Raw genomic sequence first — 57,335 nt, 5'->3', positions numbered from 1 at the left:
CCCCCTTGTTCGGTGCGGTCGACGGTACGCAGCAGTACGAAGTAATTGTTCTTAAGATAGGCCCGCTGCATTTGCGCTTTCCGCGCGAGACCTTGCTTTACCCCCTGGGTAATTTGCTGACCCGCCTGTAGTCCGGCTGATGCCAGAACGGCACTCGGCGACGAATTGACATAAAGCCCACCCCCCAGGCCACCTCCACCACCACTTTGCGCAACCTGCGCGGCCGTCTGTTTGGCCAGATCCAGATTCGTCATGTTTGGCACGTAAAGGCCAGCCATGCCATCCATATCGTACACCTGGATATTGGTTGGAAATAAACGATTCTGATACTGAATGGATCGAATCAATAAATTGATGCGTTGACCAGCGAACTGTCCCATACCATATAAAAGGGTATTGGCGGGTATAACGATACCCCGAATATAAAGCGGTTCGAGCAGACGGATTTTGATGCGCGAGCCCATACTACTGATTTCCTGATCGCCATAAACCATCGCCCGAATGGTGCCTACTTCAGCGTCCAACAACCGCTGCTGGGCTTTACGGGCATCTTCCGTGTACAAACCAAAAAAAGAATTGCGCCCGGTATAATCACGGCCAGTTAACGAAGTGATCGGAACAGCCATACGCCCCTCCTCGTCGGTAACGACTTTAAGTGCTTTAGTTTTGTCCTGTTCCCGGGCTTCGCGCGTCGCCTTATCCTGTTTATATTCGGTTAACAGCCGTTCCAGCTTCGCCTGCTTGTCGAGTGCCATCTGCAACTTCGCTTTTTTATCGGCTTGTTCTTTAGCCTGCTGGGGCGAGGTGATGGGAGCATCGTCATCGTCGAGACGGCTATCGGATTCCGTTAGCGGAAGTGAAGAGGAGCCGCGGCTACCTGATGACCGGTGATTGACAACCTCGGGAAATGCGCCCGCGCTGGACTGACTTCGCCGGGAAGGTCGATTGGTTTCGTAGACAGTTGAATCTAAGTGACTCATTGACCGGCTCGATGGGGTTTTGTAACGGCTTCCGTATACGTATTCTTGTGCGTCCGGAATTCCCTGCATGTTCGATGCCTGTGGATTTTCACCCACGGCAGCTTCCGTCTGCAAATCCAGCTTGTTGGCTTTGCTTAAGGACGTATCGGTTTTGGCCGAGGGGACCCGGGTGTTGATTACCGAAGGTGTCTGCTGGGGCGCTTCTTTCTCGGGAGAAGAGGAAACAACCCACAGAAAAGCCCCAACCAGGACTAAAAACACTGGGATACTCCACAGGAATCGTTTGTCCCCGAATAAATCTTTTAGTGATCGTTTTTGCGTTTCCATTGTTGGTTAGAAATAAAGACTAGTTCTTATTCTGTTGAGGGAGCTGGTCCGGACTACGGCGGGTCACGCCTGACCGGGCTTTCAAGTAGTCGGCTTTGTGAGTCGAATCACTGGACAATTCCCGTCGGGTAGTAGATTGACTTACATTGGCTTCCTTGGCCAATTGGCCAAGGGCTGGTACCAAAGCGGAGAGCGGGGGCAGTTGATAAAACAGGTAGAGCAACCGAATGAGCCAGAAAAGTCCAATCAGGCCAAAGAATAGCAGCACTTGCCGGCGACGCTGGCTAACTGACGTTTGGCCTTCCCAGCTTCGGATTCGAAGCGTGATCCACCTGGTTACCCAACTGGTCGCCAGGTGGTAGGAGTTGTTTAGTTTTCCAACCCATGGACTTGACAGCCACCGGGGCTGAGGGGCTAGAGCGGTACCGGGTTCTAACGGATGCCCGTTACGGCGACGTATCGGCTGTCTCATTGGTTACGGGTGATGGTCTGGATATCGGAATTATCCAGCGGGTGAAACCGCTCAATCATAAAGCCATGCGGATTGCGATCGGTCCGCTGAACGTCGATTAGAAACCCTTCTACATCCAGATTACGGTAGGTGACGGTCGATTCCCGAACGAGTAGTTGTTTGCCTTTCGCTCGGAAATAATAGGGGCTTTGCGTCATATTAACCTGAATTGATTCCGGGTCAATCTCAATCTTTTGGTGGACGTTGCCCTGTACCAAGTCTGAATAGTAGCCTTTTTCGGTAAAATCCTTGTGAAGCCTGACGACAGATTCATCGCCCAGGTAGGAAGCTTCTTCAATGGTCTTACGGATCTGCTGATTGTCGGGCTCCAGGTCAAAAAATAACCGTAAGAAAGTACGGACGTGGTCTTTGGCCTCTGCACTCCGGTTTACATTGTGATCCTGAGCCAGCGCCAGCATGATGCTTTTGCCGTTTTCCATAACGTACACCCGGGAACGCGACTTCTCGGTGATATCGAACGCCCACCAGGCAATGCCGCTGGCCAGCAGGAGCGTACCCAAAATGACCGCAAACATGACGGTGCGGATCATCTTGAACGAGGTTTCAATGTTGTGTAATGATCTGAAATGAGGAGCTTCCATAAACTTTTAGTAAGGAATAAGTGAATATTTAAATCTTATTGAGCGTAGGCAGTTTGCTGTTCCATTCGCGGATTCGCTCGAACCCACCCGAAACACTGCGACCTGCACTTCGGGCAACGCCACCGCCAACGCCACCGACGCCACCCAGTACGCCCCCGCCCGCCTTGGCCCCGCCCAGCGTCTTGCTGATGGCTTGGTCGGCTCCGCTGGATTCAACGACCCAACTGGCGGCCATCGGCACTGTCAGGTACGCCACGGTGCCAATGAGGTAAAAGATAACCATGGTAAAATCATCGAGGGTAAAGGTGCTGTCGGTAGAAGCCGCTAATTGTTGCAGATCTTTACGCAGCATCATCACGTGAATGCTTTCCAGCATACCCGATAAAATATTGGTAATAGGAATCCACATCAGCATGTTGATTACCCGGGTACACCAGGCCGCCAGACCGGAATAAAACCATTCGAACGTGGCCAGCCCAAACGTAATGGGACCGGTGATGAGCAAAACCACGATGAAGAAGCTGACTAAAAATTTAAGGCATAAAAAGGCAAATAGGTAGAGTACTTCTCCAAGTGTCGTCATGAGCTGATCGACAACATTCTGGACCGAGTAACTCATCATATCGGCTCCAAATTGGGTGGCGCTATCCGCATCGAACATTGCCTTTAATATCTCCATCCAGCTTTCTTCCCCGTCATGATCTGTATCGATCAGGCCAAGCGTTTTTTGTCGTTTGGCCGCTACGGCTGTCTTTTTCTGCTTGGTTAGATTATCGACCAGCGTTTTTTGGCTGTCGATAAAGGGTTGGGTCATTTCATTAAGCGCTCCGCTTAAGGAGGTAACGCCGTTCACAATACCACCATAACTCATCAAACAGATAGCCAGCGCTACCGGGCGAAACAGCGGCACAATGTCGATTTCTTCATTGCGGGCTAAATGACCCCATACCCGCGTGAACACGTAACAAAGCGCGCCTAAACCGCCAATGGCTTGGGCCAGACCAATAAACCAGCTGTATTGCGTAAGCAATTGGCTAACTAAAGTGTCGAGTTGTTGAACAACTGAATCTTGCATGGGAATTGAAAAAAAGGTGATCAGTTGGGCTTATGGCCCGCTTGGGGTACTTATTTTTTGGGTAGTGGCATGTAGGTATCCTTACCGCCCAATGCATCCGTCAATTGCTTACGCTGATCTTTTCGCATACTGCCTTGTATGTGTTGATTGACTTTTTTGTTGATGCCCTGTAGGTTACGCACCCGTTCTCGCATACGGTCGAGTATCGCCCGCTTCATCACCATCCGGTCATAGTGAGAATAAGCCACCATTTCCTTTTCTTCCATGGCATCATTGTCATATTCCTTGTTAGAAATGGCCATAAGTAGTTCCTTATATTTTTTTGCATCATCCATCACGATGGCATCGGAGACAAACGCGTGCCAACCATGCTCTACCTTATTTCCCGGCGCGTTTGGATCGATTTCCGGATAAAGCCACTTCAGTTTACTGTGGGTATCATCATCTTTGAATCCATCCATGACCACCACGTGTTCGCCCCATAGTTTATCGTGTTCACTTTCCGACAAGTGATCGGCCACCGAATTTTTGAGTTCAGGTAAGCTTTTCCATTTAGCGTTCATCCGGGCGTAATTGACCTTAAAATCCTGATACTTGGTTTTCAATTGCTTATTGAGGGAATTCCTCGACAGGACCTTCACCCGATCGATTGCTTTCGCCAGATTTTCGTCCTTTTTCTTTTGATACGCAGAGATGATCTTCTCTGCCATGGAGCCAATGGGCATCATATCGGCAAACATCTTGACGAGTTCGTCCTTGAGCTTATCAATTAAAATATCGGTCAGCTCAACCTGGTAATCCTGTAAGCCACTCATGATCTCACCGCCTCGTACGCGCAGGATGTTATCGACCTTCGTTTGGACGTCGAGTGAGGAGCCCCAGTCTGTATGAACGTACATCGGATCGGGCAGATCGTTGATCGTGTAGCCCGTCCCCGGCGTTGGATTACTAGGATCATACACCTGAGCGTGAACCGGGGATACCCATAAGGTTAGGAGAAAGAAGCCAAGCCAGAAGTAACCCCGTCTGCTGTTTGGGCCGGAAACGTGTAGTTTTGGAATACGCATGATCGTAGAGAGTTAGCGATGAGGACTGATTTATTTAATTCGACGCACCCGCGGACTACCATCGTTACCACCCGTGTCTGCGGTGCCAATCAGATCATCCAGCGTCGTATCCCGCTGAGCATCTTTCATTCGATAGACGAAGACTGCCTTGACTTTGGCCTTCACCGATTGAGCCCGTTTTTCGCGGTCGAGAATACGCTTATACGCTTCATCCAACGTCCGGATTCGGTCTGCTTCGGCCATGTAAGCCGTGGAGGACGAGTGATTCGTGGCAAACTTGACTTCATTGACGATATCACTCATATCCGATAGTCCACCGATGAGGGCTTGTAACTGGGATTGCTCTCCGGCCGTAAACACCTTATTGCTGGCCATGGAATTGATCTGTTTGATCGTATACTCAACCGCCTGCGCGTGTTCTTTTAAATGCAGCGTTTTATAGTAATCGCCGAAGCCGGCACTTAGCTCGGTATTACCCTTCTGCTCGGCGAAATCGACTTTCAACTGTTGGTAGTCTATCTTCTGTTGTTTTGTGTAAGCATCTTTCATTAACTTTTTGAGGGCCTCGACGCTTCGGATCGGGGAGGCTCCGAGCAAACTCTGCAGTTGGCTCATCAGCCAGCCTTCCAGCGCATCGGTTAATCCCTGAAGAATCTGGTCTTCGTACTCACCAATCAAATTTTCGACCTCCGATTTTACCTTATCGGCATACGTGGTGACCTTTTGACCAACGAACGAACCAAAGCTGCTTGAGCCACTTGTACCATCATCGCCAAGATGCTCGCCGATGGGATCAACACTGGGAACATTTCCCGGGGCCATACTTAGCGAACCTGGTTTGCTTGGGTCATAGGAGGGGGGCCAGGTTGAGGGATCATTGGGGTTGAACAATGGGTCGGTCGAAGGATTCCATGATCCTGTTGTTGAAACGGGGTCCGTCGTTTGGCCAAACGCAGGCCCGTAACCCGAAACCGGGCCCATCAAGACTAGCAGGAGCCCCAGAAGCCCGTGCATGAGTAAGTGTTTCATAGACGATTGGATGTTGTAAACTGATTGGACATAATCGATGCAGTCGGCCAGCTTACCCATGCTGTTCCCGATAGGAGCGGATACCTAAATCGTAATTGCCCCCGTTCTCCGCTACCAGCTTTTTGACGGCCTCTTTTTCACTCTGTTCGGTGGTGAACGCCAGGTATTCTTCGACGGACACTTCCAGTCCATAAACCAGGCTGATTTGACCCGCGAAGCTCACAAAGAACTCTTTGTATTTCCGGGTTGCATTCAGATCGCGATTAACCGAGAGGGCCAGGTTCTTTTCCTGATCGGTCAGTGCCAGGAACTTCTTTACTTCCTCAAACCGGTTTTTGTACTTCTTCTGATCCATCAAAATACGGGTGTCCGCATTGTTGATAATCGAGTCCTTAACGATCTTATTCCCCAGGATATCGTCGATGTCCTGGGTCACAATCCAGGCCTCACCAAAATGCTTACGAACCGTCTTGTACAAGTACTTGATGTATTCAGCCATCTTCTCTTTCATAATGGCTTTCCAGGCTTCCTCAATAAGAATAATTTTACGAATGCCTTTGAGCGTGCGCATTTTCGTAATAAATGTATCCATGATGATGATGGTGACCACCGGAAACAGAATGGCGTTATCTTTGATATTATCGAGCTCAAAGACAATAAAGCGTTCATTGGTCAGGTCAAGATTATCCGCTGAGTTCAGCAGGTAATCATATTCCCCACCCCGGTAGAAGGGTTCCATAACGACAATGAAGGCGTCATAATCAAACATTTTAGCGGTAATCCCCCGGCTATCAAGCGCCTTTTTAAAGTCATCTTTAAGGAACTCAAAGAAGGAGTTGAACGAGGGGAAAATCTCCGGGTTGAGTTCCAGATGGGAAAAGTATCCATTGACGGCTAGTGACAGGGCGGTCTCCTCCAGCCGGCTCAGGTTTTCTTCCTCTTTTTTCCACAGTGAAAGCAGCAATGCCTTGATCGACTCCAATTTTTCAATGTCCGGTCTGGCACGCCCTTCTATGAAAAAGGGATTGAATGTAATGGGCGCTTCCGGTTTATACGTTAGATACTTTCCGCCTAACATCGAGCATAGTCCTTCGTAGGAGTCGCCAACGTCGACAATCACCATATGGGCTCCCTGAATGAAATAAGACCGCAGGAAGTGGTTGGTCAAAAAGCTTTTGCCCGATCCGGAAGGACCCAGAATAAATTTATTCCGGTTAGTGATCCAGCCTCGCTTCATGGGTGCGTCCGAAAAATCAACATACAGCGGTTTGCCTGATAGCCGATCGGTTACCCGGATGCCCATGCTTGAATACGAGTTTGGCGAGACGGACTCTTCGTTTAACAAGCACAGTGCCTGGGGGGTAAATGTCCAGAACTTATCTTCGTCAGGTAAGTCGGCCGCATTGCCTGGAATCCCGGCCCAGAACATGGATAAGCTGTCAGTAGTCGAATTTTCCCGGGGCCGAACCCCCATCTTGGCGATTGCCGCGTTGGTTTTGTTGCGCAGTTGTGGCAGATCCGCTTTATCATTTGTCCACACCAGCAGGTTGTAGTGTGCCCTAACGGGCGGGTAACCGGTGTCGGCCGCGTAATGCAGGTAATCGTTTATTTTGGCCGCATTACTGGCATTGGCTTTTGTGAAGGACGCCAGGGCGGTCATTTGGGTAGCCCGCGCTTCCAGTTGCGGAAAGATTTCGTTACGATCTTCTTTAAAAATATATTGGTTATACACGTGGTTGACCCCCAGCATTAAACTGACGGGAGCAGCAAAGCCCACCGATACCGTTGAATTCTCCGTGGACAGCGCACTCACCGCGTTGTGGGTATACACGGTATCCGGTAAGTCTTCAATATCTGAAAGGGAGAAATATTTAACAATCTTATCGCCGATCATCAGATCCTCTCCGCGACGTATATCACACAGCGGTACCACATCCGCTTCAGCCTCCAGACTCATGTAGCGTTCGAGAATACCCGGCTTATCACCTTTCTGATAGATTTCTTCACCCGCCAGCCGGCGCATGCTCACGTTGCGCGTTGAATTGATGATCGAGACGAACTGTTCGATGGCTGAATAGAACTCTGACAGCTTGATGGGGTCTGAAATCTCCTTAGACAGAAACCGACCGGACACCAGGCTGGTCTGCATGGTGGACACGGCCCGCTTGGATGTTTTCGTTAGGTATAAATAGCAGCGGTGGTTGAGGTAGGGTCTCTCGTGAAAATGCCGGGACGATGCTTTATCCAGAAATGTATTCCGAAACCCTCCTTCCTCTACCCGCGTCGGGTCATAGGTGTCAACCGTGAAAAAGTCCTGTTTATGAAAAATAGAGTGTTCTGGCAAAACCGAGAGCGCCTTACCCCACATTTCATTTAATTCCCGGAAGTCACCCGTTTCAACCCGGAATTCACCTTCCGTGACGTGCGCGGAAAGCGTGTAGATCTCCGGTAAGGTCATTTCATAACAGACGGTAATATCGCCCATCTTAGAAATGATGCAGTCATTCTCAATTGACCGCAGAGGCCAATACTTCATTAAGTCTTCTGTGCGTTGGGCCATGATTTAGTTGCGTTTTAGTTTAAATCGATCCCAGGTTGACGTTTTCACCTCTCGCTTGATAAGCATATCCCGGTAAGGCCGGGTGCTGCGCACCTGAATGACGGTTGGATACCGATTCCGCGCATTGAATTTGGATAGTCCCCGTTCACCATGCTTTTTACTGTAGGAGGCCAGCGTATTGTAGCCTAAAAAAACCATGACGAACATGACGCCATAGGCATACACGGCGGGTACGCCGATGAGCATAGCGATGGTGGCCACCACCATGCCGCCAACCGTGCCACCCGCCAGGTAGATCAAATAATTCATGCCCCTGATTCCGAGTACCTCGGGCGGGCGATCGACACCTTTATTGATTTGATACATAGTGCGTCTTAGCGGAAAAGCAGATCAAAGAAGTAAGGGAAGTACAGGCAGAACAGACAGGCAAATATCCAGGCGAATATGGATCGGTACATGTCCGGATCAGCCATCTGAAATTTGTTATAAACCTTTACCGAGCCGATCATCGCGCAGATCATAGCCACTGTTCTGCCTAGAATCTTCATGGCCTTATAAGCACTTGATATCTGATACGTAGCTTTGGCTACGGCTGTGGGAGGCGCGCCACCCGCCCAGACATCCGAACAAGTCAGTAAGAGCAGGGACAAAAGAACCAGCGGTAAAATCCAAGGCCTAGTCAACATGAGGATACCATTAAGAAGTGAAAGGATGCTTGTTGGAGTCAGCTTTAAACGCCGAACCCCACCGTCAGGCAGGGTTCGGCGATTGTGACCTAGGTAATCGGTGAGCCATATCAACCTGGAGTAAAAACCGCACCCAGTATAACGACGACCAGTCCGGCAAAAATCAAGGCACCGAACCAGGAAGCAGCGGCTTTTCGGGTATCAGGATCACCATTGGACCATTTTCCGTATACCGACGCAGCACCGACCAGACCGATGATCGCCATGACGGTGAACATTAACTTTTGTACCGTTGGCCACATGGCCCGAATGCCCGTATTGGCTTGTTCCAAACCAGCTGCAGCCGTCGCTGTTCCACCCGCCATGGCATACACGCCAATGCTCAGGAGCGCGCAGGTGATTACCAGAGTTCGGGTATTCCACCCTCTTACAAGAAGTTTTTTCATAAGACTATGAAAGGTTTGATTCAATGGAGATAGACCCCCGTCTATCTTGATTCAAAAGTATTGATTCGAAAGTACCCTAAAACAAAAGCCTTTAATTATTTTTTTTTCGGTCACACTTTTAGAAAAAAAATTGTGTGTACTCTTAATCAGCTTCTACTGAAGCCGGTTCACTAGCGGGTTCAATTAGTCCAAACTTTCGCCCGATAGCAGCAACATCATCATCATATTCTCCTAAGTGTTCAGGCAAGTGCCGGAATACAGCCGTCAACCGTAGAGCAGCATTTGCATCGCTATTTAGATTGAAGTGGTCAATGGCTCGTATGACCTGACGAACGCGATGCCTGACCTCACGTGTGGGAGCTTTGCGTTTGATCGCTTCCACCACTTCATAACCTAATTCCCCGGTTTTATTTAAGTTAGCGAAATAAGGCAGCGCTTCATGCCGTATCTCAGGTGCTGGTTCCAAGACATCCGATGCATCGAACGTTTGGATTGTTCCAGCCGGTACCAGAATGGATAATTCGTCCATCGTCATAATAAACTCAGTGGCCGGAGCACTTTGTGATTCCTCATCTGGAGTACTCGTTGTCAGCTGCGTATTTAATCCGCCCCCAAATGAGTGCTCATTGTCATTATCGTCATCATCCGCGCCAAAATCATAGTCACCAGCATCATTAGCTGTTTGGTCTTCTAGAGTGGACTGAGCCAAGTTGGAAGGTGTGTCTTGATTGGCTTGCATGGAGCGATGAACCTCATACAGGGCGATCATTTGCTGCTCTATACGCCGGGTGCTTTCTTTTAACACAGCAAACATCGCTTCTATCTGCTCCGAACTTTGAGGCTTGTCAAAGCTATCTGAGGGAAGTTGTGAGGCAATGCTGCCGAAACCAGATAAAGTCAGCTGACCCATTGGCGGCGTGAGCTGGCCACCGGCAACCTCTTGCAAAAGCGATTCGTTAGTATGTTCCTCAAATGATTCGTCCTCAAATGCTTTATGCAGGTATGCATCCGGGTCTGTTCCATTTGACTCGGTAGGATGCGACCTAGGAGTAGCATTGATTGGATTTGTGGATGCTGAAGAATCAGCAGTTGACGTAGCTGATGAGGGTATCTTACTACCTATGCTGACAACCTCACCCAATATGGAATTTGGTTCTGTTTGGGGGATGCCCGGATGGGTTTTTTTCGAATCAGCTAAGTTCGTGGGCATCTCGGATGAAGAGGTAGCTCTACGACCAACGGATAGATTAATATCGATCCGTTCTTTTCCTTTAAAAATTATTTGTAGTAGCCAGATCAGGCCGGTAACGGAAATGATGATAGCTAAAAACCCTAGTAAATTCATTAGCAAAAAGTTTAAAATGTCGATACCGTTTAACCGATCAGCGGTTAATCATCACTTGACTATAAATAGTGGTTTGACAAAACTCACATCGCACTAAATTTAATTAGTAAGGGAGCATACATTATTTTCAGGTCAAGTTGTTTTCAGTCTGTTTAATCAAAGTCAAATTTTTCTGATGTTGAATACGTTGTCGTTCTTGTTGTTCTATGCTGAGTTGCTCAATGTCGGATGCGTACTTTATGAAAAACTCTTTTAAGAGATAGTTTACTAAATTATCCGCAAAATATTTGGGCTGCTCAATCCTTCCGTTAGAGTCAACAATAATTTGAATTAAATCAGCCATTTCTGCTGTAAGACGCACTTTCGATTCTCCTTTTGTAAAGTAGCCCGCTGCAAACCTATTGGGCAACGAATTTATGAGTTTGACAATGGGCAGGGGAGTACTTGAAACCACATCAGTCCTAATGCGGGAACGTTTAGGCGTCATCTGGCGCTGCTCAACAGCTTCATTATCGACAGACATCGGAGATGCCGTATCCTTTTTGCCAGCATTGTTAACTCGCTTAGGCTCACTAGGGGAATTGTCCAAAATTTTGGACAATTCCTCATTACGTCTGTCTGCCGAATTATTAACGGCAATCGGACCGAAGCTTTGACCTTGGAGTTCAACAGGCGTTGTCGAGCCAGCTTTATCGGGAGAATTTATAGGGGAGTCAAGCAGTTCGGTGAACGATTGATCTTCTACCATGGAAGTCGCTTCACCTCCATGATCGTTTGAAGATGATGCATCATAAGTGCGTTTCTGACGCACTTGTGATAAATAGGTGGCAATACTACCCTTGGGTTCTACTCCAGGCAGAGGCGGTAATGTTACTTTTCCCATACTAACTAATTCATTAAAGCAGTTTTACCTTCTATGCTTAAGAGCATTGTACCAGCTTCATCTACAAATTCACTTATAGATTCAGGCTGCGGAGTTATGGTATTAAGCAGCTGGCTTACTCTAACCGTTTCCAGTAGCATGTACTTAAAAATATAAGGGTTAAACTTGGATTTAAAGTAGTCTTCATAAGCTTGGCGTTCTGCAACTTTATGGTTCCTTTTAATTTTAGTCCATACTACGCTGATGCTCACTTTGGGATTTAGGGATCGAATCATAGACATGGTTTCCATAGCCGCCGTAATAGATTTATACTCAAGTTCAACTGGAACTATTATTAGATCTAATGAATCGATCAAATAATCAATGCCTTCAACATTAAACGTACCTGGAATATCAATTAAAATAAAGTCAAGTTGTTGACTAGTTTTCATGCTTTTCAAGGCTACTGTTGCTTCTTTGACAGTTGCATCAACGACAGGGTAAGGTTTTATCTGGGAATCAACCAGCGTTAAGTTTTCACCTTGTTTTTTGCCCTGTTTTTCTTTTAAGTCTAAGATGTCTTTTGTTCGTGTTCTTGTAAAAGAGTGTTGAGGAAAGTCTGCATCAATTACGGCAACTCCAGCGCCAATAGAATGCAAAAAGGTAGCTGTCAAAATAGATAAGGTGGTTTTACCTGTACCCCCTTTCTGGGACATAAAACTGATTACTTTAGTCATGACTTATTGTATTTATTGATTAAATTAATTTTAAAAACATTTGACTAGAAATTAAGTCTTTAGATGCTACTTATACCGTTAACTATGAATTATTAATTCCAGCAGAAAACATACAAGTTCACGTCCTAGCTACCCTAGCCTCCTAACGCCCTAGCCTCCTAGCTATCCTAGCCTCCTAGCTATCCTAGCTCCCTAGCTATCCTAGCCTACTAGCCCCCTAACCTCCTAACCTCCTAGCTCCCTAGCCCCCTAACCTCCTTGCTATCCTAGCTCCCTAGCTCCCTAGCTCCCTAACCCCCTAACCTCCTAGCTATTCTAGCTCCCTAGCTATCCTGGCCTCCTAGCCTCCTAGCTATCCTACCAGAATGCTGGAATAGACGATTATTGCCTGTTTTAGTCAAAAGTAAACCTAGTCATACCACTCTTATACAAAGCTGTAAAATTATTTTTTTTTCGGTCACTACTTTTTAAGCGGATATATTTTAAGATAAATGAAGACACATTACCTTTGAGATGCGGATCGACTGGTAGCATTTTGTGGTTCAGTCATACGCAATTTTTATAAAAAAAGGGTTTGTTGGCTTTTTCGCCCATCGGGGGCTTTTCTCGCCGGAAAACCCGTTCGCCACGGCGAAAGCAAGATGTGTTTTTCGCGGCAAAAAACTCTTCCTACGGGCGTTTTTACCGCTTCAAACGAATCTTGCTCTGCGAGGCTAAAAAAAGCGGTTTAATAGGGCTTCGTTAACACATTCAGCCCTGACCGCTCACCAAAACCGCCCCGTAATCGAGAATCGATTTTGTCTTAGCAACCAATTCAGTCCTATGAAGTCAGCCAACAAAGGGTCAATCGTAACCGAGAATCCCGGTCGGAAAAAGAGTAATAAAGGCGGGAGACCAACCAAAGAAGTAGCTCTTAAAAAGACGAATCGAATTTACCTCCATCTGACTGACGGGGAAGCCCGGTCATTTCACGAGGCCTGGCAACATCAGCGATTGACTAAGAAAATATCCCGAAATGAGTTTGCCAAACATAGACTTTTTGCCTGGACTATTAATGAGGAATCCTCACGAAAGCTTAGCGTAGAAGAAGAGCCAAAAGCTATAATTGAGCGGCTGGATCAATGTATCAAATTGCTAAACCAATTTGTCATTCAATTACGGGCCATTGGGTTAAATTATAATCAATCCGTCAAACGCCTGAATAATATCTATCTATCCAACGAGGTGCGAGGCGAAATAACACAGCAGCGTGAGCTGTTAATTGACATAACAAAGCTGATTCACTGGAGCGATCAACAGTATAGACAGGCGGATTTATTCAGCGAAAAATTAAACCCCTAACTCATGGTGGCCCGAATAAACACAGGAGCCAATCCGGCTGGTGCCGTGTTGTACAATGAGTATAAAGTAGCTCACGGAGAAGCCCGTTTTTTAGGAGGTTTTAATGCGGTTGCCTATGATCAAGCTAAACTACCGGTCAAGCAAAAAATTAACGAGCTGGAACGTTATGCGCGGGGCAATGAAAACATAAGCAAACCCACATTTCACGTATCATTAGCGTTTCATCCTTCGGAGAAATTTAGTGATCATCAATTAAGTGAAATCGGACAAAATTACATGGACCGATTGGGCTATGGCGAACAGCCCTACTTGATCTATCGACACGAGGATACTCATCATCCCCACATTCACATTGTTTCTGTATCGGTCGATTTCCAAGGAAAAAAAATTTCTGATTCCCATCAACAGCGACGTAGCAATGCCGTCCGTCAGGCTCTGGAAAAAGAATATGGCTTAGTTGAAGCCGAGAAGCAAGGAAAAGAGCTACTGATGAATGGGTTGTTACCCGAACAAATCCTTGGCTATAAAGAACCCGAAGCTAAAAAAGCGATCGGTAACGTGGTGCGTACGGCCCTGACAGATTATAATTTTTCCAATGTGCTGACCTTTTCTGAGTTTCTCCACCAGCACCGGGTACAAATGAATCAGTTAAGTGGCGTGGCAGCTGACGGAAAGCCCTATAAGGGCATTACGTTTCAATTATACAATGGGCCGAACGATCAACGGGGGGAAGCGATTGGCCCGGCCATTAAAGCCAGTCGTTTTGCGTTTGCACCGACTTACGAGCGGCTGGAGCGCAAATTCAAACAGAATGCTACCCGCATCCGTAGTGGCAAAGAAGCTACGCGCCAACGGATTCACAGCAGTCTGGGATCGTACAGCCAACTGAGTGAAGCGGATTTTAGAACTCAGTTACGAAGCGCCGGCATTCAGGTGATCGATACGGGACAGCAGTACATGTACGTCGATCATAAAAGTCGCAATGTATACGGTGAAAATGAACTTGGACCAGCCTATACCCGCTTGGTTCAACGAGCCGCATTTACTGACCGGAGTGTTCGGCTTGACACGCTTCAAAACCGAGTTCGGGCATCCTCCCCAAGCACCACCGATCAACCACCACGAACTAAGCGCTCAGCTGGATCCGGCGAGCCGATAAAAGGGCAAAGCCAAAAGACGGAGCCAACTTCCCAGGAACTCGCCCTGCGTCGACGTGTTAGTCACTTTTATCAGCAGGTACGGCAGCAAGGTGTTGATGGTAAAAAGCCTTACTTTTTTGAGAGCCAACTCATCCGCCAGTTTCCCCATGAGCTACTGACCGACTTGTTAATAGAGGAGGGGGTTAATCCCCAATCCGCCCGGCAGGCAGTCACTCAATTTGAAGCCTATAAACAAAGTCAATTACCCGAGATCCGGTCAAAAGAAGAGGCCTATTTTAGCCAGACCGCCAATCAATTCGTTTCGCTGGCCAGCGAGCTTCCACTATCGGCTGCCAGTAAACGGGCGTTTCTGTCGGCCGCTGATTTCGTACTTACGGTTGATCAGGGAACACTGACGCACCGGGAAGACGCACAGCTATGTTATGTTATACCCTTGTCTGTTCAAAAACAGCTACAACAGGATCAGGGGCCCTCACTCGCGTTCCGAAGTCGTCTAACTAAACCGGAACGATTGCTGTATGGGGCGTTGGCCAGTGGACAAATGCCCCCCGACCCGATCAGCTTTTACCAGGTATCGGCTGCTCACCTCAAAGCGGCCATCGGCCCGCGATTTGACCATGTCTCAATAGGGCTAAATAAATCTTATGCCAATCAGGTAAGTACTCACCTGAACGACCAAAAACCCCTACTTCCTCAACTTCAGGCCAGAGGTTTTGTCATCGACGCGTTAGCCAGTGGTGCCTATCGAATGGGACACTATTTAACCCGCTCAGACGGATTTACTCCCGTGCCAGATGCATTGGCTCGTCGATTACAGAAAGAGTCCATACCCACACTAGCGGATCAAACCCAAACGTTAAAATCGTCGGCGGGGCGCAGTCTGGTTTCCATGAGCCAGGCAATAGACCTCAACAATACGGCACTGATGCAGGGAGAGCTTGGCCGGTGGCATCGTCAGGCCAATTATTCACCGGGTTCGGGTTCGGTGATGGAGCAAGCCATGAGGGTACAAATTCAGCTACAGGCTCAACTGGAATCAACTGCAGGAAATAATGCAACGCCGGAAGCAAACAAAGCGATCAGCTTACCAACCAAACCAGTAATCCCTCAACCAGTATCCACCGTAAGCCAGGACCTGGTAAGACTTTTACAACAAGCGGATTTAACTGCTCAGCAACGCTACCAGATTACCACGCAACTAGGCTTGATCTGGCAACGAACTGAATCCGGGCAAGTGCGGCTAAAAGAAGGTGAACACTCAACCCATCCCGGCCGGTTCTATACTCTAACCCCTTCCGAACAAACTAACTTTAGCCGTCCCGTTTCTAATGAACTTATAAGCCCCCGTCTCAACGCGGCCGATCAAGCCCTACTACGGGCCATCAGTCAGGGCAACGATTTCTCCCGTCTAACTCGTCAGCAGGTGGCCAGTCTAACGCTGCCAGCCGTAGAAATTATTCTGCCCAAGCCGATGCTGCCAACCTTTCAACGATGGTACAATGAACAACGGGGGAGCCAAGTTTTAAGCGACACCACTCAACAATTCGGCGAACCCGGTACAACTCGGCCTGGTGACGCCCGACGGCATCTATCAGCCTTGTATCAACGGGGATTCTTAATCAAACAGGAAGTTGATTCTACGAACAGACCGGTATTCCGAATGGGGCACTATAAAACGGACCCCGCCAGCTACGTAGCGGTGCCGCCCGAAATTGCTCAGACCTTTAGCCGCCAATTCCCTTCTCAACCGGGAAAGAATGTCTATGTACTCGAAGGGGCCTGGCCAGCGCCCGATTCAGTTGCCGCCCAACGGATGCGGTCATTAGCCAGGGCCGTTGATAGCGACGTTGAACCCGGTAGGCTCAATAAATTGATTGAACGAGTCCATGACCGGTTTCCTCATCTATCCCAAATTCGAGAGCCCCAACTTTTATTGGATCAACTAGTGAGTCAACCACGAGCCAATCGTCAGCCGACCAAGGGCCAAACGTCAGGCTCGCAACCAGCACTCGACAGCTCAAAGCCTTACGCGCTGTCTACTAGTTCATCTTCGCTGAAGCAATCTTCATCCAGTGACAGTTTACAATCTCTGCTGGACCGATTTGAAAACCAGGCTCCCCAGAAAGGACTCTTGGATATACTGGGTGAGTCGGCTAGTGCCATTCGGCCCAAGAAAAAACGAGTTGGCGAGGCTACGCCCGTGAGACGTCGAGGCCGTAGTCATTAACTTTATTTATGATGATTGTGACCGAAAAAAAAATAATTTAATACCCTCTAGAGATATGTGATTGACAAGAGTCAATTTTGAGAAAGCCAGTAACCAAGGTGTAGGATGCTCTGCGTTATAGCGTATTTCAAACAGGTACTTTATGTCAAGATTTCATCCGTATGGCCGCAAGGATCGAGAAGAGCTTCTGTCGAATCGGTGTATAGCTTACCTGGTTACAGGCCTGCCCATTTACGGGAGCGTCCATGAATTACGTAATCAAGCGGGCTATTCACGGACGGATGTACCGACTTTCTTCAACTAAATCTTCATACCAGTTCACCAATGTATTTGGTGCTGAGCCGTGATAAATCACTTTATCTTCTCCAGTTTAAATCCAATGTATCATGATGAATTCAGCAACACAAGCCGACGAGCTGATTGATTCTTTCAACCAGGAAACCCGCCGAATTGCCAATGCGTGTTCGGTTAATATTCCGACCCATTGGCGCTATAAGAATCAGGTCAGAAAAGGGTGGATTAACCTGACACATCTGTTTCGGGGTACAATGATTTTAGGAGCACCCGGAACAGGTAAAACCGAAACCTTTGTCCAAAATTTTGTACATCAGCTTTTGGAGAAAGAATTCACGATGGCCATTTACGATTATAAATCGCCTGAGCTAAGCAGGCTGGCTTATACGCATTACATTGACAATCTGAAAAAAACGACGAACCAATCGGGAGTAAGCCCTTCGTTTCATGCCATCAATTTTACTGATCCCCGTTATTCGTCGCGTTGTAATCCATTTTTGGCCGAGCGGTTCACCAATAGCTTCGAAGCCTTAGAAGCCGCGAAAAACCTACTGTACAATGTAAATAGATCTTGGAGTCTGAAGGGGGAGGGAGATTTTTTCGTTGAGGTGGCGATCAATTATTTAACTGCCTGTATCTGGTACATGAAGCGCTACAACGATCGGCAGGAAGCGAATTATGAAGATAGGTTGCCGACTGAAGAACGAGCTGCGGCCACTAAATCAAATCGCTTTAACTACTGCACCCTACCCCACATCATTGAATTTGCAACAAGGCCTACCGAAGAGATCATTCCGTTACTCAAGGCCGAGCCCGAGCTGGCCCATTTGATGGAAGCCATAACCAACATTGATGCAAATGATACGCGTGAACACATGGAGGGGCTGTTGAAGGTGATGCAACTAAGCCTGTCCACCTTAAAAAATCCGGTGCTCTACTGGATTATGACAGGGAGTGAAGCATTGGTAGATATCAATAATCCGAGTAATCCTAAAATACTGTGTCTGGGAAACGATCCAGCCTCGGGCCACTTGTTTTCTGTCCCATTAGCGTTGATTTCACACTTGCTGGCCAAACAGGTCAATCATCCCCATCAACGACCCAGTGCGTTAATCTTCGACGAATTTCCTACCCTTTATTTAAGCGAATTTGACAGTCTGTTAGCCACGGCCCGGTTCAATAAAATTGCCCTCTGCTTATCGGTTCAGGATCTTACTCAACTTGAAAACAAATATGGCAAAGTTAAAGCTCAGGCTCTCTTTACCATGAGTGGAACGATACTGGCCGGACAAGTGCGGGGCACCTCAGCGCAACAAATCGCTGATCGGTTGACAAAGCGACTGGAAACAGTAAAACCATCCAAAAGCTGGTCCTTTTTCGTTAAACCGAACGCAACGCAAGCACCCCGTATATCATCCGCCACTTTAAACGCTTTACCCTATGGCTGCTTTGCCGGGGAAGTAGCTACGCAGGTTGATGCTCCTCCCACGCACCCCGTTTTTTTCGCTCAGGTGACTGCCAGAAAAGCAAAGCTTGCGGAGAATCTCGCTGAACTACCTATAAATCCTGAACTGGCTATGCTGACAGATCAGCAGCTTGGCCAGCGATTGAATGACCATATGGCGGCAATTCAACAGGAAGTCACGGTTTTACTTCAGCAGGAACGGCAGCGCCACAAGCTGCGCTAACCCTTGCGCAAAGCCATCGGGCTAGTCAGCAGCGGGATTATTCTTAATTGTAAATCAAAACAAGTCTTATCGTCATGGCTAATTCACAAGAACAGGACAAAGAGTACAGAGGTATCCTGAACACCATCATGTTTATGGGGTATGCAGTCCTCTTATTTCATTTTTATGTTTTCTGTAACAACGTTTTTCAGCAGTTAGGGATACCCCTGGGCTTACTGGATCGGTTCATTCGCTCCTTGAACAGTTCGACGCACATATTTGAGCAAGTGTGGTATTCCAAGCTGGCAGCGCTGTTTTTATTACTTGTCTATGTACTGGGGAATAAGTCCAAAAAGAATATTACGGCAACCTGGAACGATGCCTTTCTGTACGGACTGATTGGTATTCTCCTCTACTTTGGGAGCGCACTGCTGTTGACTCTTCGGACTCTAAGCTACAATACAATTAACCTGTTATACGTCCTATCAACCGTGTCGGGTTATTTAACCCTGATCAAGGCGGCGGGCATTGCCGACAGTATCATCAATTTAAAAATGGGCGATGACCCGTTCAATGAAGAGAACGAGAGCTTCATGCAAGAAACAGAGTTGGTCGACAATGAATATTCCGTAAACATCCCCACCCTGTTCACCTACAAAAAAAAGCTTTACAAGGGGTGGATTAATGTTGTCAACGTATTTCGGGCGGCGATGGTCCTGGGAACGCCTGGTTCCGGGAAATCCTTTGCCGTAGTCAATAATTACATTCGCCAGCAGATACAAAAAGGATTTACGATGTTTATCTACGACTTCAAATTTCCCGACTTATCGCGCATCGCTTATTTCTACTTACTCAAACATCAGGATGTATATAAGAAGATGTACGGCAAAGTACCCCGGTTTTACACGATCAATTTTGACGACCCCCGTCGCTCTCATCGGTGTAATCCACTCTTACCCCGTCTTATGACTGACATCATTGATGCCCAGGAGGCTAGTGCTACTATCCTGCTGAATCTGAATAAAAGCTGGTTACAAAAGCAGGGCGACTTCTTTGTCGAGTCACCGATAACATTTCTGATGTCCTGCATCTGGTACATGAAACGGTTCAATGACCGTCAGGTTGAGGTTTTTTTAGACACACTTCCTGAATCGGAGCGGGGAAAGCTAGGGGTTGCGGATCATATCAATTACTGTACGTTTCCGCACATTATTGAATTCGCCAATCACGATTATGAAGAGATATTTCCCTTAATGGCGGCTGAGACTGAACTTGAGAATTTAATTCAGCCGTTCTTCAGCGCCTTAAAAAACGGGGCAAAAGAGCAGTTAGAAGGTCAAATTGCATCGGCGCGAATTCCCTTATCGCGCATGGCGTCTCCCAGCCTCTACTGGGTGATGACCGGCAATGATTTCTCCCTGGACATTAATAATCCCGATGCTCCCAAAATTCTTTGTGTTGGTAATAATCCTGACCGCCAGTCGGTCTACGGAGCAGCCCTGGGGCTCTACAATGCCCGCCTTATCAAGCTTGTAAACCGCAAAGGCCGACTGAAAAGCTCCATCATCGTTGATGAGCTACCCACTATTTATATGCGAGGGTTGGATAACCTGATTGCCACGGCTCGTTCTAATAAAGTGTCTACCTTATTAGGGTTACAGGATTTGACTCAGCTTATACGGGATTACGGAGATAAAGAAGCAAAAGCAATTTTTAACACGATTGGCAACATATTCAGTGGACAGGTTGTCGGAGAAACGGCCAAAAATCTATCGAGTCGTTTCGGTAAAAACGTACAGCAGCGTCAAAGCTTTAACGTGACCGAGAAAGAAACAACAACTAATTTTTCGACGGCCATGGATTCGGTCATTCCCGAAAGTAAAATCAGCAACCTGTCCCAGGGGTGGTTTGTCGGATCGATAGCGGACAACTTTGACGCAACCATCAAGCAAAAAATATTTCATGCGCAGATCGTCGTCGATAAAGAAATGATCGAAGAGCTAAGTAAGCTCCCCGAGATACCGGCCCTTAAAGCCTACGAAAACCTGAGTGACAAACAGGTGCAGGACATGATGAACGAGCAGTTTAAACAAGTGAAGACCGAGGTAACGAATCTGATCAAAACAGAATTAGACGCTATTCGTCAGGGACCGAACAGTCATTTGCTACGGGATCTGCGCACTGCTGATCCCAACTATTTAACGGGAGAAGCTGCCAATGAAGAAGCCACCTATGAGGATACAGAGGAGTATGACGCAGTAAACGATGAATACGCCGTGGATAATTAACCCCTAAGCTAAACCTGTTCAGAGAGGCACTTGACTAGTCAAGTGCCTTTTTTATTCAGCATTCGGAACGGGGTAGCCCGAAAGGTACTTGTCGCCACTTTAACATACCGACGGCTTAATTTATCCGGTAGGAATGCCTTTTCGGTCTGTCGAAAAAGAGCCTTTATACTACTTTCTCCGTTGATAAACGGATGACCGGCCGGAACGGGAAACGCTGGATTTAGATTCGTCTAACGCATTGAGTAACAAAAAACAGTATGAAGCCGGATTAACAGGTTGGGTACCCGCTAAAACGGTGTAATGAAGGTGTGGCCCCGTGGCTAAGCCTGTCGATCCAACCCGGCCAATTACTTGTCCCCGGCGAACAACCTCTCCCACGAGTACCGAATGGTCTTCGAGGTGACCGTAGCCGGTTTGATACCCGGAGGGGTGAACAATATAAACAGCCAGCCCCATCCCGGCTGGTTGCCAGACAACCCGGTCAACAACGCCATCGGCCGTCGCATACACCGCCGTAAAGCGAGGTTGAGGTAAATCAATACCGGCATGATTCTGTAAGCGACCACTGATGGGATGAACGCGTAGTCCGTACGCAGATGAAATCCGGAAGTCTTCATAAGAGCGAAGTCGAACGGGTAATATGGATGGAATGGACCGGTATAAATCAAAGGCTGATTGAGCCGACGCTTTATCTGTCTGACCAAGAGGTATCAGTTGTTGACGGATACGCCGTAAGGAATCCTCCAAAATCGCAACCATAATCGAATCCTGATCGACAAACCGTCGAGGGGCCAGTGTCCGATTGTCCAAGCGATACCGTTTACTTGAATCGGCAGCAGTATACTCAATAGGCGCTAATCGATACCGACTTTGAGAACTGGTATCGCTTTTCAGGGGGCTACCCATGTAGGTTACCAAAAATGATTGTTTGGGGTTAACCGGACGATTTAAGGGAGGGGATAATCGCTTCCCGTATCCACTAAGACTATCCCGCTTTGGGGAGTTAACCATGGCGTTTTGCTCAGGTATTGGATTGGCCGATGAGTCCACCTCATCCACCATAGGGAGCGCAAATTCGAGGGCTTCTTGAGGCTGAGGCATCAGGGGCTGATGGCGCTTAATGGGTGAATCCACTTTAAAAATGACCTGAGCCTGAGCCGGGCCCAATACCCCTCCGCAACTGATACAAAAGCAAAAAATGAAAGTTCTGAGCGAGTAAGTCATAAGCGGCGAAACGTGACCGAAAAAAAAATGATTTTCATTCCCAAAGTTATCCAACTTTCTGTATTGTATTATTACATCTTGATTAGATACTGACCATTTTTTTGCATAAATCACTTAACGTACTGATCCAAGATGCAACCTCAACCCGTTACAGAACCTGCCCTTGACCTGACGGTTGCTGAGCTGTCGGCTTTTGCCCAGCGGGGCCAATTGCCCCAGCCGATTTTAACCTATCGGCAAGAAAATGACAATCGACTACCGGCCAATCTCTACGTTCCCTTGGCTACGATCATCAACAATGATATGGCCGCCCAGGAACGCGCCGCCGCCGTGGGAAAGCCCCTGGATGCCCGGCCGTCCGATGATCTACGAACCGTGCTTTACACCCAGGACCCGATCATGCAGGAATTGCTGGAGCCATTTCGCCAGCAACGCATTCAGCAGCAGCAAAATCCCTTATCTGATGCTGAACAGCAGGGCCTTCAACGGGGTCAGATTCCGGCCTCAATAACTGGCTACCTAAACGATTACGCAGGGGAAATACCAGCCCATGCGCTAAAGCCGGTTAGTGAGGCAGTCGTTGATACGACTGTAGCCCGTAAGGGGGAGATGTATCCCCAGTTCGAACTCCTGTACACCCGGAGTATTGAATTACCGGGTTTAGTGGACGAGCCGATTCGTCAGGGGCTGAAGGATCAAGGACTACTGCCAATGGATGCACAAAGCTGGCGCGTTGACATGGCCAGTGAACGGAGCCGGTCCGATGCCACGCAGTTAGGGATCGCAGAGGGTATTCAAACAACAGAAATGAGTTTGGCATTGCCGGCCCACGCTCGTCAATTACGACAGTACCTAGAAGGCGATAACTATTTAAGCAATGAGGAAATATCCCGAGCGATTTTCAACGAAAATACGACTCGGCAGCAAATGCATCAATTGGTCGAAAAGTTAGATACGACCAGACAGCCTGAGGTGCAGCAGCGGGTTACGGATTACTTGATGGAGTTGAAAGAAACAACGCAACAGTTTCCAGCCGTAGTACACCACGGACCTAGTACGCCGATTGACATGGTTAGTTTGATGAATGTGGTTCGAAATCATCAATCGGGCGAAACGCCGCTAACCTTACCACCACCGGGTGAAGCGGTAAAGAACATTGATTTGTTAGAGCGCCTTAAAAAAGCGTTCGACTCAACGGAACCTGTTCAGGATCAAAAACGGTCGATAAATACTCCAACGGATCAGGATGCTAAGGAAACAACCGTAAAGCCCGCTAATGTTGCTTTTGATTCGGTAAAATCGCCCGCCCTACCTGGTCGTTCAGTAGCGGAAGGGGATGCATCATTGCCTATGCCCGGCGAAAAAGGGCCCAATCCGGCACCGGCCAAACGGGTAGCTGACGAAGGAGAATCATCAGGGGGTTTATTAACGAAAATCCTTCAATTGAAATTAACTGAAGGGGGTATGGTGTCCAATTTTCTGAATAATTACAAAATTGTTCAGGACCTGATGGACAAACTGTTTAAGGGAGAGAACTTTGGTTTCAAGCGGAAGCCAACCGACGAGCCAACTACGCCGGATGGTTCATCGAAAGCCAATCAGCTGTCACTGGAGGAATTAATTCGGGAACTCGAACGGCGAACGCGTCCCGCGGGAATCAACCAGGCCGACGTTCAGAAAGTGACGGCCAATCAACCGATTGACCCAAAACCAACGGCAAGCCCCAATTCCCGGTCTCAACAAGTCGATTCAGAGCGGCCTGGACCGCCAGTAAGCGTGGATACTACTACCCGTCAGTACGGCCAGACCACAGCACCAGAAGCTGGGCCAAAATCGATGGTGTCCCGGATAATGGATCATTTTTTGGACAAGCTGGCTATAAAACTGCTCGACCGGTTGGAGTCGCGTCAGCAAACCAGACCTTCAGAAACTAGTACTACAACTGCTGTTACCAATTCGCCGGCACGGGTATTAGCTACGGATGGACTCAAGTCGACGGCAGCTCATCAGCCAACCGTATCCGCGGCAACGGCTCATAGCCAGGCCTCAGATAAACAAGCCACGACCCAACCCATTGTACCTGAAACATTTCGGCAGCAGGCCGCCTACGTGAACCAGGAAAAGCGCTACAGCTGGGAACAGATCAAGCCCCAGATGGATAAACTGGGCATTTCAGAAAAATCAATTGATCCGTTGAACAAAGCATTATTACTGGATGGCTATGCTACGCACCCGAACGTATCCTTCACCATAAAGGACAGAAACGGTATAGTAGCCCCAGCCCAGGGAAAACTGCTGCTCATTGAGATTCCAGGTAAAGGGCCCCAGGTTCACATTGAGCCACCCCAACTCAAAACCTCATTGTCTGTCCCGAAGGGGCTTAACTTATATACAGAGGACATTATGCGGTTGCAAAGGACAGGCATGGCTAACCGACCCGTTGAGTACACGGATGCTCAAACCGCTACCAAACGGGAAGTTCTGGTCGGCTATGATCCGGTAGCTAAACTACTGCGGACCATTGATAAAGAATCCATAAAAGTGCCCGCTGAGGTTAAGGGTCAGCCATTGACCACCCAGCAACAGGAGCTGCTGCGCGACGGTAAACAAATCAAGTTAACGGGGCTGCTAGATGAGAATAAAAAGCCCTATGCGGCAACGCTACAATTCTCGGCGGTGGAGGGGCAGTTTCGACTGGATCGTATCGGCAAAAAGCAGCGGGAAACGATCCCGCAGAACATCAAACAAGGCCCTTTGCAACCTCAGCCGGCAAGTGGGGATAAGCCGAATCAGGGTTTTGTGATTTATCTCAAATCGCTGACGCCAGAGAACAATCAAAAGTGGCTCAATACAACCCTCGACGTAAAAACGGGGGATGGACTTGAACAGCGTAAAAAAGTTAAAGAACTGACTTACTCGGATTCCATTGCGGTCAAAAAGGATGGGGTTTCAAAGGCATACTTGCCCCTTACGATGAAACCGCAAGACAACACCTTGTTATCACCGTCGGAACAGGCCCGATTACTGACGAAACTGGAAAGAAATCCGCCTATCGGTGGCATTCGCCTACAGGAAGCCAAGCCTCATGAATTGGAGAAAGCCAAAGCCCGCTTCCAGCCCCAGACCCAAACGGATACCAGCGTTGTTTCAAAAAATGGAGCGACCCGAATAACGCAAAACCAGACGGGTAATCTTGAGCAAAAACCGGCTGGTAACGCGCGGCAGAATTCGGACTCGACCAACGAGAAAAAAGGGCCAACCAACGCCGTTAAATCAGCCGCACCGGCGGACCGGCCTAAACAACCCACGGTTCGCCGTCACTCTTAAGATTTCAATCAATACCGACACTATGGCTTCTACAGATTATAACAGCTTAAACAGGGTCGAAAAGCCCGTTAATCCGCGTCCGCTGGAAACCGGCAACCGCTTCACCTGGGAGCAACTGGAAATGCAGCTTAAACCGCTGGGTATTCAAAAGGAAAGCTTATCGCCCGAGGATATGCGCGAGCTATTAAATGCCCGTCGTACGTCCAGCCTAACCCTGAATCAAACGGATAGCAACGGAACCACTACCCCGGTTCAGGGCCGTTTATTTGTCTATGACGATCCGGGGAAAGGTCCCCGCGTTGAACTGATTCCCCGGCAACTGGAACGAACGCCGGCCCCCCGCTTTTTGGGCTACCAGCTCACGCACGAAGATCACATCCGGCTGCAACGAACTGGTGAATTAGGCCGTCCCGTCCCGTTGACGGATAAAGAGACCAATCAACAGTTTATGGGATTGGTGGGCTATGATCCCCAGACAAATCGGCTGACCGTCTTTCGGCAAGAACGATTCGTACCACCAACCGTTCTACGCAACGTGCCCATTACGGACAAACAGCAGCAGACGCTGAAAAACCACGGAGTCATCCGGGTAAAAAACATGACGGGTCTGGATGGCAAGCCCTTTACCGCCGACGTGCAGGTAGCCGCCCATAAACGAGGGTTGAAATTTACGCCTGTCAACCAGGCGGCTCTCAACGCCCTCCAGGTAAAACGAGATACGCAACGAAATGCGCCACAACCCGCTGAGTTGACGCCTAAACAGGTTGCTCGTCAGGCGGCCGACGAACAATGGAAGAAAACGGTCGTATCGGCCAAGGATGAAAAAGGCCAAATCGTTCGCAAACCTGCGGGCGCATTAACCTATCAGGATATGATTCGGGTCAATAAGGTAAGTGACTCACCGGTTGAATGGAGGCCCTTAAACCGTATCCCCCATGGCCAGGAATTGAAAAGTCCAAGGGCGCAGGCTAAAATGGAAATTCTGGATTATCGAAAGGAACAGAGTGGGGTCGTATTGCCACCCAAAAAAAACGCGACAGCGGAGGAAATTAAGCGAGCTGATCAAAAATTTTCATCGTTGTCGGAGGGAAGAACGCCCGCGCGTACGGTTACCCCACCAAGCCCCGCACGCCAAAATGAGCCCGTAGCAAAGACGGATAAAAATACGAAACAGACTGAGCCCATTGCCTCGGCTAAAGCGGGATACGGTAAGAAACGGGTATAAAACGCTATTATAAACGAGTGAGCTTGTAATTTCACGTTATATACAAAATATTAAATGAATGGATAGCACCGTCGAGAACACTCCTCCAATTGATGTATCTACGTTGATAGGTAAACGCTATACGATAGAACAGATGCGTCCAGTTCTAGCCGCTCACCTGGACTTATCGTCTAATTTAGTTTCCGCACCGGTCGGCCTTGAGATAAAGAAATTACTGGACGGTAAACAAACCAACATCATTCCATTGAAGGATGGCGATGCCGCCAAGCTCAGCGTCATTAATCATCCAACGCGGGGTTTATCGATCAACGTAATGCATGTGCAGGCGCGGCTGCAGCTGAGAGATAATTACCTGGGCCACCAATTTAGTCCCACTGATAAGGAAAATCTCCAGCGGTACGGCGATATGGGGCGCGCCGTTCAACTCATCGACCCATCGTCTGGTACACCCTATAGAGGCATCATTGGCATTAATCCGGAAACGCAAAAAATGACGGTGATTAACACCGATAAATTTCCGATACCGGACAAGTTGTTGGGCGTACCCATTGATCCGTCCGCCAAAGAGCGGTTACGGGAAGGATACTCGATCCGCATCAATAACATGAAAAAAGATGACCAGACGTTTTCGGCCTTTGTCCGTCTGGCAGCCTCTAGGAGCGGGTTTAAGTTTGAACGCATCAAGCCGCCCAAACTGGAACAAACCCCGAAAACTAGCCAGTTGGTTACCTCACAAGCTGCTGAACGATCTACTTCGGCTACGCCACTACTGGATAGTTTAAGTTACGCCGGAAAGGGAATAAGGCAAACAACGCAAGCTTACCCGAATGGGGTTGAAGTGTTGGTCATCCCGCAGGCCGAAAAAGCCAAATACGTATTATCGATAAAACTTCCCCAGCTTGCCCAGGCTCCCGAAACCGGCAAGTTGTTTGCCCTGCCAATCATGGCCACAAAAACGGAGGCTGAAGCGTTACTTCAGCTCAGTCAGCAACTGGATAAAGCGATTGGAAAAAATCAACCGCTCCTTCCTGTCCTTCAGCAAACACCCGAATCCGTTCAACGTCTACTGCACCTTGATTTAATGAAGACGCTGAACAAAAAAAATGACCTACCCCCCAGCGGCACTGATCTCCAGACAGCTGCCCGCCCCATCCCACACTCAGCCCAGCAGCAACTGAAGACGGCATCGGTGACTAAACAAGGGGAGCAAACGACCAAACCGGCCCAGGTGAAGCCCGATGTAGAGGCGAAAACAGCCAAGGCTAAAGTTAGTAAACCCAAAACAGACGTGAAGCCTCCCAAAGGACCTCGTCCGTAAGGCCTTTGCCCCGTCCTTTTTCCCCTGTTATAAATTGAATAGCTATGTCAACTCAACCGCAGGAAGCCCAACGTACCAACCGCCAAGATGCTTACGATCGTCGGGTTGCCGAGGAGCGTTCACTCACCGATCGGTATAAATCGGATATCAATTTAGTGACTTATCTCATTGATCAGGGCTGGCAGCCGATTAAGGGGAAACACGGTAAAAACTGGGCGGCTCTGGAAGAGGAATCCACCGGGCGAAAGATCACCGTGCACCGGGTACAGGAGACCGGACATTATGCCTATAAATCGTTTCAGGATAACCGCGACCGGGGAACGATCATTAACATGGTATCCAATAAATTAAACCTGGATCTGGGCAGTCGGGATGGTTGGAAACAGTTACATGCTCACCTTAGCCCCATGGTAGGTAATGTTTACACCTCCCATGAGTCGATCCGGCCCATTGGCTTGAAAGACATTCGTCAGCTGGATGAAACCACAACGGCCCGACTGCTTAACATCGAGCCCTTGCAACAACGCAATTGGCTATATAGTCGTCATATTGAGGACAAGACCATCGATGCGCCAGAATTCAAAGGCCAGATTGTGCAACGCCCGTTTGAGACGAAAAACGGCTATACCGGCACCAACACGGCCTTCCCGATGCGTAATATGGAACACATCGTGACTCTCAACACGCGCAATGCCAGTCATAATATGCTCGTCTCTCCCAAACACGATAGTGTTTGGTTATCCAACGTTATTCCAGGCGTAAAACCCCGGGAAATTGTCATTACCGAAAACCCCATCGACGCCCTCTCTCACTACCAGCTACACCCGCCCCGTCAAGCTGGCGACCGGCTTTATGTATCGACAGGGGGGCAGCCCGGTGGTCTGCAACTGCCCACGTTACAAAAAATCATTGATACCATAAAACCCGAACGGTTCATCTTAGCCAACGATAATGACTTCTCGGGGATACGCTTTAATATTCAATACATGGGTAGCTTGAAACTACCTGGTCAACCGGACCAGGCCTGGCAGGCGTATATGACGGAGGGCAATCAAAAGACAGGCAATCCAAATCAGTTACGGTTAACCTTACCTAAGGGCGTGGAATCCCCGCCGGGTAAATCGCCCGAGGAGCTTGCCCAGCGAATTGGTTCGGTTATGAATCAGGGCCATTTAGTTGACGAGACGAAAGCTAAAGTAAAAGTGGGGAAAACGTATTTGGGCGATACGGAAATTACTGTTGATATTCCCAATAACAGACCTATGTTGATCCGGGCGGAAAACCTAACCAAAGAAATCCGGCTAACGGACAATCACTTTTACGTGAACCGCTCGGTGGAGAAAGATTTTAATGATGACTTAAAAGTAAAAGCCGATAAGATTCAGCAGGAAATTGATAAAATAAGGGCTAACCGACCTGAGAACCGGCAACATGACCCCATCACGCTTCAACCCGAGTGGCTAGTAAAATTGCAGTCTCAATTCAAAAACGACCCGGCTGCCCTCGCCAATCAAAAATCAACGGTGAAGGTTGGACCAACAGGATTACCGCTGCATCAATATGAGAAGGGAGCGGTCAATAATGAATTACCAAAAGATGGCGCCAAGCGATTTCGGAAAGAAACACCAGCGACGGTGCCGCCAAATTCACAAACCGCCCCTCCTCCGGGTAAGCCCGTCGACCCTAAAGAACATGTGAAGCCAGCGGTGCATACCGATAAGCCGGTATCAACAAATCGAATACGACGCTCGTAATCGGTGTACCGATACAATTACGAAACCTAGTTACATTTTCGACTGCGCGTTAAGTTCGTTTAGGGCCTTTATTCACCAGGTAATTGCCGCTCATCGTTACTTTTATACCCGTCAAGTAACCTGTAAAACGTCCGCGACTATGCAGCCTTTATTTTCCGCCTGGCTAATCGATCCTTACCTTGAGTCGGTATATCCAATCGAGCTAACCGATTCCCTGTCGGATATTAGCCGTTGGATCGGTACCGTAGAGATTGGTTTTTTTCTTCATCATCCGTGCGGTGATCGGGCGATCATGAATGGGGATGTCCTGACTCAACCCCCATTGCCACCTGGCTGGCAATGGCTTGGAACGGGTGCGGTTTATTATGGCCGGGCCATCTGGATCAATGTGAACCAGGAAGGTCAACTCATGTCTCCTGAATCAACCCGTTGCTGGCTGGAAGGCCAACTCAACTTTATTGGATTCAGGGAATTAGCCGATGTAAATTCTGATCTATCAGATGACGATGATGAGGATTGGAATCAATTACTGGATGAAATCGGAAGCCAGGATGATTAGTAGAAGTGACTTAAGTTCGTTCTACTGGTATGATCCTCGTACAAGTCCATAGCCGCCATTAAGGGGCTCTGGACTTTATTTTTTTGTGAACTTATACACGTCGTCATCCAAGAAATCAGAAGGAGCGAACGCTATTCCATTCACCACTCCGGAGAGCGATACAGAAATAGTGGCGGGTGTAATGCCAAAATGCACATTTGAAAAAGTCATCCTAAACTCATTGCCATCCATATAGTCCAGTTGAGCCGTTAAGGACGGGTGATGTTCAAAGCGAACCAAGATATTCGTTTTTCCTTTCCCAGTGCCCAGGGTTGTGATGGTGAGATTACCGTATAATGGGTTATGATACGTGCCTTTAAGTGAATTGATGGAGAAAGGGGGTTGTTTAGCGGCCGAGACACGTTTATCAAGCATGGTAAGTATCTCTTTCGCATTGTGCTGCCGGCGTTGGTAGCCTTTAAAAAAGTAGTCAGCCCGGTTGGTGTAAGGTTGTCCTAAATAGCTGTCTAGTAGTTGAAAAAGTAATGCCTCGTAAAAAGTATTAAGATCATTCGAGGAAAATATAAAGAACGCTACTTTTTTATCGGGTACAATGCAATAAGCACTTCGGTAGCCGAAGCTTGTTCCAGTATGCAGAAAAACCTGATGGCCTGCGTAGTAAAGAAGGCTAACTCCCAAAGCGTAGAATTGACTTTCAATTGGAAAACCGGGAATAGGTGAAGTGCTGGCAATCGTATTAGGCTGTCGGGTAGCGGCAATCGTTTCCCATGGCACAACAGACTTTTGCTGGTAGCGTCCACTGTCAAGTTGCATCAGCATCCACGTGTTCATATCCTTCAAACAAGACACCATCCCCGTTGCCGCACCAATACTGCCAAGCGAGTCATAGGGTAGTGTAATCGGTTGATCGGATGTAGTACAGCAGGTGGAATAGGGTTTAGCTACATTGGAATCCCTGATCGTTGTCAGATCAAAATAGGTTCGTTGCATACCGAGAGGTTTTAGCAACAAGTTATCGACCTCATGCTCCCAGGTATTCCCTGTAATGGATGCCATCACTTCACCGGCTGCCACATAGCCTAAATTTGAATAACCAAACTGCTGGCGAAAGGGAAAGTCCGGCTTTAGCTGGGCAAGTTTTTGCGTGAGCTGCGACCGGCTATAACTAGTATTCCAAGCGACAAAATCAGCTTTGTGACCGGCAAGCCCAAGCCGATGGGATAATAAGTCCCGGATTGATAAGAGTGGGGTAACCTGGGCATCATACATTTTAAAGGATGGCAGGTAGTTAACGACGGGGTCATCCAGGTTAAGCTTTTTCTGATGAGCCAGGTGAGCGAAAGCAGTAGCTACGAAGAGCTTAGTATTAGACGCAATGGGAAACAGCGTATTTTCGTCAACCTGCTTGGCTGTTCCCAGTTCTCTTACCCCGTACCCCTTTGAAATAATGATTTTTCCATCTTGAACGATGCCGACGGCCATCGAAGGTATTTGCCAATTCTGCATGCCTTTCTGAACGTAACGATCCAAGCTGTCAGAGATAAAGGAAGGCGTTTGGGCGTGGCTGACGAAGGGAAAACAAAGAAGCAAGAAAGCCAAGAGTGTTGGCAATTTCGGTTGATATAAAGCCATAAAAGCTAATACTTTCAATGAAGCGTTAAAGGGCATGTTCGGACTGTTAGCGTTTTCCTCCCAACCGCTGCTGTTCAGACTCAGATCCGAATTCGCGTTCATTAACCGGTTTGGCTTTGGTATGACCAAACCGTAGCGCGTAGCTAACAAGGAGCTGCTGGGTTTCGGATTTATGGTAAAAAGCAACGGATGTATTCAAGTAATTCCCATAGTTCTGTAAAAGTAACGTATGGAAGATGTCAGTGGCTGACATTTTGAGGCTGGAATTATTATTAATCGAGTATTGTAAGCCGGCATCAAGGTACCAGATCGGTTTATATTTTAGATACCCGATTAAAGCTGTATTTCGACCCGTGAAAGCGAGAGTTGCCGACAACTTGCCCATGCTGAACGTATTCAAGAGTTTAACCACAACCGTGGGCTGTGATGTGGTAATGGGCACACGTTCAAAGGTGGAATAAAAGCGGCTCATCAAACCCGTCATCGTTGCTTGGACCTGCCAGAATGGGCGTATTTTCACCGGTATTGATAACACCAGCGACATTCTCTTTTCCCAGTCAAAATTTATATAATAGTTCAAAATAGCAGCTGATGTGGTGTCGTTTCGGAAGAGTATCTCAGTAATACGATTCCGACTATGATTATAGGAAAGGGAGAGCGACAACCGTTTCGGGGTAATTAGGCCAAGCTGAAAACTACTGGATAACTGAGGCAAAAGAAGTGGATTGCCGGTGTAAAGCGTCAACGGGTTATAAAATATATAAGATGGGTTAAGGACGTCAAAAGCAGGTCGAACAATTCGGCGATTAAAGTTGAGGGTGTATTTGAAATTTTGTTTGTTGGTATACTGGATACTAACTGTAGGAAATAAATTTGTGTAATCCCGTATCACCTCCAACCGGTTATTAACCTGAGCCTCATAGTGGGTATGCTCAAGACGTAAACCAGCCCGTACGGAAATGCCCGACCACTGGTAGCTCACCGAACTATACGCCGCTGAAGTAAATTCATCGTAATGAAATGCCCGGATCAAAGAACTTTTAAGTGAATCAAAACCTGGCGTAGCTTTAAGAAGATCGGGTTGATTTTGTAAAGTGATAGCACTGTATTTGACGCCGGTCTCCAGCGTACCCTTCTGAAATATTGCCGTCGTAAAATCTGCCTTAGCTGTTTTAAACCGGATGGTATTCGGATAGTCAATCACCAGTGATTCACTAGGCCTTGGCTGATCCGGCAAAAGAGTGTAATCAGCCCGGGATCGGGAATTGTCAGTATACTGGGCTGCATCAATATCAATTGTCAGAAACGTTTGGGGTTTCGAAAAAGTAAACTGGTAATTCACATTAGCGGATAGATTGAGTTGCCGAGAGCGCAGTTGAGAGATTGAATTGATCTTGGTCAGTCTGGCCGAAGGCGAGGCCAGCTGGTACTCCAGAGAAGACGATGGATTCTGCGTATCACTAATCTGGTTAAGCATAAGCACAGCCCCAATGGTTTGCTGCTTGGTCAGCTTGAGATCCCAATTCGTGCGAAACAAATGAGCACTGATGTCTTCCTTGTTTAGTTGATTACCCGATGAATAGCCGGACTCTGCATACTGGCCAGCAGGTACCGTCTGGTACGTATTCCAACTAAAATACGTTGGTCGATAAGATGGGTTGTAAAGGAATTTACCAGACAATTTTGTTTTCTGGACTGACACGCCAACGGATGCATTCGCTTTAATATACCGGCCAAATCCACCTGTAAGGTCAAGGTCCAGACTTGTTCCCTGTTGATAAAAGTTTTTGGTAAATAATAAGATGACTCCACCCGAGTTTGCATCATAGCGAGCGGATGGATTTGTTAATATCTCGATCCGTGAGATGGAGTTGGCCGGCAGGCTTTGTAAGTAAGCTACAATCCGTTCGGAAGGTATATAGACTTGCCGGTTATCCTGATAAAGCACAACCCCCGGTTTATCGTCAATGGCCACTTTTCGATTGATAACGTCGATAGACAGCCGGGGTGCCAGGCTCAGTAGATCAAGAGTCGTTCCGCCCGAGTACAGTGGATTGTCTTCGACATTCAGCAGCGTTCGGTCACCTAGTAATTCAATGAATGGCCGCTTTTGTTTTACTGATACTTCAGCTAAGTTTAATGCCTTAGTCTGCATGGTGAAGGCCAGAGGGGCGCTACTGGTCGAATCGCTTGAAACAACAGGTTGGAATATAGATTGAAGTCCAACGTGCGTTATTCGTACCAGATAGGCACCATTATGAACGACATTGATTCGAAAGTAACCACTTGAATCGCTTTGCGCCGTCAGGATAAGGGAAGAATCGACCTGTAGCAGAGAAACCGTCGCTTGGATAACGGGTTGTTTGGTCTCGGAGGTAAGCTGGCCAGCTATTGTTAGAGAAACCGGAAGTGCTGGAGTAGACTGACCAACCGCACGCATCATAGTGCAATTTGTGAAAAAGATAGTCAGGAAGGCATGAAGAAATAAAACTGAGTAAAGAGTTTTTGGTTTATTCATCGGTCGGTCATTAGCTACATATAGGTATGTCCCTTTTTTCATCTAAAGATAACCCAGAAAATCTTAACCCGGAATTCATTCAGCAACTGACCATCGGCCGGAAGATAACCCCTCAGCGCATTGCTATTCACGTGCTGTACTGGCTTTGGAACTGTTATGAGAATTACAATGATTTTTACCGGATGCTTAAGCTTCGGCCTGAGCTTCCGGTGGACCCGGGCTTACATCGGTTCATGTTCATGAGCCACCTCGTGACCACTATAGTTACCTATTATATAGTAGGGTATCTCGTCTTACCATCACTTTTAAAAGTGCTGATCTATTACTATGCCACCCGGAAAGTGCTCTGGCGAAGAATTGCTTTTCTGATCAGCTCTTTTTTCCTGGTCTTTCTGCTCTTCAATGTGTATGACTATTATATATTCGGGTATGCTGTCACCCATTTTAAGCAAGTTCCCGGCTTTATCGAACGAAATGCGAAGTATGTCTTGGATCTGGGGCCTTTCGCTTTTCTTCGTTCTCAGGGTGCCCAGGGCTTTATCTGGGCGTTTAATCTATCCTATCTACTGCTTCCCTGTCAATTGCGACTTATACGCTGGCTAACCACCTGGGGAGTTGATAACATAAAGAAATACGATCAGAATCAGAAGCTAGCCCGAAATCAGCTTAAATATCTGCAGGATCAGATTAACCCTCATTTTCTGTTCAATGTACTCAATAACCTGTATGCCCTCATTCACCGAACCAACAGCGAAGCCGCCTTACTGTTGCGTCGATTGATTGATTATTTACGGTATACGCTGTACCGAACCCACAATAATTTCGTCGAGCTGAAAGAAGAATTGCTGTTTCTTCAGAATTACGTGGAGATTGAACAAAGCCGACTCCGTGATCCAAGCGTGATCAGTTTTGTCCGACATGGTAACGCCGATGGTCAGTTGGTACCGCCTTTACTGCTCTTGACCTTCATTGAAAACGCTTTTAAACATGGTATCCATAAAAGCTACCACGACGGATGGATCGATATAAAGATTGAGATACTGGAAAACCCCGCTCTGCTGCGCTTGGACATTAAAAATTCGGTTAGTAGCGAGAACGCATCCACCCGCAAAGACGCGGGTGGATTGGGACTTTACAACGCCAGACAACGGCTTAACCTGTTATTTCAACCCGACCAATACAAGTGCACCATTGACGAGCAAGCCGATATCTATCATGTTCAATTAGAAATTCCACTTCATCAATCAAGCGTAGTTAACTATGAATTCGAAACGAATTAAGTGTCTGATTGTCGAAGATGAGCCTCTGGCTCAGAAGATTCTAAGCGAACACATTGAAATGATTGCTACGCTTGAATTAGTCGGTACAGCTTTCAATGCCGTTGAGGCTCGGAGCTTAATTGACAAAACAAAGCCTGATTTTATCTTTCTAGACATTAATCTGCCAGGTAAAAACGGCTATGATTTTCTCAAAACCTTACCCACGCCCCGGCCACTGGTGGTCGTTACTTCAGCCCATGTTGAGTTTGCCTTGAAAGGCTACGAACTGGAAGTGATTGATTTCCTGCAAAAACCTATTTTCTTCGATAAGTTCGAGGGAGCCATCAGCAAAGTAGAAAACCGCATGCGCTTAATGCATGCGCTGGCGGGTCAGGAGGCTACGGAAAAGGTATTGTGGGCAGAGAACGACAAAAAGCTTGTTTTGATCCGGACAAATTATGAACTGTTCCGAGTACCCTTTGAAGATATTTTTTACATAGAATCCTGGGACAACTATGTGAAGGTTAATCGCCGTTCGGCACCAACTAAACCACTAACCCCCCGGACTACACTCACCTCGATTGGGAATAATCTACCATCGCCATTTTTACGTATCCATCGTCAGTTCATGGTAAATACGGATCATGTGCAAAAGCTAAACGCCAATTCAGTCTTGTTATCTAATGGAAAAGAACTGCCGGTCAGCAAATCCTGTATGGAGCAAGTCAAACTCGCTCTGTCGTGAAAAGTCAACTGAAAGATGTTGAACCACTGAGCCACTGACCCCCTTAACCCTCATTTCTTTGCCACTCGCCACCTATTCTAAGGATTGAAAAAGGAAATAAGTACTTTTAAACTCATCACTTTATCTCGTAGCAACCATGGCACAGAAATCATTACCCCCCAGATTTTCACTCAATCCCCGCCAAGTTTCAACGCGTCAGCTCGCTCTCCCGGCAGACTCCTCAAAGCGAATGACGACAATAACGATAACTGTGGTCGAAAACTTTTGAATTAAGGTGAATTTGCGTTTAAATTTGGATGATAAAATCTTAATATAAACTCAATCCTTATGAAACGCTTCCAGCTCAAAGAAATTAAGGTTTCCTCACGGATGACTCCGGCTGTTGTGAAATCCGCAGGTAAAAGCTCGACCGGTGGTGGTAACACAGGAGGCAGCATTACCACCACTACCGGTGGTGACTAACGAGATTTGTTCTCCTTTTTAATGAACCCACCTGATAACGGGCTGGGTTTATTTTTTTTAGGGTTATGGTAAAAAATGAAGTTGGTGACCATTCTTTTTTTGTCGTTAGAGCGGCTACCCATTCACTAAGCGATTTAATTAATCGTCTTGATCAAATACAAGCGAATCAGTCGCAAGACTACTTGCCCCTTATCACCGACTGGCTAAAGGAGCCCTGGAATCAAAAAGGGTTGTTTCTAGCAAGTCCGGACCTGTACGAAGCCTGGCTTTCGCAGGCTCATCAGCAACAGCTTTCTTCACCTACCCTAAAAGCGCTTTGGCGGTACATCCTTCGCTCGTATTCACGAGCGACTCCTTTCGGCTTATTCGCTGGGGCCGGGCTAGGCCGCGTTGACAAGCAAAACGCTTTTACATTGGGTAGCCATCCGTGGCGGGTAGTCAGTCGACCAGATGCCACGTTACTCACCAGTGCTAGTGAGATTATCCTGCAGGAACCATTTGTACGCAAACAGCTACTTTATTCGCTCAATAACAGCCTCTATCAGGTAGGGGAAGAGTTTCGATTTTCACAATCCGTTCCAGAATCAACGGGCTTCAGGATTATACTAACCTCCTACGCGGTAACAGCGGAATTAAGCCTAATCGTTGAGAAACTAACCCAAGAAACTTACCTTAGTTTCCAGTCATTACTGGCCCTATTCGACTTGGAAGACCAGCAGGAGGCTGAAGTATTTGTAAATCAATTAATTGACAGTCAATTTCTATCGAACTCATTAATGATGCCGGTAACTGGTCCAAGTTGGATTAGTAGATTGACCCATCTGGATCAGACAAAACAGGTAGTTTCTCCGCTGCTTCGGGAATTAGTGACCATCAGTAACGATCTGATGAGTCAGGATCAAACACTGGAGGGCTTAGAGGCCACTCAAAAGAAGCTTAAAAAAATCAATGGCCATCCACAAAGCAGTCCTGCCGAATACGCGGGGTCAATGATCCAGACGGATCTGGTATTCACTCCCGATCAGTTATCGCTTAACCAGCAACTCGTTCATCAGCTGGCCGAGCAGTTTTCCCAGATTCTCCCATTAATTCAAAATAAGAGGGAGTTTCCAATAGCCAACTTTATTCGCAAATTTAGGGAACGTTATCAGGATGCAACGGTCGATTTGCTCACGGCCCTCGATCCCGAATACGGTTTAGGCTTTCATGTCCAGTCGGAAGCAAGTACGAGTCTGTTAAAACAAATTCCGTTTGCATCACCGGCCAACGAAGCCTCCGAAACCCCCTCAAACCTTGTTAAATTGATCTACGAGCGCTTTTCGTTAACGGGGCACATGGAAATTTCGTTAACCGAAGAGGATATCATCCCGCTTTTAGAAGATCAGCCCAAGCGGCCATTACCGCCAAGTTTTTATTTGTTTGGCGAGTTGTATCAGCAACCACCCGTAGCAAAAGAAAGCGTAGAGGATTTGGTCAACCCTCTACCGACCAGTCATTGGCATTTCTCGATTAATGCGGGAACCACCTCATCGCCCACTTTTTTACTCGGCAGGTTTTGTCTTAATGATCCCCTGTTAACCCGGCAGGTTCAGGAGATGTGTGCTTGGGAGCAGTCCCAGTATCCAAATGAAATACTGGCTGAAGTTGTACATGCTCCGCCAAGCCCTAATCGGGCTCGAAATGTAGTTTCCAGGCCTGTCTTACGATCGTACGAAATACCTTATCTGACACCGGCAGGGGTCGCCGCTGATCGAGTTATTAACCTCAACGACTTAGGCGTTTACGTTACGCATACGGAACAAATCTACCTCATCAACAAATCAACTGGCCAGCGAATACGGCCTAGGCTTAGTACAGCGCATAAATTTACGTTAGGCGATGATATCTATCAATTCCTGGGATACATCGAGCAGCTGGAAACGAATCGCTATGGGGTTCGATGGGGCTATTTCAAAGATCAGCCAGTACTGCCCCGAATAACCTACAAAAATTTAATTCTTCAACCCGCACGCTGGACAATCCGCCGTTCTACTGTTCAACAGAACGGCCCAGTCACCCTGCAACACATACGCCGGTTATACAATCTACCAAAGTACCTGCAGCTCATAGAGCGGGATCTTCCCCTGTTTCTGGATCTGGATGCAGCACCTTGTCAAACGATTCTCCTTGATGAACTAAATAAAAACGAGCTCATTCGATTGACAGAATGGTTACCTGCTTCTTACCAGCCCTGGCTTGTCGAGAAAGACAGATATTTTGTGTCTGAACTGATCATACCGCTGAAAGGGCTTTCGACTACGCCCGGCAATCCTACGCAGCGTGTTGTCTTCGATCAGACTACTCAGGAAGCCCGCACCGTGTATCCAGGTGGGCCATGGTTATATTACAAAATCTATCTCAGTGAATTAGCGGCGGATTATTTTCTGACGCACTGCTTGTTCGACTTCACTAATCAACTCCTGTCAAGTGGGTTATGTCAACAATTCTTCTTTATTCGCTTTGCCGATCCCGACTTCCATATTCGTATACGTTTTCAATCCGATACAAGTGTTATTAGTAAACTTATTGAGGCCTGTAATTCATTTTTCACGCCCTCAACACCTGATTCACTTGTTTATCGCTTTTCAATCGAGACCTACCAGCGTGAGATAGAACGGTACACGCCAGAATTGATGGCGGCCTGCGAGACTGTATTCAGCCAGGATAGTCTGATGATTTTGACTTACTTGTCCTCCCAGGAGAACTCGTCCAAATCTGATATCGAGCGTTATGCTTTTGCCATAGGACAGGTCAGTAACTTAGTAGACGATTTTCGCTATTCACTGGAAGCTAAAATTGCATTCTGTCAACGAAATCAAACCAGTTACTGGCATGAGGAGGGCAGTTTGAAATCTGTCAAAAAAGGCTTAAATTCTTTATTTCGTCAGTATGCCGATTCAATCTTCGATCAGGCGCAACAACTTACTGACGACTTCCTGCACCGCTCGCAGGCGTTTCAAGCGGCACTTGATCAAATCAATTTATTCTATCAGCAAAAGCCCCAGACGGTCGTTAAAGATGAGCTGCTAACCAGCCTTATTCACATGCACATCAACCGTCTATTCCCCACGGAACAACGGCGGCATGAGCTGGTTATTTATCACTTCTTAGTGCGTCGATATGAGTCGCTCCTGGCTAGGCTGAAAACAGATACCGCGTCCCCCCATTGATCACGCCTAGTTAGTTGTAGACATAACAAGGGCCGTTTACCCGGACAGCTCAGGTCATTCTTCCTTGTAAAACGGCTCATTAAGCCATTGAGCGAACGCATCACCGTATACCGGTATTTATGCTTGAATAAAGCAGATCCCTGCTGATCATTTAAGTATCTGTTCAGATAGTACTACTTAACTTAATCATTCGCCCCTCTTACCTACTTGTTCAGTCAGTTCGCCACATTTCTGCCGAAGCATACCGCTTAATAAAGCAAATTAGATAAGTCAACTTTCTTGAAAGGGCATCAAGATGGGTTGGCCTTTGTGTTTACTGCTCTAAATCTGATCAAAAATTTAATAAAAAAGAGACCGTAAAATTTGGTCAAAAAGTATTTAAATATATACCTTTATGAAACATTTTGAAGGTTTCTCCCTTGCTCAACCTCTTGCCTCACTGATGGATCAATTTCCTAATTTATCTCAAAAAGCCGATGCGCTGCCTGAGCTTTGGCAAGTCGGACAGCTGGTAATCCTTGCTGAACCGCATTATGGGCCTCATAATCCCTGTGGCAGCGTTGGCGTCGTATATGTCATTGATACCGAAGATCCTGACATGCCTTACGTTGGCATTCTAATGGAATCCGGTGATGATTTGAATTTGATTGACGCCTTAGCCGTCCACAACAGCTTTATAAGCTTGGGAATTGTCCCATTCGACTATGAATTTTCAAGCTGTCAAACGCTGATTGCAGATCAACAAGAAGGCTTGTTTCTGCCTTGTTTTCAAGCCGCTCATCAACTGATGCATAAGGATGAATAAGTTTACTCAAGAAATAGGAAACTGGCCGTTATGGAGTCAGCTCCTGCTACTGGTAGTCCTGGGGTTAGTCATTCATTTTTGGTTTGGACGCCTGAGCAGCTCCGTGCTGGCAACCAGAACAGCCGGTGGGTCTTTCGAACGGTTGTGGCGGTTGATACAATGTGTGCTCTGGGCAACCGGCCTAAGCTGGATAGCGGTTCGCTTTTGCGTGGGTACCAATGGTCAGGGTAGGCCCTATGAATGGGGGTTTTATGGCCGTGTACTTTTTGTCGGGTTGACAGCTTACCTATCTAATTTTCTAACCCGTTACTTTTCTTAATTCATGGCTAAGCATCTACTCATTGTTGAGTCACCAAATAAAAAACAAAAAATAGGTCAATACCTTGATGAATTATATGGTAGCGGCCAGTGGCACGTAGCCGCCAGTGTAGGTCACGTTCAGGATCTGCCGGAAAAGGAGTTAGGCATCAACCGGGAGCGCAACTACAGCATGTCCTATCAGGTAAGCCGGGATAAGGAAAAAGTCGTTAGTGGCCTAAAGAATCTGGTTCGGGAGGTGGGTGCTGATCATGTAATTTTAGCCACTGATCCTGATCGGGAGGGCGAAGCCATTTCCTGGCATTTGAGCCGATTGCTCAACCTATCACCAGACAAGGCACAACGGGCCACCTTTCAGGAGATTACTAAAGCAGCTATCAAATCAGCGCTGGACAGCCGGCGGCCAATCAACATGAGCCTGGTCAAAGCCCAGGAAGCCCGGCGTGCCATCGACAGGATCGCCGGCTATGAAGTATCGGATATCGCCCGGCGCAAAACAGGTAAAAATCTAACAGCAGGCCGCGTGCAGAGTGTTGCTTTAAAGCTAATCGTAGAACGGGAAAAAACGATCTCTTCGTTTACAGATCAGTTCACCTTCAAGCTCACGGCTGTCTTTACGAGCCCTAAACATGAGTTAATCAAAGCCAATTACGTAGGGTCGGGGGAAGCGGACATCCAAAAAATGAACGCATTGCCTGTTTTACAGGCTTATCTAAATACCGCCACCGGCAAGTTGTGGCGCTTGCTGGATAAACAAAGCAAGCCCGTACTGCGGCAGCCTGGTCCGGCTTTCACTACCTCCTTACTGCAACAGGAAGCCATTCGCAAGCTATCCAAAGGAAATGACCGATGGGGCGCAAAACGGGTTATGGAGGTTGCTCAGGCGTTATTCGCAGCGGGTCATATTACGTATATGCGTACTGACTCACCCAACCTCTCGCTTGAAGCGGTTGAGGCCATTCAACAGCAGGTTATTAGCCAATTCGGTGAATCCTATTTTCAGCCCCGGCGCTTTCCCGTCAAAGCCGATGCGCAGGAAGCCCATGAAGCGATCCGACCGACTCATATGGATGTTAAAACGGCGGGAAATAACGTGGATGAACAATCCTTATACCGGCTCATCTATACGCGGGCCATGGCCTCACAAATGAAACCAGCCCAGTACGAGGAGACCATGCTAACGATCGGCACCGGGCAACCCATTGATACGTTTCAGGCAAAAGCCAGTACCTTAATTTTTGAGGGTTACCGCGCTATCTATACGGAGGCCGATGAGGAGGAGGTAAGTGACGCAGCGTCCGTTATTTCGCCCGTAGCGGTTGGTACAACGCTGCGCGTCGATCAAATGCAGGGTAAACAAACCTACCGACAGCCCCCAAAGCGATTTGATGAAGCAACCCTGATTAAAAATATGGAACAGAAAGGGATCGGGCGACCATCTACCTACGCGAGTATCCTATCGACGATTCAAAAGCGAGGTTATGCTGAAACGGGCAATGTCGCTGCCCGAAAATTGCCGGCAACCCTCATTACGCTGAAACAGGGGTCGATTCGTACTACGACCGAGCAACAATCCGTTGGGGGTGACAAAGCCAAACTGGTTCCCACGGCTACGGGTATTCAATTAGCCGATTTTCTGGAAGCGAATTTCTCCCCATTAGTTGACTACGGATTTACGGCAGGTATGGAGAAACAGCTTGACGAAATAGTTGAGGGCAAAAGCAAATTTCTGACTGTTATTCAAAGCTATGATCAAATGCATCAGCGAATGATTGCCCATGTGGAAGCGACGCTTCCTGATGCCAAGCGGGAAACAGCTACTCGATTACTGGGGGAGTATAAGCAAAAACCCGTTCGGGTAGGCACCTCAAAACAGGGAACGTATCTTTTATATAACGATGCGTTTACGCGGGTCGAGTCGCTATCCGCCGATGAGCTAACGCTGGAGCTTGCTATTCCAGTGTTAGAATCAAGTTCTTCGACACCGGCTGCCAAAGGGCTTACAATCATTCACAAAGCCGGGAAATACGAAGTCAGAAAAGGGCAGTTTGGGTACTACCTAACGGACGGGGTTACGAACGCTAAACTGCCTAAGCAGTTTGCTACGGAAAGCCAGATGAAAACGATTAAGACCGCTGATGCACAGGCTATCATAAAAGCCTATCTGGAGTGGAAAAGGAAAGCCACTAACAAGTAGTCACTTTTTTTGCATTTTTTGAGCCGAAAAAAAAACAAAAATATCCTCAAAAAATGGTTTATTTGAAACCCAATGTTAAAGGTTAGTAGTCCATCGCCACTAAAATTCCCCAAAAAACGCTACTTTAGCCATGCACCGTATACGCCTTAATGCAACGATCCGGTATTTGAGAATTCCTACCTACAGTGGAAGTACCGAAAAAATAAGAGTAACGGATGAAAACGAAGAACGGCTTTCTTCCTGTAAGGGGGGTGAATCCGGTTCAACGGACGAGTTAGAATGGTTAACTGAAGCGACAATGCCAAACGATACACAAAATGCAATTATAGTTGGGGAGCCCGCTTATCTGATCTATCGAGAGGTGAACGTTAATGGCATTAAATCGGAGATGGAGCCCCTGCGCAATGAAGAAATTATTCGACTGGAAAGCAACGGCGGGTATTGTTACATTTATCTCAAGGATAACACCCGTTATCTATTAGCGATGAGTCTAAAATGGGTGTCAAAATACCTGCACGATTTTGTTCGAATTCACCGAACCCATGCGGTTAATCCGATCTACGTAAAGCAGTATTTACTGGATCACCAAAAGAGACAGAAAGACCGGTATTTGCTTCTGAAAACCGATGAGAAATTACCCTGGTCTCGACGCCACCTTCGTGAACGACGGCAGGATTCTCCCCAGTTATTTGATTTAATCCTTTAACTAAGACCGACGATGAGCCTTCTATTGCCAATCATTCAGCAAAGCCCAACTGACTTAACCACGGGTGAATACGTGGGCATTTTGTTTCGTATTGTTGAAAAAGGAACCCAGGAGGAGCTATTCAAACAAACGAATCAATTGTATCAACGGCCAAAAGTACTGTTGACTTGGGTGTTGCCGGATCAGTATGAACTCGTTCAAAAGCAACCGCGTCCCGTTTTGATCCATAAAGAATACACGCAATCACTTCGGCAAAGTTCGCACCTCTACCGGGATGTCATTGGAATGAGAGGCTATGACTTTTCTGAATCAGAGCTTACCTATCCGTTTGATCTGTTGTCGCTGTTAGGCACTCCCAGTCTTTTATCGGTACAGGTAACTAAGAAAGGGGAAACCTGCCATCCTGAATTAAAACAGATCCAACCACTCCCCGCTGACACCTGCGTATCCGATTGTCCATACGATTTATATTCGCTGACGTTTAAAGACTGGAATTGGGAATTATACGATGAGTTAAGCCAGAAGCTACAGCAGGAAATTGCCCGATCACCAGAGTATGCAAAACTGCCCGCCCGGGTGAATCAGCTTACCAGTGAAAAGCAGGATCAGTAGCAACGTTGTATCGATTAACCACCTTGACGAGCTCCTTGATTAAATCAAACCGTCAAATAAAAAAGGGGCGATAACCGGGATGAACTGCTAAGCGCTTGTGAGCATCTCGGCCGTATTAGCCCGATTCTTTTTCCGCTGGATTGTATATTAGATAGGGTAGAACCTTTTAGACGCCCGCCTGGTCATGAAACGCCTTTTTGAACCCCTGTCATTACCGTTTAAAGTGCCTAAGCTGTTTGCTATTCCCTACTACATACAGGCTTTCCTGGTAGGGGCAATTCGGCTCACCATCGCCATTCTGCTGGGACCAGAGGCTTATTTCATCAGCCGGCTTCGCATTGGTATGGCCATCAGCGTTTTCCTGGTGAAGATCGTCTTTGCTTTGTTTAAACAGGATGCAACCGGGCGGCAATGGATGCTCAATCTCGCCATAGCCGCTGAAATCGTTCAAGTTGGGATGTCTCTGTACGTTGGCTACCGACTAGCGAATGCCACACCGACGATTGAAGTGGTAGAGCAAGTTGACCTTGTCGATGAACAGGGGCGGTTGATTACCACCTACGAGAAGAAAGTCTCACCGGAAGATTTATAGATTGAGCATCCCGTGCCATCGTGGTCAACGCGATGGCTTTTTTTTGCCCTGCAGTAAAACCCTTAACGCCTGATTGCCCTCAAAATCAATAAACTTTATCAATTCATTTGTTGGCCTAATTTGCTTAAAAAATTATTTTGTTTTCGGTCAACAAGACTTAGATTTATTCATCCATTTTAGTTTAAAGATCATGGCTTTAGATCATTCAATTCCTAACCTGGCAACCGGCAAACCGGCTACATCCCGTAAATCGTTGCAGATTTCCACCCGCAGTTTATGGGGCTACGACGTCGACTCGCTCAATATTGAAAACGATCAGGATCGTCAGACAATTATCGCGCGCGTTTTTGATGCGGGCACCCATGAAGACAAGCTGGCCATAATTGATTTTTTTGATCTGGAGACGATCAAACAAGCGTTATTGAATACCGCCGAATTGCAGTCATCGACCATTTCCCTCACGGCCATTTGGCTGAATCTAAAACCGGAAATGTACCGGGCTTATAAACGACTGGACTTATCACAGCTGAAGCATGCTTCCTTTTAACGCAATCAGGAGCGCGCTTATCATCAGTCAACTCTTCTTATGCGTAACCCTATCAAGGGACAAACTGAAACAAGCTTTATAGCAAAAGGTCATAAGAAGCACGAAATGAATTCACGCGAAAACAGAATTTAAATAAGCCTGAAAAAAGTAGCCCGCATGTATCATCTCCAAACCATCGATACAAAACCCTACCAGCTGCTGCAGGAATTGATGACGAATCGAGAGCTGGAGCAAGCCGGGTTTTTACTATGCGGGGGCGGGGCAATCGCCCTGCACCTGGGCCACCGGCAAAGTACGGATATTGATCTGTTTACGCCCAAAGCCATCCCGCCAGGGGCTATGAAGAAATTCATGGAGCAAACCTTTGGCGCTCGTGTCGATGTGTATTCACAAAGCGATTTGGGTATTCGAGGTTTCTTGGATGGGGTAAAATTTGATATGATCCGTTTCCCTTATCAGATGCAGCATGCCCCCCTTGCGGAGCAGAATATCCGATTTCTGGATTTAAGGGATGCCGTGGCAATGAAAGTTCACGCCGTGGCTAACCGCGGATTACGCCGTGATTTTTACGATCTGGCGGAGATACTCCAACGAATGCCTTTAAAGGAGGTGCTCGAAAACTATCAGCGTCAGTTTTCGCCTTCCAACATGGCGATGAGCCATACTCGCCGGGCGCTTACTTTCTTTACGGATGCCGAAGCAGATTCAACCAAAGTGGATGTTCGTAACGGCAGGAGCTGGGACCAGGTAAAGAAAATTATGACGCGAGCCGTTCAGCAACCCGCTGAAATACCAACGCTGAAGGCACCCCGTTTGCCTAAACCCGGTAATCCTCACCTGACCGACCTAAAGTCGTCAGCCCTGACCAAGCCGCTCCCGAGTCAACCGAAAACACCCGCTGCTCAGGTATCGCGACCAATCAGTACCCGTCGAGTGATTTAACTTCACTTATTTTATGTTGAACTACCCAATTATTACAGAAGCTTACCCGCAGGCCACGGTGATTGCCTTTACCGAGTATTACCATCCTCAGCTTCGCTGGCAACGAATTGATCAACCCGTCGATGCCATTTTGCAGTTCGATCAGTTTGAGTCCCAGATCCGGCAGGTCATGGCTTACGGTGCCACGCAGTTAGGTTTTACGGTTCAGGACGAGAAAAGGGCGCATTACACCGTTCATGTATCAAGTAAAAAACTAACGGGTAGTGGCCGCATTAAAGCCGGCCGTTAGCCAGGGGTTCATCCGCCAACAGGCATCGCGATTCCCATTTGAAAACGACTCGAGAATTATGCTTACAAAATTGTCATTAGCAGCTGGCTTGTTCAAAGCGTTTGAAGAGGTGATGCCGGAGAAATTCCAGCAAAGTGATACCACCGCCTACGCAGCTATACTTGATCAAGAAAATCACCTTTCTTTTAGCCCAAGTGCTTTTTATGATGACGATCATTCACTAGGGCCTTTGCCAACAGCACCTGTGCTACGGCCAACAACACCCGGATTATCGGCTATTTTTCGGCCATTCAGCTAGCGTGTTTTACCACGGAGGAATTGGCTGAACAAATTACAGATGATCAAATTCCGTTTTCCTGATTGGGTTAAAAGCAGGAGAAATGTCCAAAATTTTGGACAAAACGAAAGCCAATAACGGGGGGAAGGCTGATTCACCTCTCTGCCAAAGAGGCGTTGTTAAGCCAGATTGGACTGCCCTGATAAGCGATATTTAGGTATGAGAACGACCGTTTTATACGACCTAAGTGATCCCTTTTTTGATTACCTGGAAACAATGGCTAACCAGTCGAGTCCAGTGCTGGCCTATTCGACGAACGATATCCTGGACTTAATCGGACGAATCGAAGCGGAGGGATTTTTCGTACCTGCTTCGCTAACCATCGAGCAGGCGCTGGTGAAAGCCATTGATTACACGAACGCCCGGCTGTCCTCCTCGATGCGGATTGTTTACCGAGATGACATCGTATGCATATCGACTGTCGTTTATCTTGAATTTCCCATCCTTGGGTAGATCGAATAAAATGGACCGCTCCAGCGCCTAGCGCAGTGGCCAAAAAAACGATCGGCAATTAGCTGACGCGAAGAAGATTGTACATGATTCAAGGGAAGGAAAGGAGTTGGCGATGAGAATTAACAAGATCTTATTCTTTTTTAAAGCAAACCCTTTGATTTTATGTATGGTAAAAAATATTCAGCTAAAAGTGATAGATTGACAATCAGAAACGGAAGAAGGTGAAACTCTGGTTAGAACCACTGTTTAACTTCTTTTTTTCTTTGCTTTTTGCCCCTGCTTAGTAGCTCGTAAACAGTTGCTTTGATTTAAACTAGCAGCTGCTATCACCAAATGTAATCTATCCCCCTGAACCCATGGCTAAAATCCAATCCCCTCAGCCCCAATCTAGAGCTGCCAACACCGCTATTGCCAACGGCACCCTACAAACTAATGGGACGGTTGAACAAAACATGCCTGCCAAGTCAGCAGCCTCAATTGTACAACAGCAGCCTGAACCCGGTGAAACATCAGCCGAAAACGATCGCCCCCTAAAACGTCAGCCTAACCGCACCGGCTTGCCCGATAACCTGAAAGCTGGTGTTGAAAACCTCTCCAGCATGAGCATGGATCATGTAAAGATTTACTATAACTCCGATAAACCCGCGCAGTTGCAGGCTCATGCCTATGCACAAGGCAGTGAGATTCATGTAGCTCCGGGGGAGGAGCAGTTTTTGCCGCATGAGGCTTGGCATGTGGTACAGCAGGCGCAGGGGAGAGTGAAGCCAACGCTGCAGATGAAGCAGATGAAAGGCGATGTGGCTGTAAAAAATGAAATGGGGTTGGAGGCTGAGGCGGATTTGATGGGGGTAATAGCGCCCAGTGCTGTGTACTTGTCTGAGTGTACGTCGTCAAGTAAAAGGGGTCAAAGGTAAAAATTAATAGCGTTTGTATACCACCGGAAAGACTTTTCAAGACGGTCTGATTAACTCATCGTCTCTTTTAACACCCGTATTAAGAAGCAGACCTATTAAAGCCTATTCGTCTCAAGCGGTAGCGGATTGTGAGACAGCCAATTTTAATATCTGTCCAATTTAACAAATCGCGTACGTTACCTGCTCTTTTGACTGGGTTAGCCGCTCATAAGCCCGATGAAACCAACAAAATTGATAGATTCTACAGAGGAAATTAAGGCTGCGTTGGCATACGCTAATTCTGGTGTGTTATATGCCGAATTGGGTTGGCTAAGTGCCATCATTGATGCCCGAATTAAGCAATTGCTTGAAAACACTTCTGATGTTGATAGTACGCTTAAGCCGCCCGATCTACCTGACAAAGCGACACCTTATAGTAAACTAGTGGGTGACCTGAAACTGAGCCCGGCAGAGCGACTTCTGTTGATTCTTGCACTGGCCCCTCACCTACGCCCCGAAGTACTCGACCCCTTTTTTCGGCAGGACAACGACCATAACCGAGGCTATACGCAATTTGGTGGAATGCGGGGTAAACACAATGGGGGCTTTTTGCCGACGGGCGAAACGGCTCTGTTTCTGCTGGTTAATGGCAAGTTAGGAAACCGGTTAGAACTCATATACGAGCTGTATCTGCAATCGATTCTGTTTAGTATGAATGTATTGCGGCTAGGAATTACCGAAATTGATGAGCCACCCATGAGTGGTACGTTGTCTGTAACGCCAGCGTATTTAGCCCTACTGACTACCGGGAAAGCTGCCCAGTCTAATCATATCCCTGATTTTCCCGCGCAATTGGTAACCACCCAGCTTGACTGGGACGACCTGTTGCTGGACGAGCAGGTGATGGACGAATTAAAGGAGATGGAGACCTGGTTGACCTACCAGAGCTTGATCATGCAGCACCCAACTTATGGCAAACACCTCAAACCAGGGTATCGTGCTCTGTTTTATGGCCCACCGGGCACCGGCAAAACCCTAACCGCCTGCCTGCTGGGAAAGAAAACTAACCATCCTGTTTATAGGATTGACCTGTCGATGATTGTGTCAAAATTCGTAGGCGAGACAGAGAAGAACCTGGCGCGGGTGTTCGACATGGCCCAGCATCATCAATGGATACTATTTTTTGACGAGGCCGATGCCCTGTTTGGCAAGCGCACCACTACGGCTTCGGCCAACGACCGTTACGCCAACCAGGAGGTCTCGTACCTGCTGCAGCGCATCGAGGACTTTCCGGGGGTGATTGTGCTAGCCTCTAACCAGAAGGCCAACCTCGACGAAGCTCTTTCCCGCCGTTTCCAGGTTATGATCCACTTTCCCATTCCATCGCCAGAACAGCGCAGGTTGCTCTGGCAAAGTATATTTACCTCCGGAAAACCGGTAGATGAAGCAGCAGCGGAAGCCATCAAGACTAAGACTGAGGATAAAAAGACACAAGAGCTTAAGGATATAGTGCTTGCCGAGGATGTTGATTTTGAAGCACTCGCTGATGAGTATGCGCTGACGGGCGGTTCCATTATCAATGTGTTGCGTTATTGTGTGCTCGTAGCCTTAGCAAACACATCGGCAATTACCCTGGCCGATATTATCAATGGTATAAGGCGGGAATTAGCAAAAGAGGCCAAGACGTTGCTACCCGCGAAAAAGAGTGATTAGCCTGCGCCAAGTCGGAGCAAGCTTTGATCTATTCAAACAGCAAGTTGATAGAAAACGAGCAAATGCCGCCTTACGATTTAACGTAGATCAACTCCCTGATGGCGCTTTTCCTAGATCTACCCAATCATAAACTGTAAGGCAAAAACAAGTATTGTCTAACCCTGTAATATAGAAGAAAAGGTCAGTAAGTTGACATTTTTTTAAGCAATTAGGTCATAGAGCAGACGATAAGGTCATAACTCCTTACGAAAATCCTCCGGGAGGCTTTCTTTACCCCCGGAAATACCTGCCAGCAACAGGGTGACTATCTTTGTATTATGAATGAGGATACAGAAGCGCTTATTAGCTGGTTCATCAGTAAGCAATGGCCCGCTACGTACCATAAAATATCGGCTTGGGAATCGACTGATAATCTGGCCAAGACCATCACTACAACCATAAAAGCTGCACGACAAGGTAATGCAAATTCAGTGGAGGTACTGAAACGCCTTAAAACTTCACTCGACAAACAGCCCGCCGGAATTAACGCATCATGAATAACCGAACTGGCTTTCATGGAACTTGCCGACGCTAACAAGATGTGTCCGGTTTAGTATAAGTACATCGTCGTGCCCCGCACCATCTGATCAAGGCTCGTGTGGGCGTAAATCTGATCAAAGCCGTCCTCGACAGCCGAGGGTGTCGGGTAGCGGGCCAGCTGCTCTTGGCTGACCTGCCGGAGTTGGGTAATCAGCTCGGGCCGCAAACCCATGAATCGTATCCCTTCGATGATATTGGAGCGCGCATTGAGCAAGTAAAGCGTCAAGCCGTTGGCGTCGCTCTTGATCCAGTCGGCGACCGCATCTGGATCGATTTTACGGATATTAAGCGGAACGTCAAAGCTGAAGTGGCCAGGGAACTCGATTAGAAAAAACGGCAGGCCCTCCCGTTCGTAGAGGCCGTAGCGAAGCAGACCCCGGTTGAACAGGGCGCGGTCGTCGACGGGGTTAAGCGTGTAAAACAGGATGTCGAACAAGCCCTCCGTCATCATGGCTTTAATCGATTCCTGCCCCGTGGCCTGGTAGCGATCGATCGGAAATGGCCGACCTGTGTCAAAACTCATCATAACGTGTTGCCTGTTTTAGCCTTTCGTGTTGCTGGTCGATCAGTCTCCATATAATGCACTAAATGGTCCTACTTTACCCGTTCGATCCGGACGCAGTTGACATACACCTCGACCCGTTCGAGGAGTCGGTAAATCGCAGCTGGATAGGCGGTATTATTCTGCAAGTTTCCTTCATATAAAACCTCAGCCATTAACCTACCCTCAACCAGTTGCTCGGCAATATGCCAATTGACGGCCTCTTTGCTGGCGATATTCAGGTGATAAAAACTCACCAATAAATTGCCATCGGGGACGGCCCGCCGCAGCGGTTCCGGTTAGCCGAAATTCAACGACATTTTTTATTCCACTATCCGTTCTCATGCAGTTCCAATATGGATTGTAAACGTATGAATTGGCGATGGCCGTTCAGGGTAGTTAGGGTGTGGTCTGCACGCGTTTATCTATAGTTTTTGGGTTTTCTCAAGCGCTCCTTCCCGCTGGTTAAATCTCGGAATAATCCCCTTATGAACCCGAGGCCTTACCAATTTTTGTCCACATCACTTCACCAGATTCATGAGTGAAGAATAAACGAAGCCCGGATGGGCAAGTCGGAATACGTTCGAAATAGAGGCCCTACGGGCCTACTATAACAGGGTAAAGGGTTGATTTTGAGTTGATTATTAGAATGTTCTTAGGGGTTTTCTCGGTCGGCATATCGGTATTTTTATAGGCTAAACAACAAAGAGAACACCTAAGAATTGTATGAAACCTCTCAAAGCCAAACGCCCGGCAACTTCGCAACAGGGCGCACCCGTTCAACTCAGTTTATTTGACGTACTGCTACAAGTTGCACCCGAACTGGTTCCTGCCGTTCGAGCGGTTAACCAGATCGTTTCGCCACGGATTCAACGGTTTAGCTTACAGCAAGAACCCGCCCCAACGGGCGAAATAGGCCGGATTCGCGCTAATCTGGCGGCTATTGCCCTTTGTAAATCGCTGAACGCCAATCAGCAGCAACCCACACCGGAGCAGTGTAATGAATTAGCCCGTTTTAGCGGATGGGGCAGTTTGGCGGCTCTGTGGGATGAGGTAACCCATAGGGCAACCGACGTAGAGGCGCAGACCGAAGAACAAAACCGCTGGTACCGGAAATACAAAAGTTTGCGAATGGAGGCCGATTCGTTAATGACGCCCATGGAACGGGAAGGGGCCGGGCAGAGCACCTTAAACGCATTCTTTACCAGCATTGAGGTCATTAAACGAATGTGGGCGTTAGCGGAAAAAGTAGGCTTCAAGGGAGGCCGGGTTTTAGAGCCAGCCGCCGGTACAGGTCATTTCATCGGGGCTATGCCCGACCATTTACGGCAAGCCTCTACGATTACTGCCGTCGAGAAAGACCCCCTGTCAGCCGCTATTTTAGCGCTGCTTTATCCCGAAGTGATTACCCACGCAACGGGGCTAGAGGTAGCCCCGCTGGAACGAGGCAAGTACGATCTGATAATTGGCAATGTGCCGTTCGGGGATTACACTGTTTTTGATGCCGTTGACCGGGATTGGTGCCCGTTTCATATTCATAATTATTTTATCGGTAAGGCGTCCCGACTTGTCGTTCCCGGTGGATTGGTTTGTTTCATTACGTCAATGGGCACGCTGGATGCCGGTAGTAAAGCCTTTCGCCTTAAACTGGATGAACAGCGCATGGAATTGTTGGGTGCCATTCGTCTGCCCTCCTGCGCATTTGATAAAACCGCCAGCACCGAAGTAACGACGGATATTTTACTATTTCAAAAGCGGCCCGAAAATCAGGCTCGTACCTCGTTTGCTCAACCCTTTGTCAATACGGCTACACTGCGAACACTGACCAGCGAGGGGGAAGACCAAGACGACCCCCCCGTTATGCCAAGCATTCAGGTCAACCAATACTACGTTGAAAATCCACATCGGATGTTAGGGGAAATGACTTTTGCCAGCGAAGTAGGAAAGGGAGGGCTTTACCGGGGCGACCGCCAGACGTTATTTCTGGAACGCAGTAGCGAACTGGCTACCCGACTGGATGAAGCCGTAACTCAATTAGGGAACCAGCTACAGGGGGCCGCCAGCCGGTTTGGTCAGGCGGGGGCAAAGTTGCCCGAAGAACGCACGGAACGTATAAATCCCGCTTTGAGCGGAACCGTGAAAATTCGGGGCCGAATGTGGAGCAAGCAGCGTATATACCGTTCCTATTCGACCCTAAAACGCCTGTTCTTTGCTTTGTTAAAGGCGGAACAGAATCAGAGTGATTCCGTTTGTGATGCCTTACGTCAGGAGCTACAAGACCACTATACGTTCTTTGTCACCACGTACGGGCGATTGTCCGCCAATCGGTCGCTAAACTGGATTGAATCCGTAGACGGTCAGTTTTTAAGCGTTCAGGCGCTTGAAATGCAAAAGCTGGATGCCCACGGAAAACCAGTCATTGTTGAATCGGCCATTTTGCGGGAACGGGTGTTTGGAGCCCTTACCACCATCACGCACGTTGATTTAGTAGAGGACGGGTTAAGTCTGTCCTTATTTAACCACGGCCGTATTGATCTGGATTATATCAGTACGCTAACGGGCAAGCCTATTGGCGAAGTACGTACCTACCTTTTAACGAACGCGCTAGCCTTTATAGACCCGGAGCGGGCCGATGAGTTACTAGATGCCGGTACGTATCTGTCGGGGGATATTCGGGAGAAACTAACCCTATTGGAAGGCCGATTGCTGGATGAGCCGCAGTTACAGGCCAATCTAGATGCCTTACAAGCTATACTACCGCCTAGTTTACCGGTATCGTTGATTAGTTTTCAATTAGGATCGAACTGGTTGCCACTGGCTTGTATAACCGACTGGATACAGACCTTGCTTTCGATAAAACTAACCTTAGTATATAGTTCACAACGGGCCGAGTACCGTTTAGCCAATCAAACGGGGTACTCCGCCCTCAATCAGTCACAGGGTACCAAAGAACGTACCGCCCTTGAATTAATCGAAGCCGCGTTGAATCAGCGTAGTATAGTCATCACCAAAACTATACAGGATGAGGCTGGAAATAAAAAGGAGGTCAAGGACATTGAGGCCATGACTGCCGCCGTACAGCAACAGGAAGTCTTGCAGGAACAGTTTAACCAGTGGGCGCGGGAGCATTACGCCCCCGCCATAGAAAAGGCATTTAACGAACGGTTTAATAGCTATGTCGAACGCCAGTTTGCCAAACCGACCATGGCCCATTATCCCGGTGCTTCCCCGTTAATTACCTTACGTGACCACCAGTTTAAAGCCGTTGAGCGGGGAAAACAGGAGGACTGTCTATTTGCCCATTGGGTCGGAACGGGTAAGACCTGGGAGATCATCTCGACCGCCATGGAATTGATCCGGCTTGGCAGAGCATCAAAAGCCCTGGTTGCCGTGCAGAATTCAACCGTCGAGGATTTTGCGAAGGCTTGGCGCGCGCTGTACCCCGGCGCAATTGTTTACCAGCCAACCCCGGCTGACTTACAGGCATCCAACCGAAAACGGTTTCTGCAACGGATAGCGACGAACCGGTTCGACGGCATTGTTATTCCGCAGTCGTTCTTAAAGCTCATCCCGGATGATGTAGCGATCGAAGAAGAATTAATTCGGGATGAACTAAGCCGCATTGACTACGACGACAGAGACCCCTCCGCCGAAGGCCGGGCCAACCGCCGGAGCGGGAAGCAACGCGTTAAACAAATCAACAAACGGAAAGCCAAAATAGAAGCCAAACGGCTTGAACAGGCCAGCCGCAAAAAAGATCAGATGCTTAATTTCTCTCAATTGGGAATTGATGCGCTGTTTCTGGATGAAGCCCACAAATACAAACGGTTTGGCTTTACGACCAGCCGCTACCAAATTAAAGGCATTGATACAGCCGGGAGTCAGGATGCCTTTCAAGCCATGGTCAAATGCCGGACCATTTTAAATAAAAACGGGCGGGTCATTCTGGCAACGGGAACCCCTATTTCAAACACGATGGCCGAAGCCTGGACGATGCTACGCTACATTGCCAGCGACCGATTGGAAAAATTGCAACTAGCCACCTTTGACCAGTTTTGCGGAACATTCTGTAAAGTGGTGCCCGTTTTTGAATTAAGTACATCGGGTCAGTTTAAGACCGTAGAGCGACTGGCGCAGTTTATGAACGTTGCCCAGTTGTCAGCCTTATACCGGCAGTCGGTAGACGTTGTCTTGGCCGATGATGTACATGAGTTTAAAACCGGCGACTTTTTACCGGTTTTAGCCAGCCAACCCGCCACAGAAACCACCCCCGCCAATCCCGGCTTCACCCGTATTTTGCTGCCCCAAACGCCGGGCGTTAGGGCTGAACTTTTTGATATTCGGCAAACCCTGCGCTGGTTCGAGCAGTTAACCGGCAAAGAAAAGCGCGAGAACAGTCATATACCGTTAGTGATGTACGGCAAGGCTAAAAAAGCGACGCTGGATATACGCTTGATCGATCCCACCGCCGAGGATGAACCCGGTAATAAAGTGAACCGGGCTGTTGCAGAAATACACCGGATTTACCACCAGACCGGCGACGTTAAAGGAACGCAGTTAGTTTTTTGCGATGTATTTACCTCGTCAGCCAGCATGTTTGCTGGCGAGACTGACGAGGAAACCGGCCGGTCCGCCGGTTTAGTGGCGATGTCTGCTCAATTCAATCTATTCGACGAAATTGCCCATAAACTGCGCTTATTGGGCATTCCCACCGAGGAAATCTGTGTTGTTCCCGCCGATAAAAACAAACGGGAGCCCATTTTTGCCAATGTTCGCACCGGCCGGATTCGCGTTCTGATGGGCAGTAGTGAACGTCTGGGCGTTGGGGTAAACGTTCAGGAACGTTTAGCCGCTATCCATCATTTAGACGCTCCCAACCGGCCCACCGATTTTGAACAGCGGAACGGGCGAATTATTCGACAGGGTAATTTATTCGCCGTCTGGAAACGATGCGTTGAGGTACTAACCTATGGCGTAGAAAAAACCCTTGACGCGACGAGTTACGGCCGGTTAGCCATGAAGCAAAAATTTATCAACCAGGTTCTAAAAGGGGGGGCTACGGTTGAAACAATGGCCGATGTATCGGACGACGACGATTTTTCGTCAATGAATTATGAACAGATGATGGCTACCTTATCCGGCTCTCAGACTGCCTTGCTCTATACGGCTAAAAACCATGAATTAACGCGGCTGAATCAGCAGAAAAAGGCGTGGCAACGGGGTTTAATGAACGCACAATCCATGATTGAAGAAGCCCGGCGCACGAGTGTTCATTTAAACGGGCTTTTGCCAAAATTGAGCTTGGAGGCCGAAATCATAAAAAATAAGTTCGTAGACATGCCAACCGATGAGGTTGACGGAATGATTAAAACGAT

Annotated in this window: 46 protein-coding genes (1 of these 46 only partly in view); 28 read left to right on the top strand and 18 right to left on the bottom strand. The window is 47.7% G+C overall.

Annotated features, from left to right (window positions below):
- The 13 genes from traM to ACYVAM_RS29440 all read right to left on the bottom strand — a co-directional run.
- Positions 1-1,307 (bottom strand): conjugative transposon protein TraM (gene traM / locus ACYVAM_RS29500; protein ID WP_461073750.1); only part of this gene is annotated, 1,307 nt, incomplete at its 3' end.
- A gap of 19 nt (positions 1,308-1,326) precedes the next feature.
- Entirely contained in the window at positions 1,327-1,779 is a 453-nt protein-coding gene (locus tag ACYVAM_RS29495) for a hypothetical protein (protein WP_297369684.1), read from the bottom strand.
- The gene (gene traK / locus ACYVAM_RS29490; protein ID WP_100990270.1) at positions 1,776-2,420 is read right to left on the bottom strand and encodes a conjugative transposon protein TraK; all 645 of its coding nucleotides are present in this window, start codon (positions 2,418-2,420) and stop codon (positions 1,776-1,778) included. The genes ACYVAM_RS29495 and traK overlap by 4 nt, the downstream gene beginning before the upstream one ends.
- Before the next feature lie 28 nt (positions 2,421-2,448).
- Positions 2,449-3,495 carry a hypothetical protein gene (locus ACYVAM_RS29485; RefSeq protein ID WP_461073749.1) on the bottom strand — a complete coding sequence of 349 codons (1,047 nt, stop codon included), beginning with the start codon at positions 3,493-3,495 and terminating at the stop codon, positions 2,449-2,451.
- A gap of 50 nt (positions 3,496-3,545) precedes the next feature.
- Positions 3,546-4,562 (bottom strand): hypothetical protein, encoded by a 1,017-nt coding sequence (locus ACYVAM_RS29480; RefSeq protein WP_461073748.1) that lies wholly within the window; start codon positions 4,560-4,562, stop codon positions 3,546-3,548.
- A 30-nt stretch (positions 4,563-4,592) separates the two neighbouring features.
- Positions 4,593-5,591, bottom strand: coding sequence for a hypothetical protein (locus ACYVAM_RS29475; RefSeq protein ID WP_297369697.1), 999 nt, complete (start codon positions 5,589-5,591; stop codon positions 4,593-4,595).
- A 52-nt stretch (positions 5,592-5,643) separates the two neighbouring features.
- A complete protein-coding gene (locus tag ACYVAM_RS29470) occupies positions 5,644-8,151 on the bottom strand; it encodes a TraG family conjugative transposon ATPase (RefSeq protein ID WP_297369700.1) in 2,508 nt (835 codons plus the stop codon).
- Between the two features lie 3 nt (positions 8,152-8,154).
- Positions 8,155-8,517, bottom strand: a complete 363-nt coding sequence (locus ACYVAM_RS29465; RefSeq protein ID WP_297369703.1) for a DUF4133 domain-containing protein — start codon at positions 8,515-8,517, stop codon at positions 8,155-8,157.
- An 8-nt stretch (positions 8,518-8,525) separates the two neighbouring features.
- A complete protein-coding gene (locus ACYVAM_RS29460) occupies positions 8,526-8,801 on the bottom strand; it encodes a DUF4134 family protein (RefSeq protein ID WP_297369706.1) in 276 nt (91 codons plus the stop codon).
- Positions 8,802-8,947: 146 nt separating this feature from the next.
- Positions 8,948-9,283: a DUF4134 family protein gene (locus ACYVAM_RS29455; protein WP_297369708.1), complete on the bottom strand. Its 336-nt coding sequence runs from the start codon at positions 9,281-9,283 to the stop codon at positions 8,948-8,950.
- 142 nt (positions 9,284-9,425) lie between these two features.
- Positions 9,426-10,628, bottom strand: coding sequence for a hypothetical protein (locus tag ACYVAM_RS29450; RefSeq protein ID WP_461073747.1), 1,203 nt, complete (start codon positions 10,626-10,628; stop codon positions 9,426-9,428).
- 127 nt (positions 10,629-10,755) lie between these two features.
- Positions 10,756-11,511, bottom strand: coding sequence for a hypothetical protein (locus ACYVAM_RS29445; RefSeq protein WP_461073746.1), 756 nt, complete (start codon positions 11,509-11,511; stop codon positions 10,756-10,758).
- 5 nt (positions 11,512-11,516) lie between these two features.
- Positions 11,517-12,227 (bottom strand): ParA family protein, encoded by a 711-nt coding sequence (locus tag ACYVAM_RS29440; RefSeq protein ID WP_297369716.1) that lies wholly within the window; start codon positions 12,225-12,227, stop codon positions 11,517-11,519.
- Between the two features lie 822 nt (positions 12,228-13,049).
- Between ACYVAM_RS29440 and ACYVAM_RS29435 the strand changes: the two genes are divergently transcribed.
- The 5 genes from ACYVAM_RS29435 (at position 13,050) to ACYVAM_RS29415 (ending at position 21,204) form a co-directional block, all read left to right on the top strand.
- A complete protein-coding gene (locus ACYVAM_RS29435) occupies positions 13,050-13,568 on the top strand; it encodes a plasmid mobilization protein (RefSeq protein WP_297369719.1) in 519 nt (172 codons plus the stop codon).
- Positions 13,569-13,571: 3 nt separating this feature from the next.
- Positions 13,572-16,955: a relaxase/mobilization nuclease domain-containing protein gene (locus ACYVAM_RS29430; RefSeq protein WP_461073745.1), complete on the top strand. Its 3,384-nt coding sequence runs from the start codon at positions 13,572-13,574 to the stop codon at positions 16,953-16,955.
- Between the two features lie 142 nt (positions 16,956-17,097).
- Complete coding sequence (locus ACYVAM_RS29425; protein WP_461073744.1) at positions 17,098-17,259, top strand: hypothetical protein; 162 nt, start codon at positions 17,098-17,100, stop codon at positions 17,257-17,259.
- 82 nt (positions 17,260-17,341) lie between these two features.
- Entirely contained in the window at positions 17,342-18,937 is a 1,596-nt protein-coding gene (locus tag ACYVAM_RS29420) for a type IV secretion system DNA-binding domain-containing protein (protein ID WP_461073743.1), read from the top strand.
- A gap of 74 nt (positions 18,938-19,011) precedes the next feature.
- Positions 19,012-21,204: a YWFCY domain-containing protein gene (locus tag ACYVAM_RS29415; RefSeq protein WP_297369728.1), complete on the top strand. Its 2,193-nt coding sequence runs from the start codon at positions 19,012-19,014 to the stop codon at positions 21,202-21,204.
- Between the two features lie 168 nt (positions 21,205-21,372).
- Here the strand turns inward: ACYVAM_RS29415 and ACYVAM_RS29410 are convergent, their stop codons facing one another.
- The gene (locus ACYVAM_RS29410) at positions 21,373-22,305 is read right to left on the bottom strand and encodes a M23 family metallopeptidase (protein WP_297369735.1); all 933 of its coding nucleotides are present in this window, start codon (positions 22,303-22,305) and stop codon (positions 21,373-21,375) included.
- 255 nt (positions 22,306-22,560) lie between these two features.
- Between ACYVAM_RS29410 and ACYVAM_RS29405 the strand changes: the two genes are divergently transcribed.
- The 5 genes from ACYVAM_RS29405 to ACYVAM_RS29385 all read left to right on the top strand — a co-directional run bounded on the left by ACYVAM_RS29405 (position 22,561) and on the right by ACYVAM_RS29385 (position 30,611).
- Complete coding sequence (locus tag ACYVAM_RS29405) at positions 22,561-25,755, top strand: DUF3945 domain-containing protein (RefSeq protein WP_461073742.1); 3,195 nt, start codon at positions 22,561-22,563, stop codon at positions 25,753-25,755.
- Between the two features lie 22 nt (positions 25,756-25,777).
- Complete coding sequence (locus ACYVAM_RS29400; RefSeq protein WP_461073741.1) at positions 25,778-26,980, top strand: hypothetical protein; 1,203 nt, start codon at positions 25,778-25,780, stop codon at positions 26,978-26,980.
- Positions 26,981-27,113: 133 nt separating this feature from the next.
- Positions 27,114-28,298, top strand: coding sequence for a hypothetical protein (locus ACYVAM_RS29395; protein ID WP_461073740.1), 1,185 nt, complete (start codon positions 27,114-27,116; stop codon positions 28,296-28,298).
- A 44-nt stretch (positions 28,299-28,342) separates the two neighbouring features.
- Positions 28,343-30,052: a toprim domain-containing protein gene (locus tag ACYVAM_RS29390; protein WP_461073739.1), complete on the top strand. Its 1,710-nt coding sequence runs from the start codon at positions 28,343-28,345 to the stop codon at positions 30,050-30,052.
- 139 nt (positions 30,053-30,191) lie between these two features.
- Complete coding sequence (locus ACYVAM_RS29385; RefSeq protein WP_297369749.1) at positions 30,192-30,611, top strand: hypothetical protein; 420 nt, start codon at positions 30,192-30,194, stop codon at positions 30,609-30,611.
- A gap of 75 nt (positions 30,612-30,686) precedes the next feature.
- Here ACYVAM_RS29385 and ACYVAM_RS29380 read toward each other — a convergent pair whose 3' ends face one another.
- On the bottom strand, positions 30,687-32,141 hold the full coding sequence (locus ACYVAM_RS29380; RefSeq protein WP_461073738.1) for a serine hydrolase domain-containing protein: 1,455 nt from the start codon (positions 32,139-32,141) through the stop codon (positions 30,687-30,689).
- A gap of 148 nt (positions 32,142-32,289) precedes the next feature.
- Positions 32,290-34,686: an outer membrane beta-barrel protein gene (locus tag ACYVAM_RS29375; protein WP_461073737.1), complete on the bottom strand. Its 2,397-nt coding sequence runs from the start codon at positions 34,684-34,686 to the stop codon at positions 32,290-32,292.
- 101 nt (positions 34,687-34,787) lie between these two features.
- On the opposite strand from ACYVAM_RS29375, the gene ACYVAM_RS29370 reads away from it, so the two are divergent.
- From ACYVAM_RS29370 to ACYVAM_RS29290, 17 genes are all read left to right on the top strand, one after another.
- Positions 34,788-36,041: a sensor histidine kinase gene (locus ACYVAM_RS29370; protein ID WP_461073736.1), complete on the top strand. Its 1,254-nt coding sequence runs from the start codon at positions 34,788-34,790 to the stop codon at positions 36,039-36,041.
- Entirely contained in the window at positions 36,022-36,765 is a 744-nt protein-coding gene (locus ACYVAM_RS29365; protein WP_297369761.1) for a LytR/AlgR family response regulator transcription factor, read from the top strand. Before ACYVAM_RS29370 ends, ACYVAM_RS29365 begins: the two co-directional genes overlap by 20 nt.
- A 327-nt stretch (positions 36,766-37,092) precedes the next feature.
- Positions 37,093-37,227, top strand: a complete 135-nt coding sequence (locus tag ACYVAM_RS29360) for a hypothetical protein (RefSeq protein WP_297369764.1) — start codon at positions 37,093-37,095, stop codon at positions 37,225-37,227.
- A gap of 65 nt (positions 37,228-37,292) precedes the next feature.
- Positions 37,293-40,436 carry a lantibiotic dehydratase gene (locus ACYVAM_RS29355; RefSeq protein ID WP_461073735.1) on the top strand — a complete coding sequence of 1,048 codons (3,144 nt, stop codon included), beginning with the start codon at positions 37,293-37,295 and terminating at the stop codon, positions 40,434-40,436.
- Positions 40,437-40,830: 394 nt separating this feature from the next.
- Positions 40,831-41,241, top strand: a complete 411-nt coding sequence (locus tag ACYVAM_RS29350) for a hypothetical protein (RefSeq protein WP_461073734.1) — start codon at positions 40,831-40,833, stop codon at positions 41,239-41,241.
- A gap of 322 nt (positions 41,242-41,563) precedes the next feature.
- Positions 41,564-43,756, top strand: a complete 2,193-nt coding sequence (gene topA, locus ACYVAM_RS29345; RefSeq protein ID WP_461073733.1) for a type I DNA topoisomerase — start codon at positions 41,564-41,566, stop codon at positions 43,754-43,756.
- 130 nt (positions 43,757-43,886) lie between these two features.
- On the top strand, positions 43,887-44,462 hold the full coding sequence (locus ACYVAM_RS29340) for a LytR/AlgR family response regulator transcription factor (RefSeq protein ID WP_461073732.1): 576 nt from the start codon (positions 43,887-43,889) through the stop codon (positions 44,460-44,462).
- A 12-nt stretch (positions 44,463-44,474) separates the two neighbouring features.
- Positions 44,475-45,074: a phage replication initiation protein, NGO0469 family gene (locus ACYVAM_RS29335; RefSeq protein ID WP_461073731.1), complete on the top strand. Its 600-nt coding sequence runs from the start codon at positions 44,475-44,477 to the stop codon at positions 45,072-45,074.
- 184 nt (positions 45,075-45,258) lie between these two features.
- Positions 45,259-45,666, top strand: coding sequence for a hypothetical protein (locus tag ACYVAM_RS29330; RefSeq protein ID WP_461073730.1), 408 nt, complete (start codon positions 45,259-45,261; stop codon positions 45,664-45,666).
- Between the two features lie 190 nt (positions 45,667-45,856).
- On the top strand, positions 45,857-46,213 hold the full coding sequence (locus tag ACYVAM_RS29325) for a DUF6922 domain-containing protein (protein ID WP_461073729.1): 357 nt from the start codon (positions 45,857-45,859) through the stop codon (positions 46,211-46,213).
- 156 nt (positions 46,214-46,369) lie between these two features.
- A complete protein-coding gene (locus ACYVAM_RS29320; RefSeq protein WP_461073728.1) occupies positions 46,370-47,155 on the top strand; it encodes a nucleotidyl transferase AbiEii/AbiGii toxin family protein in 786 nt (261 codons plus the stop codon).
- 13 nt (positions 47,156-47,168) lie between these two features.
- Positions 47,169-47,444, top strand: a complete 276-nt coding sequence (locus tag ACYVAM_RS29315; RefSeq protein ID WP_461073727.1) for a hypothetical protein — start codon at positions 47,169-47,171, stop codon at positions 47,442-47,444.
- A 58-nt stretch (positions 47,445-47,502) separates the two neighbouring features.
- Positions 47,503-47,742 (top strand): hypothetical protein, encoded by a 240-nt coding sequence (locus tag ACYVAM_RS29310; protein WP_461073726.1) that lies wholly within the window; start codon positions 47,503-47,505, stop codon positions 47,740-47,742.
- A gap of 198 nt (positions 47,743-47,940) precedes the next feature.
- Entirely contained in the window at positions 47,941-48,234 is a 294-nt protein-coding gene (locus ACYVAM_RS29305; protein WP_461073725.1) for a hypothetical protein, read from the top strand.
- A 356-nt stretch (positions 48,235-48,590) separates the two neighbouring features.
- The gene (locus ACYVAM_RS29300; RefSeq protein WP_461073724.1) at positions 48,591-49,148 is read left to right on the top strand and encodes an eCIS core domain-containing protein; all 558 of its coding nucleotides are present in this window, start codon (positions 48,591-48,593) and stop codon (positions 49,146-49,148) included.
- 216 nt (positions 49,149-49,364) lie between these two features.
- Positions 49,365-50,840: an ATP-binding protein gene (locus ACYVAM_RS29295; protein WP_461073723.1), complete on the top strand. Its 1,476-nt coding sequence runs from the start codon at positions 49,365-49,367 to the stop codon at positions 50,838-50,840.
- 317 nt (positions 50,841-51,157) lie between these two features.
- Positions 51,158-51,376 (top strand): hypothetical protein, encoded by a 219-nt coding sequence (locus ACYVAM_RS29290; RefSeq protein WP_461073722.1) that lies wholly within the window; start codon positions 51,158-51,160, stop codon positions 51,374-51,376.
- Positions 51,377-51,429: 53 nt separating this feature from the next.
- Here ACYVAM_RS29290 and ACYVAM_RS29285 read toward each other — a convergent pair whose 3' ends face one another.
- A complete protein-coding gene (locus tag ACYVAM_RS29285) occupies positions 51,430-51,945 on the bottom strand; it encodes a hypothetical protein (RefSeq protein ID WP_461073721.1) in 516 nt (171 codons plus the stop codon).
- A gap of 68 nt (positions 51,946-52,013) precedes the next feature.
- Positions 52,014-52,217 carry a hypothetical protein gene (locus ACYVAM_RS29280; protein ID WP_461073720.1) on the bottom strand — a complete coding sequence of 68 codons (204 nt, stop codon included), beginning with the start codon at positions 52,215-52,217 and terminating at the stop codon, positions 52,014-52,016.
- A 469-nt stretch (positions 52,218-52,686) separates the two neighbouring features.
- On the opposite strand from ACYVAM_RS29280, the gene ACYVAM_RS29275 reads away from it, so the two are divergent.
- Positions 52,687-57,335, top strand: partial view of an Eco57I restriction-modification methylase domain-containing protein gene (locus ACYVAM_RS29275; RefSeq protein ID WP_461073719.1) — the 5' portion only. It continues 463 nt past the right edge of the window; 4,649 of the gene's 5,112 nt are visible here — the first part of the coding sequence; it begins with the start codon at positions 52,687-52,689; its stop codon lies beyond the right edge, outside the window.

The sequence above is a fragment of the Spirosoma horti genome, from assembly GCF_054776595.1.
Note: the sequence above shows the minus strand (reverse complement) of the source record. Positions and strands in the feature narration are given on the sequence as shown.

What these genes read in the sequence shown, in the direction of transcription:
- ACYVAM_RS29470 (WP_297369700.1), bottom strand. Translation starts at nt 8,151, where the DNA reads ATGGCCCAACGCACAGAAGACTTAATGAAGTATTGGCCTCTGCGGTCA.
- ACYVAM_RS29350 (WP_461073734.1), top strand. Translation starts at nt 40,831, where the DNA reads ATGAAACATTTTGAAGGTTTCTCCCTTGCTCAACCTCTTGCCTCACTG.
- ACYVAM_RS29295 (WP_461073723.1), top strand. Translation starts at nt 49,365, where the DNA reads ATGAAACCAACAAAATTGATAGATTCTACAGAGGAAATTAAGGCTGCG.
- ACYVAM_RS29480 (WP_461073748.1), bottom strand. Translation starts at nt 4,562, where the DNA reads ATGCGTATTCCAAAACTACACGTTTCCGGCCCAAACAGCAGACGGGGT.
- ACYVAM_RS29370 (WP_461073736.1), top strand. Translation starts at nt 34,788, where the DNA reads ATGTCCCTTTTTTCATCTAAAGATAACCCAGAAAATCTTAACCCGGAA.
- ACYVAM_RS29355 (WP_461073735.1), top strand. Translation starts at nt 37,293, where the DNA reads ATGGTAAAAAATGAAGTTGGTGACCATTCTTTTTTTGTCGTTAGAGCG.
- ACYVAM_RS29450 (WP_461073747.1), bottom strand. Translation starts at nt 10,628, where the DNA reads ATGAATTTACTAGGGTTTTTAGCTATCATCATTTCCGTTACCGGCCTG.
- ACYVAM_RS29440 (WP_297369716.1), bottom strand. Translation starts at nt 12,227, where the DNA reads ATGACTAAAGTAATCAGTTTTATGTCCCAGAAAGGGGGTACAGGTAAA.
- ACYVAM_RS29340 (WP_461073732.1), top strand. Translation starts at nt 43,887, where the DNA reads ATGCACCGTATACGCCTTAATGCAACGATCCGGTATTTGAGAATTCCT.
- ACYVAM_RS29335 (WP_461073731.1), top strand. Translation starts at nt 44,475, where the DNA reads ATGAGCCTTCTATTGCCAATCATTCAGCAAAGCCCAACTGACTTAACC.
- ACYVAM_RS29285 (WP_461073721.1), bottom strand. Translation starts at nt 51,945, where the DNA reads ATGATGAGTTTTGACACAGGTCGGCCATTTCCGATCGATCGCTACCAG.
- ACYVAM_RS29485 (WP_461073749.1), bottom strand. Translation starts at nt 3,495, where the DNA reads ATGCAAGATTCAGTTGTTCAACAACTCGACACTTTAGTTAGCCAATTG.
- ACYVAM_RS29305 (WP_461073725.1), top strand. Translation starts at nt 47,941, where the DNA reads ATGAGAACGACCGTTTTATACGACCTAAGTGATCCCTTTTTTGATTAC.
- ACYVAM_RS29300 (WP_461073724.1), top strand. Translation starts at nt 48,591, where the DNA reads ATGGCTAAAATCCAATCCCCTCAGCCCCAATCTAGAGCTGCCAACACC.
- ACYVAM_RS29320 (WP_461073728.1), top strand. Translation starts at nt 46,370, where the DNA reads ATGTATCATCTCCAAACCATCGATACAAAACCCTACCAGCTGCTGCAG.
- ACYVAM_RS29325 (WP_461073729.1), top strand. Translation starts at nt 45,857, where the DNA reads ATGGCTTTAGATCATTCAATTCCTAACCTGGCAACCGGCAAACCGGCT.
- ACYVAM_RS29475 (WP_297369697.1), bottom strand. Translation starts at nt 5,591, where the DNA reads ATGAAACACTTACTCATGCACGGGCTTCTGGGGCTCCTGCTAGTCTTG.
- ACYVAM_RS29315 (WP_461073727.1), top strand. Translation starts at nt 47,169, where the DNA reads ATGTTGAACTACCCAATTATTACAGAAGCTTACCCGCAGGCCACGGTG.
- ACYVAM_RS29375 (WP_461073737.1), bottom strand. Translation starts at nt 34,686, where the DNA reads ATGATGCGTGCGGTTGGTCAGTCTACTCCAGCACTTCCGGTTTCTCTA.
- ACYVAM_RS29465 (WP_297369703.1), bottom strand. Translation starts at nt 8,517, where the DNA reads ATGTATCAAATCAATAAAGGTGTCGATCGCCCGCCCGAGGTACTCGGA.
- ACYVAM_RS29455 (WP_297369708.1), bottom strand. Translation starts at nt 9,283, where the DNA reads ATGAAAAAACTTCTTGTAAGAGGGTGGAATACCCGAACTCTGGTAATC.
- ACYVAM_RS29330 (WP_461073730.1), top strand. Translation starts at nt 45,259, where the DNA reads ATGAAACGCCTTTTTGAACCCCTGTCATTACCGTTTAAAGTGCCTAAG.
- ACYVAM_RS29420 (WP_461073743.1), top strand. Translation starts at nt 17,342, where the DNA reads ATGATGAATTCAGCAACACAAGCCGACGAGCTGATTGATTCTTTCAAC.
- ACYVAM_RS29395 (WP_461073740.1), top strand. Translation starts at nt 27,114, where the DNA reads ATGCGTCCAGTTCTAGCCGCTCACCTGGACTTATCGTCTAATTTAGTT.
- ACYVAM_RS29430 (WP_461073745.1), top strand. Translation starts at nt 13,572, where the DNA reads ATGGTGGCCCGAATAAACACAGGAGCCAATCCGGCTGGTGCCGTGTTG.
- ACYVAM_RS29360 (WP_297369764.1), top strand. Translation starts at nt 37,093, where the DNA reads ATGAAACGCTTCCAGCTCAAAGAAATTAAGGTTTCCTCACGGATGACT.
- ACYVAM_RS29410 (WP_297369735.1), bottom strand. Translation starts at nt 22,305, where the DNA reads ATGCCTCAGCCTCAAGAAGCCCTCGAATTTGCGCTCCCTATGGTGGAT.
- ACYVAM_RS29425 (WP_461073744.1), top strand. Translation starts at nt 17,098, where the DNA reads ATGTCAAGATTTCATCCGTATGGCCGCAAGGATCGAGAAGAGCTTCTG.
- ACYVAM_RS29405 (WP_461073742.1), top strand. Translation starts at nt 22,561, where the DNA reads ATGCAACCTCAACCCGTTACAGAACCTGCCCTTGACCTGACGGTTGCT.
- traK (WP_100990270.1), bottom strand. Translation starts at nt 2,420, where the DNA reads ATGGAAGCTCCTCATTTCAGATCATTACACAACATTGAAACCTCGTTC.
- ACYVAM_RS29495 (WP_297369684.1), bottom strand. Translation starts at nt 1,779, where the DNA reads ATGAGACAGCCGATACGTCGCCGTAACGGGCATCCGTTAGAACCCGGT.
- ACYVAM_RS29415 (WP_297369728.1), top strand. Translation starts at nt 19,012, where the DNA reads ATGGCTAATTCACAAGAACAGGACAAAGAGTACAGAGGTATCCTGAAC.
- ACYVAM_RS29385 (WP_297369749.1), top strand. Translation starts at nt 30,192, where the DNA reads ATGCAGCCTTTATTTTCCGCCTGGCTAATCGATCCTTACCTTGAGTCG.
- ACYVAM_RS29365 (WP_297369761.1), top strand. Translation starts at nt 36,022, where the DNA reads ATGAATTCGAAACGAATTAAGTGTCTGATTGTCGAAGATGAGCCTCTG.
- ACYVAM_RS29445 (WP_461073746.1), bottom strand. Translation starts at nt 11,511, where the DNA reads ATGGGAAAAGTAACATTACCGCCTCTGCCTGGAGTAGAACCCAAGGGT.
- ACYVAM_RS29400 (WP_461073741.1), top strand. Translation starts at nt 25,778, where the DNA reads ATGGCTTCTACAGATTATAACAGCTTAAACAGGGTCGAAAAGCCCGTT.
- topA (WP_461073733.1), top strand. Translation starts at nt 41,564, where the DNA reads ATGGCTAAGCATCTACTCATTGTTGAGTCACCAAATAAAAAACAAAAA.
- ACYVAM_RS29290 (WP_461073722.1), top strand. Translation starts at nt 51,158, where the DNA reads ATGAATGAGGATACAGAAGCGCTTATTAGCTGGTTCATCAGTAAGCAA.
- ACYVAM_RS29310 (WP_461073726.1), top strand. Translation starts at nt 47,503, where the DNA reads ATGCTTACAAAATTGTCATTAGCAGCTGGCTTGTTCAAAGCGTTTGAA.
- ACYVAM_RS29390 (WP_461073739.1), top strand. Translation starts at nt 28,343, where the DNA reads ATGTCAACTCAACCGCAGGAAGCCCAACGTACCAACCGCCAAGATGCT.
- ACYVAM_RS29435 (WP_297369719.1), top strand. Translation starts at nt 13,050, where the DNA reads ATGAAGTCAGCCAACAAAGGGTCAATCGTAACCGAGAATCCCGGTCGG.